This window comes from Streptomyces sp. NPDC044921 (genome assembly GCF_056432865.1).
Genome location: NZ_JBWKIF010000017.1, coordinates 112,153 through 169,823 on the forward strand (window position 1 = coordinate 112,153; position 57,671 = coordinate 169,823).

General features: G+C 73.2%; 36 protein-coding genes, 1 other RNA gene and 1 pseudogene. 21 read left to right on the forward strand and 17 right to left on the reverse strand.

The window, feature by feature from the left end; genetic code table 11:
* Nucleotides 1–13: 13 nt before the first annotated feature.
* Nucleotides 14–979: a LacI family DNA-binding transcriptional regulator gene (locus AC07DA_RS25535; protein ID WP_479130525.1), complete on the forward strand. Its 966-nt coding sequence runs from the start codon at nucleotides 14–16 to the stop codon at nucleotides 977–979.
* Between the two features lie 48 nt (nucleotides 980–1,027).
* Here the strand turns inward: AC07DA_RS25535 and ssrA are convergent.
* From ssrA to ftsE, 5 genes are all read right to left on the reverse strand, one after another.
* Nucleotides 1,028–1,415, reverse strand: a transfer-messenger RNA (tmRNA) gene (gene ssrA, locus AC07DA_RS25540).
* Between the two features lie 99 nt (nucleotides 1,416–1,514).
* Nucleotides 1,515–1,997 (reverse strand): SsrA-binding protein SmpB, encoded by a 483-nt coding sequence (smpB, locus tag AC07DA_RS25545; protein WP_479130526.1) that lies wholly within the window; start codon nucleotides 1,995–1,997, stop codon nucleotides 1,515–1,517.
* Between the two features lie 46 nt (nucleotides 1,998–2,043).
* Nucleotides 2,044–3,210 (reverse strand): S41 family peptidase, encoded by a 1,167-nt coding sequence (locus tag AC07DA_RS25550; protein WP_479130527.1) that lies wholly within the window; start codon nucleotides 3,208–3,210, stop codon nucleotides 2,044–2,046.
* 68 nt (nucleotides 3,211–3,278) lie between these two features.
* Nucleotides 3,279–4,196 (reverse strand): permease-like cell division protein FtsX, encoded by a 918-nt coding sequence (gene ftsX / locus AC07DA_RS25555; RefSeq protein ID WP_383335840.1) that lies wholly within the window; start codon nucleotides 4,194–4,196, stop codon nucleotides 3,279–3,281.
* Between the two features lie 41 nt (nucleotides 4,197–4,237).
* Complete coding sequence (gene ftsE, locus AC07DA_RS25560; RefSeq protein ID WP_003990615.1) at nucleotides 4,238–4,927, reverse strand: cell division ATP-binding protein FtsE; 690 nt, start codon at nucleotides 4,925–4,927, stop codon at nucleotides 4,238–4,240.
* Between the two features lie 235 nt (nucleotides 4,928–5,162).
* Here ftsE and AC07DA_RS25565 point away from each other — a divergent pair, with 235 nt between their 5' ends.
* Nucleotides 5,163–5,354 (forward strand): hypothetical protein, encoded by a 192-nt coding sequence (locus AC07DA_RS25565; protein ID WP_094052195.1) that lies wholly within the window; start codon nucleotides 5,163–5,165, stop codon nucleotides 5,352–5,354.
* A gap of 131 nt (nucleotides 5,355–5,485) precedes the next feature.
* Here the strand turns inward: AC07DA_RS25565 and AC07DA_RS25570 are convergent, their stop codons facing one another.
* From AC07DA_RS25570 to AC07DA_RS25585, 4 genes are all read right to left on the reverse strand, one after another.
* Nucleotides 5,486–6,094, reverse strand: a complete 609-nt coding sequence (locus AC07DA_RS25570; RefSeq protein WP_479130528.1) for an LPXTG cell wall anchor domain-containing protein — start codon at nucleotides 6,092–6,094, stop codon at nucleotides 5,486–5,488.
* Between the two features lie 287 nt (nucleotides 6,095–6,381).
* Nucleotides 6,382–7,488: a peptide chain release factor 2 gene (gene prfB / locus AC07DA_RS25575; protein WP_479130529.1), complete on the reverse strand. Its 1,107-nt coding sequence runs from the start codon at nucleotides 7,486–7,488 to the stop codon at nucleotides 6,382–6,384.
* A gap of 1,032 nt (nucleotides 7,489–8,520) precedes the next feature.
* The gene (locus tag AC07DA_RS25580; RefSeq protein WP_479130531.1) at nucleotides 8,521–9,768 is read right to left on the reverse strand and encodes a serine/threonine-protein kinase; all 1,248 of its coding nucleotides are present in this window, start codon (nucleotides 9,766–9,768) and stop codon (nucleotides 8,521–8,523) included.
* A gap of 122 nt (nucleotides 9,769–9,890) precedes the next feature.
* Nucleotides 9,891–11,600, reverse strand: a complete 1,710-nt coding sequence (locus tag AC07DA_RS25585; RefSeq protein ID WP_479130532.1) for a serine/threonine-protein kinase — start codon at nucleotides 11,598–11,600, stop codon at nucleotides 9,891–9,893.
* A 362-nt stretch (nucleotides 11,601–11,962) separates the two neighbouring features.
* Between AC07DA_RS25585 and AC07DA_RS25590 the strand changes: the two genes are divergently transcribed.
* The 9 genes from AC07DA_RS25590 to AC07DA_RS25630 all read left to right on the forward strand — a co-directional run bounded on the left by AC07DA_RS25590 (nucleotide 11,963) and on the right by AC07DA_RS25630 (nucleotide 30,899).
* Nucleotides 11,963–16,480 carry an FHA domain-containing protein gene (locus AC07DA_RS25590; protein ID WP_479130533.1) on the forward strand — a complete coding sequence of 1,506 codons (4,518 nt, stop codon included), beginning with the start codon at nucleotides 11,963–11,965 and terminating at the stop codon, nucleotides 16,478–16,480.
* Between the two features lie 175 nt (nucleotides 16,481–16,655).
* Nucleotides 16,656–18,071, forward strand: a complete 1,416-nt coding sequence (locus tag AC07DA_RS25595; protein WP_479130535.1) for an ABC transporter substrate-binding protein — start codon at nucleotides 16,656–16,658, stop codon at nucleotides 18,069–18,071.
* Nucleotides 18,072–18,075: 4 nt separating this feature from the next.
* A complete protein-coding gene (locus tag AC07DA_RS25600; RefSeq protein ID WP_479130536.1) occupies nucleotides 18,076–19,422 on the forward strand; it encodes a carbohydrate ABC transporter permease in 1,347 nt (448 codons plus the stop codon).
* A complete protein-coding gene (locus AC07DA_RS25605; protein ID WP_479130537.1) occupies nucleotides 19,419–20,333 on the forward strand; it encodes a carbohydrate ABC transporter permease in 915 nt (304 codons plus the stop codon). Before AC07DA_RS25600 ends, AC07DA_RS25605 begins: the two co-directional genes overlap by 4 nt.
* Nucleotides 20,334–20,475: 142 nt before the next feature.
* Nucleotides 20,476–22,743 carry a bifunctional glycosyltransferase/CDP-glycerol:glycerophosphate glycerophosphotransferase gene (locus AC07DA_RS25610; RefSeq protein ID WP_479130538.1) on the forward strand — a complete coding sequence of 756 codons (2,268 nt, stop codon included), beginning with the start codon at nucleotides 20,476–20,478 and terminating at the stop codon, nucleotides 22,741–22,743.
* A gap of 237 nt (nucleotides 22,744–22,980) precedes the next feature.
* Nucleotides 22,981–25,179 (forward strand): bifunctional glycosyltransferase/CDP-glycerol:glycerophosphate glycerophosphotransferase, encoded by a 2,199-nt coding sequence (locus AC07DA_RS25615; RefSeq protein WP_479130539.1) that lies wholly within the window; start codon nucleotides 22,981–22,983, stop codon nucleotides 25,177–25,179.
* 8 nt (nucleotides 25,180–25,187) lie between these two features.
* Complete coding sequence (locus tag AC07DA_RS25620) at nucleotides 25,188–27,428, forward strand: bifunctional glycosyltransferase/CDP-glycerol:glycerophosphate glycerophosphotransferase (RefSeq protein ID WP_479130540.1); 2,241 nt, start codon at nucleotides 25,188–25,190, stop codon at nucleotides 27,426–27,428.
* Nucleotides 27,425–29,230 carry an arabinofuranosyltransferase AftB family protein gene (locus AC07DA_RS25625; protein WP_479130541.1) on the forward strand — a complete coding sequence of 602 codons (1,806 nt, stop codon included), beginning with the start codon at nucleotides 27,425–27,427 and terminating at the stop codon, nucleotides 29,228–29,230. The genes AC07DA_RS25620 and AC07DA_RS25625 overlap by 4 nt, the downstream gene beginning before the upstream one ends.
* A gap of 109 nt (nucleotides 29,231–29,339) precedes the next feature.
* Nucleotides 29,340–30,899 carry a hypothetical protein gene (locus AC07DA_RS25630; RefSeq protein ID WP_479130542.1) on the forward strand — a complete coding sequence of 520 codons (1,560 nt, stop codon included), beginning with the start codon at nucleotides 29,340–29,342 and terminating at the stop codon, nucleotides 30,897–30,899.
* Nucleotides 30,900–30,912: 13 nt separating this feature from the next.
* On the opposite strand, the gene AC07DA_RS25635 is transcribed toward AC07DA_RS25630, so the two are convergent.
* Entirely contained in the window at nucleotides 30,913–31,326 is a 414-nt protein-coding gene (locus AC07DA_RS25635) for an organic hydroperoxide resistance protein (protein WP_383335826.1), read from the reverse strand.
* A 121-nt stretch (nucleotides 31,327–31,447) separates the two neighbouring features.
* Between AC07DA_RS25635 and AC07DA_RS25640 the strand changes: the two genes are divergently transcribed.
* The gene (locus AC07DA_RS25640) at nucleotides 31,448–31,936 is read left to right on the forward strand and encodes a MarR family winged helix-turn-helix transcriptional regulator (protein ID WP_479130543.1); all 489 of its coding nucleotides are present in this window, start codon (nucleotides 31,448–31,450) and stop codon (nucleotides 31,934–31,936) included.
* Here the strand turns inward: AC07DA_RS25640 and AC07DA_RS25645 are convergent.
* Nucleotides 31,866–33,404 (reverse strand): glycosyltransferase family 39 protein, encoded by a 1,539-nt coding sequence (locus tag AC07DA_RS25645; RefSeq protein ID WP_479130567.1) that lies wholly within the window; start codon nucleotides 33,402–33,404, stop codon nucleotides 31,866–31,868. The two genes, AC07DA_RS25640 and AC07DA_RS25645, sit on opposite strands and share 71 nt — an antisense overlap.
* Nucleotides 33,405–33,561: 157 nt before the next feature.
* On the opposite strand from AC07DA_RS25645, the gene AC07DA_RS25650 reads away from it, so the two are divergent.
* Together AC07DA_RS25650 and galE are read left to right on the forward strand one after the other, a co-directional pair.
* The gene (locus AC07DA_RS25650; protein WP_479130544.1) at nucleotides 33,562–35,220 is read left to right on the forward strand and encodes a glycosyltransferase family 2 protein; all 1,659 of its coding nucleotides are present in this window, start codon (nucleotides 33,562–33,564) and stop codon (nucleotides 35,218–35,220) included.
* A gap of 96 nt (nucleotides 35,221–35,316) precedes the next feature.
* The gene (galE, locus tag AC07DA_RS25655; protein ID WP_479130545.1) at nucleotides 35,317–36,297 is read left to right on the forward strand and encodes a UDP-glucose 4-epimerase GalE; all 981 of its coding nucleotides are present in this window, start codon (nucleotides 35,317–35,319) and stop codon (nucleotides 36,295–36,297) included.
* Nucleotides 36,298–36,814: 517 nt separating this feature from the next.
* Here the strand turns inward: galE and AC07DA_RS25660 are convergent.
* The gene (locus tag AC07DA_RS25660; RefSeq protein ID WP_479130546.1) at nucleotides 36,815–37,441 is read right to left on the reverse strand and encodes a TetR/AcrR family transcriptional regulator; all 627 of its coding nucleotides are present in this window, start codon (nucleotides 37,439–37,441) and stop codon (nucleotides 36,815–36,817) included.
* 186 nt (nucleotides 37,442–37,627) lie between these two features.
* Between AC07DA_RS25660 and AC07DA_RS25665 the strand changes: the two genes are divergently transcribed.
* The 4 genes from AC07DA_RS25665 to AC07DA_RS25680 all read left to right on the forward strand — a co-directional run bounded on the left by AC07DA_RS25665 (nucleotide 37,628) and on the right by AC07DA_RS25680 (nucleotide 43,347).
* Nucleotides 37,628–38,542 (forward strand): ABC transporter permease, encoded by a 915-nt coding sequence (locus AC07DA_RS25665; protein ID WP_479130547.1) that lies wholly within the window; start codon nucleotides 37,628–37,630, stop codon nucleotides 38,540–38,542.
* Nucleotides 38,535–39,344 carry an ABC transporter ATP-binding protein gene (locus AC07DA_RS25670; RefSeq protein ID WP_479130548.1) on the forward strand — a complete coding sequence of 270 codons (810 nt, stop codon included), beginning with the start codon at nucleotides 38,535–38,537 and terminating at the stop codon, nucleotides 39,342–39,344. Before AC07DA_RS25665 ends, AC07DA_RS25670 begins: the two co-directional genes overlap by 8 nt.
* Before the next feature lie 146 nt (nucleotides 39,345–39,490).
* Nucleotides 39,491–41,686, forward strand: a complete 2,196-nt coding sequence (locus AC07DA_RS25675) for a CDP-glycerol glycerophosphotransferase family protein (protein WP_479130549.1) — start codon at nucleotides 39,491–39,493, stop codon at nucleotides 41,684–41,686.
* 14 nt (nucleotides 41,687–41,700) lie between these two features.
* Nucleotides 41,701–43,347 carry a glycosyltransferase family 2 protein gene (locus AC07DA_RS25680; RefSeq protein WP_479130568.1) on the forward strand — a complete coding sequence of 549 codons (1,647 nt, stop codon included), beginning with the start codon at nucleotides 41,701–41,703 and terminating at the stop codon, nucleotides 43,345–43,347.
* Nucleotides 43,348–43,455: 108 nt separating this feature from the next.
* On the opposite strand, the gene AC07DA_RS25685 is transcribed toward AC07DA_RS25680, so the two are convergent.
* The 3 genes from AC07DA_RS25685 to AC07DA_RS25695 form a co-directional block, all read right to left on the reverse strand.
* Nucleotides 43,456–48,417, reverse strand: coding sequence for an NAD-glutamate dehydrogenase (locus tag AC07DA_RS25685; RefSeq protein WP_479130550.1), 4,962 nt, complete (start codon nucleotides 48,415–48,417; stop codon nucleotides 43,456–43,458).
* A 556-nt stretch (nucleotides 48,418–48,973) separates the two neighbouring features.
* On the reverse strand, nucleotides 48,974–49,639 hold the full coding sequence (locus AC07DA_RS25690) for an HAD family hydrolase (protein ID WP_479130551.1): 666 nt from the start codon (nucleotides 49,637–49,639) through the stop codon (nucleotides 48,974–48,976).
* A gap of 73 nt (nucleotides 49,640–49,712) precedes the next feature.
* On the reverse strand, nucleotides 49,713–50,228 hold the full coding sequence (locus tag AC07DA_RS25695) for a DUF6912 family protein (protein ID WP_479130552.1): 516 nt from the start codon (nucleotides 50,226–50,228) through the stop codon (nucleotides 49,713–49,715).
* A 357-nt stretch (nucleotides 50,229–50,585) separates the two neighbouring features.
* On the opposite strand from AC07DA_RS25695, the gene AC07DA_RS25700 reads away from it, so the two are divergent.
* A complete protein-coding gene (locus AC07DA_RS25700) occupies nucleotides 50,586–51,545 on the forward strand; it encodes an Rv3235 family protein (RefSeq protein WP_479130553.1) in 960 nt (319 codons plus the stop codon).
* A gap of 119 nt (nucleotides 51,546–51,664) precedes the next feature.
* On the opposite strand, the gene secA is transcribed toward AC07DA_RS25700, so the two are convergent.
* Nucleotides 51,665–54,511 carry a preprotein translocase subunit SecA gene (gene secA, locus AC07DA_RS25705; RefSeq protein ID WP_479130554.1) on the reverse strand — a complete coding sequence of 949 codons (2,847 nt, stop codon included), beginning with the start codon at nucleotides 54,509–54,511 and terminating at the stop codon, nucleotides 51,665–51,667.
* Nucleotides 54,512–54,812: 301 nt separating this feature from the next.
* On the opposite strand from secA, the pseudogene AC07DA_RS25710 reads away from it, so the two are divergent.
* Nucleotides 54,813–55,244 (forward strand): annotated as a pseudogene (locus AC07DA_RS25710) (GNAT family N-acetyltransferase); the annotation flags it as partial.
* A 225-nt stretch (nucleotides 55,245–55,469) separates the two neighbouring features.
* Nucleotides 55,470–56,657, forward strand: coding sequence for a winged helix-turn-helix domain-containing protein (locus tag AC07DA_RS25715; RefSeq protein ID WP_479130569.1), 1,188 nt, complete (start codon nucleotides 55,470–55,472; stop codon nucleotides 56,655–56,657).
* A 90-nt stretch (nucleotides 56,658–56,747) separates the two neighbouring features.
* Here AC07DA_RS25715 and AC07DA_RS25720 read toward each other — a convergent pair whose 3' ends face one another.
* The gene (locus AC07DA_RS25720) at nucleotides 56,748–57,494 is read right to left on the reverse strand and encodes a response regulator (RefSeq protein ID WP_383335810.1); all 747 of its coding nucleotides are present in this window, start codon (nucleotides 57,492–57,494) and stop codon (nucleotides 56,748–56,750) included.
* Nucleotides 57,495–57,671: the final 177 nt, after the last annotated feature.

Consider the following 57,671-nt stretch of genomic DNA (forward strand, 5'->3'; position numbering starts at 1 on the left):
CGGAGTCGGCCTGATGGTCAGGATCACGGACGTGGCGCGCCGGGCCGGGGTCTCCCCGAGCACCGTGTCGTACGCGCTGAGCGGCAAACGCCCCATCTCGGCGGCCACCCGGCGGCGCGTGGAGGAGGCCGCCCGGGAGCTGGGCTACCGTCCGCGGCCGGACCCGTCGGCGCACGGCGCCTCGCACGTCCTGGCCGTGGCGGCTCCGCTGCGCGGCGGCGTCCACCTCCCGGCGGTGATGCGGCTGACGCAGTCGGTGGTGACGGCGGCCCGCGGGTACGACCACGACGTGCTGCTCCTCACCCACGAGGAGGGATTGGACCGCCTCGGCGGACACGTCCCGGCGGACGCGCTGCTGGTCGTCGACGTCGGTCTGCACGACCCGCGCCTGCCCCTGCTGCGCTCCCTGCGCCGCCCCGCCGTGCTGGTCGGCCTGCCCGCCGACCCGCCCGGTGTGCCCTGCGTCGACCTGGACTACCGCGCGGCGGGTGAGGCGTGCGTGCACCACCTGGCCCGCCTCGGCCACCGCGCCGTGGCCCTGGCCGGCCCGCCGCCGGAGGTCTATCTGCGCCAGACCGCCTCGGCGCGCCGCCTGGTCGAGGGCTTCACGGCAGCCGCCGACCGGCACCGCCTGGCGTCCTCGGTGCACCCGGCCGAACCGGCGGCGGCCCAGGCGCTCGCGGAGCGACTGCTGCGCGCCCGTCCCGCCCCGACGGCCGTGGTCGTCCAGAACGACGCGCTGCTGGTCCCGCTGCTCACGGCCTTCCGGCAACGCGGCCTGCGCATCCCCCAGGACCTGTCGGTCCTGGCCGTCGGCACCGACGTCCCGGACACGGTCTCGGCCGTCACCGTGCCCTCGGCGGAGCTGGGCACGCTCGGGGTGGAACTCCTGCTGCGCGAACGGACCGGCCCGCCCGTGCCGGAAACGACCCTGCTGCCGCCGCGGCTGACGGAGCGGGGCAGCACGGGCCGCGCATGACGAAGGCCCCGCCGCTCGGAAGCGACGGGGCCTTCGCCCACATGGGATGAGTGGAGATGGCGGGAATCGAACCCGCGTCCAACGGTGCAGAACCAGGGCTTCTCCGTGTGCAGTTCGCTGCGATTTTCTCGGCCCCGGCGATCACGCGAACAAGTCGCCGACGGGCCCAGTCACTGTTTGATTTCCCATCGAGCCCCGTGACCGGGCTCGATGGTTTAGTTCCCTAGCTTATGCCAGGATCCGGGTCGGGAACACTCCCGGGCTGACACCCATTAGGGTCCTTCAGTCACTGCTTATCAGGCAGCGAGGGCGAAGGACTGGGAATCGCGCTTGGTGTTGGCGATTATTTTTTGCGACATATGGTTTACGAGATCATTGCCGCTTCCTCGACACGCTTCCCCTGCTTCGACAGCCGCTGTCGAAACCGATCATCCCCATGTTGTGTTGACAATCCCCTCCGGAGAGGGGTGCGTACCCGCTGTGGGGTGCGAGCACCATCGTACGTGACCAACGCAGGTCGGTGCCAGCGTATTCCCTACGCCCTGCGCTGCCTCCGCTTCACCGCCGCGATCGCGCGGTCGGCCTCCCGGCGGTCCTGCTTCTCCCGCAGCGCCTGCCGCTTGTCGTACTCCTTCTTGCCCTTCGCCAGCGCGATCTCGACCTTGGCGCGGCCGTCCTTGAAGTACAGCGCGAGCGGCACGATGGTGTGGCCCGTCTCGCCCGACTTCGACTCCAGCTTGTCGATCTCGGCACGGTGCAGCAGCAGCTTCCGCTTGCGGCGGGCGCTGTGGTTGGTCCAGGTGCCCTGGGTGTACTCCGGCACGTGCACGTTGTACAGCCACGCCTCGTTCCCGTCGAGCTGCACGAAGCCGTCGACGAGCGACGCCCGTCCTTGGCGCAGGGACTTCACCTCGGTCCCGGTGAGGACCAGACCGGCCTCGTAGGTGTCGATGACGAGGTAGTCGTGCCGCGCCTTCTTGTTCTGCGCGATCAGCTTGCGCCCTTTTTCCTTAGCCATAGTGCCGCCCATTTTCGCACCACCGAGGGGGTCGGCGGGAAGCGGATTACGAGGAGGTCGCCAGGCCCCGCAGGACGGTCTCGGCCCGCTGGAGGGCCCCTTCGCCGGCTTCCAGGTCGGGCGTGATGCCCCGGCCGTCGACCCCGCGGCCGGACGGGGTGCGGTAGTGGCCCACGGTCAGCTCCGCGACGGAGCCGTCGGGCAGCCGGCTCGGCATCTGGACCGAGCCCTTGCCGAAGGTGCGCGAGCCCACGACCAGCGCGCGCCCGCGGTCCTGCAGGGCTCCGGTGAGGAGTTCGGCCGCGCTCATCGTGCCGCCGTCGACAAGCACGACCAGGGGTTTCGTGGTGTCGCCGCCGGGCTCGGCGTGCAGGGCGCGCTGGGCGCCGTCGACGTCGTAGGTGGCGACCAGGCCGCCGTCGAGGAAGGCGGAGGCGGCGGTGACGGCCTCGCGGACCAGGCCGCCGGAGTTGCCGCGCAGGTCGAGGACGACGCCGCCGGGCGGGGCCTGCCGGACGGCCGAGCGGACCTGCTCGCCGGAGCCCTTGGTGAAGGTGGCGACCTCGATCACGGTGACCGGTCCCGCGCTCTCGCGGACGGTGACCGAGTCCGTGGACAGCTGGGCCCGGCGCAGCGTCTCGGTCCACGCGCGCGTGCCGCGCTCCAGGCCGAGGCGGACGGTGGTGCCGGCGGGGGCGTCGGTGGCGTCCCCGCGCAGTAACGAGACCACCTCGGTGACCGGCCGTCCGTCGGTCCTGTGGCCGTCGACGCTGCGCAGCACGTCCCCGGGGCGGATACCGGCGGTGGCGGCGGGCGAGCCGACGCGCACCCTGGTCACCTCGATACGGCCGTCGCGCTCACTGCGGGCCCACAGGCCGACGCCGGTGTACTGGCCGTCGAGGGCGTCCTCGAACTCCTCGTACTCGCCCTCCGAGTAGACGGCGCCCCAGCGGTCGCCGCTGCGGCTGACGGCGCGTTGCGCGGCCTCCACGGGGGACTTGCCGTCCGCCATGGCTTCCTCGGCCGCCCTGCTGATCTCCGCGCGGCGCGCGGCCGGACTCGCCGAACGGGCCTCGTCCGGCGCCGGCTTCCGGTCGCCCTGGGGCAGCGCGCCGGTGGCCGCACCGGCGACGAGCACACTGGCGAAGACCAATGTCAGGGCGGCCCCACGGCGGATGCGACGGGGCTGACAGAACGGGTCACGACCTGACATGCCGGTGAGTCTAGGACAAGGGGAAGGGCCGTACGGTCCGTTGACCGTACGGCCCCTCTTGGCATGCGTCACACCTTCAAGTACTTGCGCAGCGCGAAGAACGCGGCCAGCGCGGGCATCAGCAGGCTCGTGGCGAGGATGAGCGGCAGCTTGGTCAGGACGGCGTCCCAGCCGATGAAGTTGATCAGTGTGAGCTGATCCGCCAGGGCCAGTCCGTGGTCGATGATGAAGTACCGCGCGACGAGCAGGAAGGCGCACGCGAGGGTGCCGCCGATGAGTCCGGCGACCGCGGCCTCCATGATGAACGGCGCCTGGATGTAGAAGCCCGAGGCGCCGACCAGGCGCATGATGCCGGTCTCGCGCCGCCGGCTGAACGCCGAGACGCGCACCGTGTTGACGATCAGCATCAGGGCGACGACGAGCATCAGCGCCATCACCGCGCGCGCGGCCCAGTTCATGCCCTCCAGGAGCTTGAACAGGTTGTCCAGGGTCTCCTTCTGGTCCTGCACGGACTGCACGCCGTCCCGGCCGTTGAAGGCGGTGGCGACCACCTGGTACTTCTCCGGGTCCTTCAGCTTGATGCGGTACGACTCCTGCATCTGGTCCGGCGTGAGGGAGGCGGCCAGCGGGGAGTCGCCGAACTGCTCCTTGTAGTGCTTGTACGCCTGGTCCTGCGACTCGTACGTGACCGTCTGGACGACGTCCATCTTGTCGAGGTCGGCCTTGATCTGCTTCTTCTGGTCCTCGGTCACCGCGCCCTTGGCGCAGTTGGGGTCGGACTCGGCGTCGCTCTTGTTGCAGAGGAAGATCGAGACGTTGACCTTGTCGTACCAGTAGCCCTTCATGGTGTTGACCTGGTCGCTCATCAGGAGCGACCCGCCGAACAGGGCCAGCGACAGGGCGACGGAGACGATGACGGCGAAGGTCATCGTCAGGTTGCGGCGGAGACCGACGCCGATCTCCGACAGGACGAACTGGGCGCGCATGGCGGCTGGTTATGCCTTTCCGTGGATCTCGGGAAGCGGTCTCAGTGCTGGTAGCCGTAGACGCCGCGGGCCTGGTCGCGAACGAGGCGGCCCTTCTCCAGCTCGATGACGCGCTTGCGCATCTGGTCCACGATGTTCTGGTCGTGCGTGGCCATCACCACAGTCGTGCCCGTCCGGTTGATGCGGTCGAGCAGCTTCATGATGCCGACGGAGGTCTGCGGGTCGAGGTTGCCGGTGGGCTCGTCGGCGATGAGCAGCTTCGGCCGGTTGACGAAGGCCCGCGCGATGGCGACGCGCTGCTGCTCACCACCGGACAGCTCGCCGGGCATCCGGTCCTCCTTGCCGCCGAGCCCGACGAGGTCGAGCACCTGCGGCACGGACTTGCGGATCTCGCCGCGCGACTTGCCGATGACCTCCTGCGCGAAGGCGACGTTCTCGCCGACCGTCTTGTTCGGCAGCAGCCGGAAGTCCTGGAAGACCGTCCCCAGCTGGCGCCGCATCTGCGGCACCTTCCAGTTGGAGAGGCGGGCGAGGTCCTTGCCCAGGACGTGCACCTGTCCGTGGCTGCACCGCTCCTCGCGGAGGATCAGCCGCAGGAAGGTGGACTTTCCGGAGCCGGAGGACCCCACGAGGAAGACGAACTCGCCCTTCTCGACCTCCAGGGAGACATCTCTGAGGGCGGGGCGGGTCTGCTTGGGGTAGACCTTGGAGACGTTGTCGAATCGGATCACGGATGCACCACGGGTCGCCGGGGGTAGATGAGCGTGACCATACGCGACCCGGGCACGGCACCGCAGTCACCGGTCGCGGTTGCGCATCGGTTGTGCCGTTTTGTACGTCCCCCCGGCGGGGCGGGAACCGGGTGAGCGGCGCGCGCCCTCCGCGGGAACCTGGCAGAGTGGAGGGGGAACATTCCCGCCCCCACGAACGTTGGACACGTGGAACCGTCGCAAGGAGGGCAAGCGCATGACGTACGACCGGCTGGTGTGCGCGAACTGCGCGGCCCCCGTGAGCGAGGGCCGCTGCCCCGTGTGCCGCGCGAACCGCGAGCGCCTGCAGCAGGAGAACTTCCTCGCGGGCCTGAGCCCGATGGCGCTGATCGCCCTGCTGACGGTGCTGATCGCGGCCGTGGCCCTGCTGGCGCACCAGACGGCGTGACGGCGTAGCTCCCCGGACGGCTTGGCCATCCGGGAGCCGCCCGCAGACGGACATCACATGGCTGAGGGCCCGGAGCGTGCTGCTCCGGGCCCTCAGCGCTGTGCGCACGGTCCGTGCGGGCGCGGCTGCCGTCAGGCGGCAGCGCCGCCCCGGCCGCCCATCAGACGCGGCAGGACGCGGAAGCCGACGCCGCCGGCGATCATCGTGGCGGCGCCGATCACCAGGAAGGTGGTCTGGGCCGCACCCGTCTCGGCGAGCTCCGGGCCGCCGGCCTGGGCCTGCGGGGCCGGGGTGTTGTCCGAGCCGGTGTCGGTGAGGGCCGAGGAGCCCTGCTCCTGGGTGGAGGCACCGCCGGCGGGGTCGGCGATGTTGCCACCGCCATTGCCGCCACCGTTGCCGTTGCCGCCACCGTTCCCGCCACCGTTGCCGTTGCCGTTGCCCGGGTTGCTCGGCTCGTCCGTCGGGTCCTCGGTCGGCTCGGTGGGCTCGTCCGTGGGCTCGACCGGGGGCTCCTCGGTCGACGGCGGGTCCGTCGGGAGGCCCGTCGGGATGCCGGTCGGCTCCTCCGTCGGCGTGGGCGTCGGGGACGGGGCCGGCGACTCCTCGGCGCACAGGATCCCGAGCACGCAGTCCTCGGTCTCGGCGGCGGATGCGGCACCGGCGGCGGTCAGCGAGGCACCGGCGGCGATCACGGCGCCGGCCGCTATCCGCGCGACACGGATCCGCGTCTTCTTCGTCATGTGGTTGCTACCCCCAGTAGCTCATCGTCATTAGGCAGCGTCGGGGCTGTGCTCGACGGGGACGGCTGCGGTGAGGGCCCCCGGTTCACATGCGCCCCAGAGACACGCATGCCGCGCTTCACCCTTCCCACTTTTCAAAGGCACGTCAAGGCCGTTTGCGGGTGCCATGTCCAACTACGGGGGCTATGCCGGGACTCTGAGCGTGTGAGTGTGATGCAAAACCCAGACATGCGGGCACAGAAAAGGCAACTGCCGCCCCACCGGCGGCAGTTGCCTTGTCGACAAACTTACTTCTCCTGCTGCTTGCGCCAGCGAATTCCGGCCTCCAGGAAACCGTCGATCTCGCCGTTGAACACGGCCTCGGGGTTGCCGACCTCGAACTCGGTGCGCAGGTCCTTCACCATCTGGTACGGGTGCAGGACGTACGAACGCATCTGGTTGCCCCAGGAGTTGCCGCCGTCGCCCTTGAGGGCGTCCATCTTGGCCTGCTCCTCCTGACGGCGCCGCTCCAGCAGCTTGGCCTGGAGGACGTTCATCGCCGTGGCCTTGTTCTGGATCTGCGAGCGCTCGTTCTGGCACGAGACCACGATGCCGGTCGGGAGGTGCGTGATGCGCACGGCGGAGTCCGTGGTGTTCACGCCCTGGCCGCCGGGGCCCGAGGAGCGGTAGACGTCGATGCGCAGCTCGGACTCGTCGATGTCGACGTGGTCGGACTGCTCGACGACGGGGAGCACCTCGACACCGGCGAAGGAGGTCTGGCGCCGCCCCTGGTTGTCGAAGGGCGAGATGCGCACCAGCCGGTGCGTGCCCTGCTCGACGGAGAGGGTGCCGTAGGCGTAGGGCGCCTGCACGGAGAAGGTGGTCGACTTGATGCCGGCCTCTTCCGCGTACGAGGTCTCGATGAGCTCCGTCTTGTAGCCCTTCTGCTCCGCCCAGCGCAGGTACATCCGCTGCAGCTTCTCGGCGAAGTCGGCGGCGTCGACGCCACCGGCCTCGGCGCGGATGTTGACCAGGGCCTCGCGGGAGTCGTACTCGCCGGACAGGAGGGTGCGGACCTCCATCTCGTCCAGCGCCTTCTTCACGGCGACCAGCTCGGACTCGGCCTCGGCGCGGGTGTCCGGGTCGTCCTCCTCCTCGGCCATCTCGAAGAGGACGCTCAGGTCGTCGATGCGACCGCGCAGGGCCTCGGCCTTGCGCACCTCCGCCTGGAGGTGGGACAGCTTGCTGGTGATCTTCTGCGCCTCATCGGGGTTGTCCCACAGGGACGGCGCGGCCGCCTGCTCCTCGAGCACGGCGATGTCTGCCCTCATCTTCTCGAGGTCCAGAACGGCCTCGATCGACTCCATGGTCGAGGAGAGGGACTTGAGCTCTTCGGATACGTCGACGACTGCCACGCCCTCCAGCGTAACGGCTCCGCCCGGCGACCATGCCCGGGCGCCGTCCCGGACGGCCCGGCCCCCGCCCGCCGGGACACCCCGGCGGATCACGGAGACCGTGGCCGCACGTCTCCCGACTTCCCGCGCCGCCCGGCCCCCCTACGACACCCGCCGGTCTGCGACGCCCCGCCCCGTGGGATACGGGCGTCCCGCGCCGCCCGGCCGCTCCGCGACGCACGCCGGTCTGCGACACCCGCAGGTCTGCGACGCCCCGCCCTGCGCGACGCGGACGTCCCGCGCCGCCCGGCCCTGCTGCGAGCCCGTCGGTCTGCGCCGCTCTCCCTGTACGACCTGTCGCCCTCTGCGACGTGCGGCGGGCTGCGAGTCCCGTCGTCTGCGACCGGCGCCTGTGTCGGCGTCCGGTCACCCCGCATCGGCGCCCGAGATCGCCCCGTGTCCGCGTGCCTGGGATCACCCCGTGTCCGTACGCCCGAGGTCCCCCGTGTCCGTACGCCCGAGGTCCCCCGTGTCCGCACGCCCGGGACCCCACGTCTCCGCACGCCCGAGGTCCCCCGTGTCCGTACGCCCGAGGTCCCCCGTGTCCGTACGCCCGAGGTCGCCCCGTGTCCGTACGCCCGAGGTCGCCCCGTGTCCGCACGCCCGAGGCCGTCCCGTGTCCGCACACCCGGGCTCCCACATGTCCGCACGCCCGAGGTCGCCGCGTGTCCGCCCGCCCGAGGTCGCCCCGTGCCGCACGCCCGGGATCCCCCGAGTCCGCACGCCCGAGGCCGTCCCGTGTCCGCACGCCCGGGACCCCACGTCTCCGCACGCCCGAGGTCCCCCGTGTTCGTACGCCCGAGGTCGCCCCGTGCCGCACGCCCGGGATCCTCCGAGTCCGTACGCCCGAGGCCGTCCCGTGTCCGCACGCCCGGGACCCCACGTCTCCGCACGCACGGGATCCCCCGAGTCCGCACGCCCAGGGACCCGTGTCCGGGTGTCCGAGGACCCGTGTCCGGGTGTCCGGCGTCGCCCCGGGTCCGCGACCGGGGGTCAGGGGGACTGCGGTGCCGAGTTCCTCGTGTCCTGGGGAGGGGTGTCCGTGTCGTCGCCCGACGAGGTCAGCCAGGCCCCCACACCGACCGCCGCCGCCAGGGCGACCGCGCCCGCGCCCAGGGCCACCCTGCGGCGGCGGGCGACGGCGCGGTTGCGGGCCGAGCCCGGGCGCGGGGCGCCGGGGGTGCGGGGCGCCCGGGCCGTGCCGTGGGCGCCGCCGGCCAGCTCGTCGGGGGCCGGGACGCGCATCGAGGTGTGGGTGTCGCGGTTGGAGTCGGCCGGTTTCGCGCCCGGCACCAGGGGGACGGCGCCCCGGCGGCGGACCCGCTCCCCGGCCGGTACCGGTCCGGCGGGCGGTACCTCGCGGTCGGCCTCCTCGGCCTGCTCGGTGTCCGGCTCGTCGACCTCCAGCGGCGGCATGCCCGCCAGCATCGGCAGCAGCTCGCGCAGGCGCGCCCCGAGCTCGGAGGCGCGCAGCCGGGAGGCCGGGGCCTTGGCCAGGCACTGCACGAGCAGCTGCCACAGCTCGTCGGGGATGCCGGGCAGCGGGACGACCGTCTCCGTGACGTGCCGGCGCAGGACCGCGCCCGGATGGCCGCCGCCGAACGGGGTGAAGCCGGCCAGCAGCTCGTAGAGGACGGTGGCGAGGGCGTAGATGTCGACGGAGGCGCGCGGGGGCAGGCCCTCGACGATCTCCGGGGCGAGGTAGTCCGGCGTGCCGATGATCTTCGTGGCCTTGGTGCGGCGCGGGGTGTCGATCAGCTTCGCGACGCCGAAGTCGGTGAGCAGCGCCCGGTGGGAGCCGCCCGGGCCGAGCGGGCCCTGCATGTCCAGCAGGACGTTCTCCGGCTTGACGTCCCGGTGCACGACCCCGGCGGCGTGGGCCGCGGCGAGCCCGTCGGCGATGTCGGCGGCGATCGCGACGGCGGCCTCGGGGGCGAGGCGCCGGTCCCGGTCCAGGCGGGTGCGCAGGTCCGTGCCGCGGACGAGGTCCATGACGAGGGCCAGGTCGTTGCCGTCGACGACCAGGTCGCGCACCGACACCACGTGCGGGTGCTCCAGGCCGAGCAGGGCCGTGCGCTCCTGCACGAAGCGCCCGACGAGTTCCTGGTCGGACGCGAGGTCCTCGCGCAGCAGCTTGATGGCGACGGGGCCCTCGGGACCCTCGCCCAGCCACACCGTGCCGGCGCTGCCCCGCCCGAGGATCTGGTGGGCGGTGTACCGGCTGCCGATCTTCCGTGCCAAGGCTGCTCCTACCGACGCGTGTTGTCGCCAAAACTACGCGTCCGAGGAGCCAACCTTCACCGCGGGGACGGAAATCACCCGCCAGGTGTCGACAAATCACCAACCCCGCCGGGCGGTTCGGGTCAGTTCGTGCCCGAACCGCTCCCGCCTAGCTTCTCGATCCAGCCGGTCACCGTGGAGAACCAGTCGGTGAGCTGCTCCCAGTAGCCCTTGGTGGTGCCGATCCAGTCCTGGAGCGGGCTCAGTTCCCAGATCAGCCAGCCGGCGACGAACAGGATGACGATCGTGAACAGGCAGCCCTTGAGGCAGCCCAGGCCGGGGATGCGCATCGGGTTGGCGCTGCGCTGCCGCGGCTGCCGGGGCTCACGCTGGGGCCGCTGCGGCCGCTGGGGCTGGGCCGGGGGCGGCGGCGGGCTGTAGCGCTGCGGGGGCTGGGGCCGCTGGGGCTGCGGGGCGTACTGCTGCGGCTGTTGCTGTTGCTGTTGTTGTTGTTGCGGGTGGCCGTAGCCGGGGCCGGGCGGGGGTGCCTGGCGGCGCGGGGGCTGCTGCTGCGGCCGGGCCACCTGGCGCTGGGGGCGGCGGCGCAGCGGGTCCTCGTTCGGGTCGAGGTACTGCACCTGCGTCTGCTCGTTGCGGTCGCGGGCCGCGCGCAGCTGGTTCTGCCAGGGGTGCGGGTCCTCCGGGCCGCCCTGCTGGTTCTGCTGCCCGGGGTGGCCGGGCGCGCCCGGCGGGACCGGCGGCATGACGGCGGTCGGGTCGGCCGCGCGGTGGGGCAGGACGGCGGTGGGGTCGGCGGCGCCGGCCGGGCCGGCGGTGTGCGGCAGGACGCTGGTCGCGGCGTTCGGGTCGTAGGCGCCCGCGCCGTGCGGCAGGACCTGGGTCGGGTCGGCCGCGCCGGGCGTGTCCGGCACGGGCGCGGGAGCCGGGTCGGGCGCCAGGAGCGCGCCGACGCCCTCGGCGGCGGCGATCTGCGCGGAGTTCGCGTGGACGCCGATGCCCTCGGCGACGACGCGCAGACCGCGGGCCAGGTTCTGGGCGCTGGGCCGCTCGTCCGGGTTCTTGCGCAGGCAGCGCTCGATGACCGTCCACAACGGGTCCGGGACCGTGGAGGGGCGGCGCGGCTCGGCGCTCAGGTGCTGGTGCAGCACCTCGAGGGCCGAACTGCCGGCGAACGGCGGACGGCCGGTGACCAGCTCGTACAGCAGGATGCCGGCGCCGTAGATGTCGACGGCGGAGGTCTGCGGCCGGCCCTCGGCGGACTCGGGGGCGACGTACGCGGGCGTGCCGACGAACTCCTGGGTGCGGGTCAGGCCCGGGGAGTCGGCGAGGCGGGCGATGCCGAAGTCGGTCAGCAGCGGGTGCATCTGGCCGTCGTACTGCTTCAGCAGCACGTTGGCCGGCTTGAGGTCGCGGTGGACGACTCCGTCGGCGTGGCTGGCGGCGAGCGCGTCGGCGATCTGGGCGGTGAGCAGCGCCGCGGCGACGGGTGTGAAGGGCCCGTTCTCGCGCAGGAAGCGGTGCAGGTCGGGGCCCTCGACGAGGTCCATGACCAGCGCCAGGAGCTCTCCCTCGACCACCAGGTCGCGGACGCGGACGATGTTCGGATGGGTCAGCCGGAGCAGGACGGAGCGCTCCCGCAGGAACCGCATGACGATGTCCGGGTCGCCGGCCAGTTCCTCCTTGAGGACCTTGATCGCGACGGTCTCGCCGGGCTGTCCGGGCACGGCCGCCTCGGCGCCCGCCGTCTCGCGCTGGCGGGCTCGCCAGACGGTGCCCGTGGCGCCGCGTCCGAGCGGCTCCTCGAGCAGGTACTTGCTGCCTACCGGCCGCACGTCATGCGCTCCCTGGTGCTTGCCTTGCCTGCTGGCCTGTCCGACCCACTGTAGTGCCGGGCCGGTCAGGACCGGAGTGTCGTCTTTCTGTGCGTCTTACGTATCCGCTCTCACACGCGTTCGAAGGAAAGACGCTCACCTCGGTCTTGTGGTTGCCGGGAACGAACGTGACCGATCTCAACACGACGCCTGTGGGTCATCTCTCAGGCACTTTTGCGGGCAGAGCCGACCAATCAAGATCACCTTTTCCGGAGCGAGGGGCGCGGTGTCAGTGGCAGGTGCGAGGATGCCTGCAGTACTGGCCGACGTGCCGGGGCGGGGCGGGGGGCTCCGCGCCCGGGCAGAAGGGACCGCTGACGGCGATGCAGATCCGGCTGACCGTCGTAGATCCGCTGGGCGCATCGGCTCCGAGGCGAGACCGCGCCCCACGCAGCGACGTCCTGGTCACGGCACCGGCCGGTACGGCGCTCGCGGCGGTGGCCTCGGCGCTCGCCCAGGCGGTCTCCGGCGGGGACGGTTCGGGCACGCCGGTGCTGTACGCCGGGGAGCAGCGGCTCGACGCCCAGCGGTGCACGCTCGGCGAGCCCCCGCTGACCGACGGTGCCGTGCTGTCCGTGGGCGCGCCCGGGGAGCCGGAGCCGCATCCCGAGTGGGACGGGGCGCCGGCCCAGCTCCAGGTGGTCGCGGGCCCCGACGCGGGCGGCGTCCATCTCCTGCACGGCGGCGAGATCCGCATCGGCCGCTCCGCCGACGCCGACGTGCCCCTCGACGACCCGGACGTCTCCCGGCTGCACTGCGCGGTGACGGTGGGCGCGGACGGCCGCGTCTCGGTCGCCGACCTGGACTCCACGAACGGCACGACGCTGGACGGGGCGCGGGTGGGCGGCCGGGCGGTCCGTTTCGCGCCCGGGGCGCTGCTGCGCATCGGCGAGTCGGCACTGCGGCTGGCGCCCGCCGGGGGGCCGGGCGGCCGGGTGGAGACGACGCCGGACGGGGAGGGGCACGTACGCGTCCCCGGACCCGCCGGGGACGACGTGCCCTCGCCCGCGATCGGGCCCGCGCCCGCCGCTCAGGACGTTCCCCGGCCCGCGCACGGGTCCGCCGGTCGGGACGTGCCCCCGCCGGCGACCGCGCACGGGGCGGACCCGCGGCCGCCCGCGCCCTCCGGCCCCACACACCACGCCCACGGTGCGGCGGCCTGGGCCACGCCCGGTTCCTCGGGTCAGGCCTCCGGTGCGGCCGTGGTGCCGGGCCAGGGCGGTGCGCCACGGATCGAGAGCGAGGCCCGGACGGCCGCGGAGGGGACCCGGCCGGGAAGCGCCGGGCCCGCGCACGCCTCCCCGGTCGCCCTCCCGCCGGAAGGCGGCCCGCGGGCTCCCCGGCAGCGGGGTGCGGCGCCGTCGCCGGGCGGTGACACGGACACGCACGCGGGACGCTCCGGGGCCGGGGCGTTCGGCGAAGCGCCCTCGCGGCACCCCGGCGCCGGTCCCGAGGCGCGTACGGGGGCTGTGGACGAGGCCGGGCGGCCTCGTGCCGGTGCCGTAAACGCGGGGCGGCCTTCCACCGTCGGGCGGCCCGCCGGTGCAGGACGGACCCATGCCAGTGCCGTGGACGGTACGGGGTGGCCTCGTAACGCGGACGCGGACGAGGCCGGGCGTCCTCACAGCGGCGGCACGGACGGCACCTGGCGGCCTCGTGCCGGAGCCCCGGACGGAGCCGGTCAGGGCGTGGTCCCTCCCCCGAGCACCGGCGGACCGGCCGCCCGCCACCCGGCGGCCGCGCACGACGGTTCCGGCACCCCGGCCCGCCCCGACGAGACCGCCGCCCGGCAGGACCCCTACGGGTCGGCGGCCCCCACCGGCGCCCCGGTCCCCGGCGACGAGCGCGTCGGCCGTGGCCGGAAGGGCACCCCCCTGCGGGGCACCGACGTGCCGGCCGGGACGCGCCGCCGGGGCGGGCTCGGAGCCTGGGCCCGGCGATGGGCCGGAGGACGTGCGGAACAGACCGCGCAGCCGCGCGGGACGTACGACGAGGACGAGCCGGCCGGGACGGCCCCGGCGGGGCACTCGGCGGGGACGGTCCCGGCCGCGCCCGAGACCTGGCCGGATCCGGCCGCACTGCTGCTGACGGCCCTGGGGCCCGGCCCCCGGCTGTGGGAGCGCGGGCCGGGTCACCCCGAGGCGCTCGCCGTACGGCTCGGCACGGCGGACCGGGCGGCCCCGGACGGCTCGGGCCTGTTGCCCGCCGTGCCGGTGACGGCCGGGCTGCGTGAGGTCGGCGCGCTGGGACTGGCCGGGCCGCGGGCCCGCCTGTCCGGACTGGCCCGTGCCGTCCTGGCCCAGCTCGCCGCGCTGCACTCCCCCGACACGCTGGAGATCGTCCTGATCACGGCGGACCGCTCCCGGCCGCTGGAGGAGCGCACCGCCGAGTGGTCCTGGCTGGGCTGGCTGCCCCATGTCCGCCCGGGGCACGGGCAGGACTGCCGGCTCCTGCTGGCCCACGACCGCGAACAGGCCGCCGCCCGCACGGGCGAGCTGCTGCGCCGTCTGGAGGACCAGCTGGCGGAAGAGGCGGCGCGGAGGGGCACGGCCGGGAGCGGCCACGTCCCCGGCCCCCGTGGCTCCGGCTGGCACGCCCACGGGTCCGACGGCACGGCCGCCCCCACCCCGCACGCCCACGGAAGCGACAGCCCGGCAGGCCGCACCACCGGCCCGGACCGGCCGCTGCCCGGCGCGCGGACCCCGGACGGCACCCGCCCCGCCGACACCGCTGCCCCTCCCGCCCACGGCACGCACGCCCCGAGCCACCCCGCGGACCGGCCGCTGCCCGGCGCGCGGACCCCGGACGGCACCCGCCCCGCCGACACCGCTGCCCCTCCCACCCACGGCACGAACCACCCGAGCGGCGGCATGCCGGGCCCGGGCCGGCCGCTGCCCGGCGCCCCTGTTTCCGCGGCCCGCGGAAGCGACGGCCCCGGGGACCGCGCCGCGGGCGCACGCACGGCACAGCCCGGCACGCGGGCCCCCGGTGCCCACCAACCCGGCGCCCCCGGGGCGGCCCGCACCCCGGGCGTGCACCCGCCGACGGCCTCCGGCCACGCCCGCAACAACCCGACGGCCACCGGCCATCCCCACGACACCCCGGCGGCCCACGGCCCCGAGGTCACCGGCGCCGGCGCCATCGGCCCCACGGACACCGGTGGTCACCCGCTGGCCCAGTCCCGGCCCGCACCCACGCCGCCCTCTTGGGCCCGGGACGACGGCGCCACGCCCGCCGCCGCGCACGGCTTCACCGGGCCGTACACCGTTCTCGTCGTGGACGGCGACCCCGGTGGAGCCGATCTGCGGGAAGCCGTGGCGCGGCTCGCCGTGGACGGGCCCCGGGCCGGGATTCACGTGATCTGCCTGGCCGAGACCGCCGCCGCCTCGCCCGCCTCCCCCGTGACCGAGACCTACGAGGCGGCCTGCGCCGCGGCCCCGGCCTTCCGCCAGTGCGGCGCGGTCGCGCTGCTCAGCGGGGACGTGGCCACCGCGCTGCGGCTGATGCGTGTCGCCGGGGTCGGCGGGGACGGCACGGCGCCGGGTCCCGTCGGGCACGGCACCATCGCCACCGTCGACGCCGTCTCCCCGGCCTGGGCCGAGCGGTTCGCGCGGGCGCTGGCGCCGCTGCGGACGGACGGCCCGGCCGCCGACCGGCAGCCGCGCGTCTCGGCACCGCTGCCGCAGGCGGCCCGGCTCCTGGACGAGCTGGGCCTGGCCCGCGCCACCCCGGCCTCGCTGATGGCCCGCTGGGCGGACGCGGCCGACGACGCCGACGCGCTGGGCGGCCGGGCCCGCGCGGTGCTCGGCGCCGGACCGCGCGGCCCCGTCTGCGCGGACCTCGCGGCGCGGGGACCGCACCTGCTGATCGAGGGCCCGCCGGGCAGCGGCCGTACGGAGCTGCTGCGGGCGGTCGTCGCGTCCCTGGCCGCCGCCGAGCGGCCGGACCGGCTCGGCATCGTGCTGGTCGACGGCCGGGGCGGACCGGGCGCGGGCGGCGGGCCGGGCGACGGACTGCGGGTGTGCACGGACGTCCCGCACGTGAGCACGTACCTCACCGCCCACGACCCGGTGCGGATGCGGGAGTTCGCGCAGTCGCTGAGCGCCGAGCTGAAGCGCCGGGCCGAGCTGCTGGGGCGGACCGACTTCGCCGAGTGGCACACCGGGCGTGAGCTGTCGGGCCGTATGGTCGCCCAGCGCACGGCGCCGGTCCGCGGCGCCCGGCCGGGTGACACCGTCAAGGGCGCCGGGGACCTGGACAGCCCCTCCAGTTCCACCCTGCGGCTGCGGCCCGGCGGGGCCCGGAGGCAGACGGAGGCGGCGGCACCGCCGCTGCCCCGGCTCGTGGTGGTCGTGGACGACCTGGACGCCCTGGTCTCCCCGGCCCTCGGCTCGACGGGCCGCCCCGCGGCCGGTTCGGTGATGCGCGCCCTGGAGGCCGTGGCCCGGGAGGGCGAGCGGCTCGGCGTGCACCTGGTGGCGGCCACCGGCCCGTGCGCCCGCACGGCGGAGACGGAGCCGGCCCGCCGGGCCACCCTGCGCGTCACGCTCGACGCCCCCGCCCCCGGCCCGGACGAGCCCGCTCCCGGCCGGGGCAGCCTGACCGGCGCGGACGGGCGGGTCACGCCGTTCCAGGGCGGGCGGGTCACCGGCCGGATCCCCCGGACGGCGACCCTGCGCCCCACGGTCGTACCGCTGGAATGGCACCGCATGGGTGACCCTCCGGCCCGGCGCCCGGTGCGGGAGCTCGGAAACGGCCCGACCGACCTGGCACTGTTGGCCAGCGCGCTGGAAAGGGCGGCGCGGGAGGTCGCGGCGGCGCGGGTGCCGTCCCTACTGTGACGGGGACGGCCGTCGGCCCCGCCCGGCGTCGCGGGGCCGCGTCCCTGGTCACGAGGGAGTCACGATCTCCCGCTTGACACGCGACGCCATCTTGCCGCCCCCGCACACCCGGGCGTAGACCAGATCGCACGGGAGCGCGCTCGACGTTCGACGAGGAACGAAGAACGGGGCAGTCATGCGCATGACGAGCAGCACCATCCGGAAACGCTGGTCGCCCGAGCGGGACAAGGCGACCCCCCACAGCCGCAGAGCCACCAGGGCCGCGGCGGCCGTCGCCGCGGGAGCGCTCGCGCTCTCGCTCGCCGCCTGCGGAGGCGACGACGGCAACGACAGCAGTGCAGACACGGGCAACTCCGAGGAGACCGCCGGCAACGTCACCCTTCCGAAGCTCGACGGGACGAGCCTGGAGATCGCCGCCGTCTGGACCGGTACCGAACAGGCCAACTTCAAGAAGGTCCTGGCGGAGTTCGAGAAGCGCACGGGCGCCAAGGTCACGTTCGTGCCCGCCCAGGACCCCATCATCAACTTCATCGGCTCGAAGGTGGCCGGCGGGCAGCCGCCGGACATCGCGATGCTGCCGCAGCCGGGCGCCATCAAGCAGGCCGTGGACCGCGGCTGGGCCAAGCCGCTCGGGGCCGAGGCCCAGAAGGAGCTCGGCGAGAACTACTCGCAGGGCTGGCAGGACATCGGCAAGGTCGACGGCAAGCAGTACGGTGTCTACTACAAGGCCGCCAACAAGTCCCTGATCTGGTACAACAACCAGGTCTTCGAGAACGCCGGGGCGAGCGAGCCCGAGACCTGGCCGGACCTGCTGAAGACGGCCCAGACGGTCTACGACTCCGGCGTGACCCCGTTCTCCGTCGGCGGCGCCGAGGGCTGGACGCTGACCGACTGGTTCGAGAACGTCTACCTCTCCCAGGCCGGCCCGGAGAAGTACGACCAGCTGGCCAAGCACGAGATCAAGTGGACGGACCCGTCCGTGAAGGACGCGCTGACCACGCTCGCGCAGGTCTGGGGCAAGGCGGACTACATCGCGGGCCAGGCGAACGGCGCGCTGCAGACCGACTTCCCGGCCTCCGTCACGCAGGTCTTCACCGGCGGGGACCAGCCCAAGGCGGCCATGGTCGCGGCGGGCGACTTCGCGCAGGTCAACATCCCCGAGAACATGAAGGTCGGCACGGACGCGAAGGTGTTCCCGTTCCCGGCGGTCGGTGACAACGGGCCGGTGGTCTCGGGCGGCGACGCGGCCGTGATCCTGGAGGACTCGAAGGGGGCGCAGGCCCTGGCCACCTGGCTCGCCTCGCCGGACGCGGCGACGATCCAGGCCGAGCTGGGCGGCTACCTCTCGCCGAACAAGAACGTGGAGAACTCCGCGTATCCGAACCCGGTGCAGCAGAAGATCGCCAAGGCGCTCGTCGACGCCGGTGACGACTTCCGCTTCGACATGTCCGACCAGGCCCCGCAGGCCTTCGGCGGCACGCCCGGCAAGGGTGAGTGGAAGATCCTCCAGGACTTCCTGAAGAACCCGAAGGACGTGGCGGGCACGCAGGCGAAGCTGGAGGCCGAAGCGGCCGCGGCGTACGGGAACTGACGTCATGGCGTCGGCCACGGCGGCAGGGGGCGTCACGCCCCCTGCCGCTCCCAAGTCGCGCAAGAGCGTGACCGGCACGCGCAAGGTCGTCGCGGCGCTGTTCCTGCTGCCCGCGATCGTCCTGCTCGGCGCGCTCGTGGTGTACCCGATCGGGTACTCGGTGGTCCGCAGCTTCTACGACCAGTCCGGCGACGGCTTCGCCGGCGTCGACAACTACAAGGCCCTCTTCACCGACGAGGGCATCCGCACCGCCCTGAAGAACAACGTCTTCTGGGTGGTGTTCGCGCCGACGGTCGCGACGGCCCTCGGCCTGATCTTCGCGGTGCTGACCGAACGGGTGCGCTGGGGGACGGCGTTCAAGCTGGTCGTCTTCATGCCGATGGCGATCTCGATGCTGGCCGCGGGCATCATCTTCCGCCTGGTGTACGACCAGGACCCGGACAAGGGCGTGGCGAACGCGGTCTGGGTGGGCGTGCACGACACCTTCGCCCAGTCGTCGGCGTTCCCCAAGGCCCACCCGGGCCGGGAGTCGCCGCTGGAGCCGGCGGGCGGGGGCGCGTTCATCACCAAGTCGCCCGTCCGCGCGGGCGATCCCGTCGCGCTTCCGCTGGTGGGCGTGGCGCCGGACCTGATGCCGGACGACGCGAAACCGGCGGCGGCGCCGAAGCCCGAGCCGGACAAGGTCACCGGCACGACCTGGCAGGACTTCACGCGCGGCAAGGGCGTCGGCACGCTCAACCGCGTCGACGCGTCCGAACTGGGCTATGCCGGGATGCGGATCGAGGCCGTGAAGGACGGCAGGGTCGTGGCCTCCACCACGGCCGGCGACGACGGCACCTTCACGCTGCCGGCCTCCGCCGACGGGGCTCAACTGCGCCTCCCCGACAGCAACTTCAAGGAGCCGTACAACGGCCTGGACTGGCTCGGCCCGTCCCTGGTCACCCCGGCCATCATCGGCGCGTACATCTGGATGTGGGCGGGCTTCGCGATGGTGCTGATCGCGGCCGGGCTCGCGGGCGTGCCCCGGGAGCTGCTGGAGGCCGCCCGGGTCGACGGCGCCACGGAGTGGCAGGTGTTCAGACGGGTCACGGTGCCGCTGCTGGCGCCGGTCCTCGCGGTCGTCACCGTCACGCTGATGATCAACGTGCTGAAGATCTTCGACCTGGTCTTCATCATCGCCCCCGGCTCCGCCCAGGACGACGCGAACGTGCTCGCCCTGGAGCTGTACCGCAAGGGCTTCTCCGAGGACCAGCCGGGCATCGCCAGCGCCATCTCGGTGTTCCTGCTGCTGCTGGTGATCCCGGTGATGTGGTTCAACGTGCGTCGGCTGAGGCGGGAGGTGCGGCGATGACCGCGGACGCGGGCGTTCGGCCCGGCAAGGCGGCGCGGCCCACCGGCTCGGCGAAGGCGAAGCACTCGCTGGCGTCCCGGCTGGTCGAGGGGGTCAGCGGCGGCCTGGTGCGGGTGTTCCTCATCCTGGTCGGCCTGTTCTGGCTGGTGCCGACGATCGGCCTGCTGCTGGCCAGTCTCCGCTCGCCGGAGGACATCGCGGCGAGCGGCTGGTGGAAGGTGTTCACCGAGCCCTCGCAGATCACCTTCGACAGCTACGCCAAGCTGCTGGAGAACGACGACATCACCAGCAGCCTGCTGAACACCGTGTGGATCACCGTCCCGGCGACCCTGCTGGTGGTGATCATCGGCTCGCTGGCGGGCTACGCCTTCGCCTGGATGGAGTTCCCCGGCCGGGACTGGTGGTTCCTGGGCGTGGTCGGCCTGTTGGTCGTGCCCGTGCAGGTGGCGCTGATCCCGATCGCCGAACTCTTCGGCAACATCGGCATCTTCGGCTCGGTGCTCGGCGTGGTGCTCTTCCACGTCGGCTTCGGACTGCCGTTCGCGGTGTTCCTGCTGCGGAACTTCTTCGCGGAGATCCCGCGGGAGCTGCTGGAGGCCGCGCGCCTGGACGGGGCGGGTGAACTGCGCCTGTTCTTCCGCGTCGTGATGCCGCTGGGCGGTCCGGCGATCGCCTCGCTGGGCATCTTCCAGTTCCTGTGGGTGTGGAACGACATGCTGGTCGCGCTGATCTTCTCGGACTCCGGCAGCCAGCCGATCACGGTCGCACTCCAGACGCAGGTACGGCAGTTCGGCAACAACATCGATGTGCTGGCGCCCGGCGCGTTCATCTCGATGGTGGTCCCGCTGGCCGTCTTCTTCGCGTTCCAGCGGCAGTTCGTGTCCGGTGTCATGGCGGGCGCGGTCAAATAACGCTCAGGGCACGGTGGTTGGAGGGGCGGTCCGGGTGCGGTCCGCCCCTCCGGCGTTCCCCCGGATGCCGTAGCCGCCGTAACCAACATGCCCCACCGGCCGTTCCCGGGCCGAACGCCCGCGCCGACCGATGGATGGCCTCTTGCCCAGGTTCAGTGTCATTGTCCCCGCGTACCAGGTTCAGGCGTACCTGCACGAGTGCCTCGAATCGGTGCTCTCCCAGTCCTGTCCCGATCTGGAACTGATCGTCGTCGACGACTGCTCGCCGGACGCGTGCGGAGCGATCATCGACGAGTTCGCCGCCCGTGACGCGCGCGTGCTCCCCGTCCACCTGCCGGAGAACGTCGGCCTGGGCCGCGCGAGGAACGCCGGCGCGGCCCGCGCGAGCGGCGACTACCTGCTGTTCCTCGACAGCGACGACACCCTCACGCCCGACGCGCTGCGCGCCGTCGCCGACCGGCTGAAGGAGACGGGCGATCCGGACGTCCTGGTCTTCGACTACGCGCGCACCTACTGGACGGGCGAGGCGGTCCGCAACCAGGCGGCCCTGCAGCTGACCGAGCAGGGCCCGGCCCCCTTCCGCCTGGAGGACCGGCCGGGCCTGCTGCGGCTGCTGATGGTCGCCTGGAACAAGGCCTACCGGCGGGAGTTCGTCGAGGAGCAGGGATTCGCCTTCCCGCCCGGCCTGTACGAGGACACGCCGTGGACGTACCCGGTGCTGATGACCGCGGAGTCGATCGCGACGCTGGACCGGGTCTGTGTGCACTACCGGCAACGGCGTCTCGGCAGCATCCTGCGCACCACCAGCGAGCGCCACTTCGACGTCTTCGAGCAGTACGACCGGGTGTTCGCGTTCCTGGACGAGCGGCCCGGACTGGCCCAGTGGCGGCCGGTGCTGTTCCGCCGCATGGTGCACCACCTGGCGATCGTGTACTCGCGGCGGGACCGGCTGCCGCAGGGCTCGCGCGCCGCCTTCCTGCGCCGGGCCCGCGCCCACTACCGCCGCTACCGCACCCCCGGCGTCCCGGTCCCGCTGCGCGCCCGGGTGCAGCACGTCCTGATCCGCTTCGGTCTGCACCGGACCTACCGGTCCCTCCAGGTGGCGTCGGCCGTGCACCGCCGCCTCTCCCGGGGCACGGGAAAGCTGCTGCGGGGCCTGCGGGCGGCCGCCCTGCGCGGCCACTACCGGGTGCAGCGCTGTCTGCCGCTGCGCGCCGACCGGGCCGTCTTCGCCGCCGACGACGGCCGCGGCCACGGCTGCGACCCGGGCGCACTGGAGACGGCCTTCCGCGACCTGGCACCGCACATCCGCACGGCGTGGATCGCCCGCCCCGAGCACCACCACACGATCCCGCCCGGCCCGCGCCGCCTCGTCCCCGGCACCGCCGCCTACTGGACGGCGCTCGCCCGCTCCCGGTACCTGGTCGCCAACACCGACTTCGACCCCGGCCTGGCCAAGCGCCGGGGCCAGGTGCTGATCCAGACCGGGCAGGGCACCCCGCTGGGCCACATCGGCCTGGACCTCCAGGAGCGCCCGGCGGCCGCCCGGGGCCGGGACTTCGCCCGGCTGCTCAGGGACGTCGACCAGTGGGACTACGTGCTGTCCGCCAACCGCCACACCACCCTGACCCACGAGCGCGTGCACCCCGGCCGCTACACCACGCTGGAGTACGGCCACCCCCGCAACGACGTGTTCCTGACCGCCACCGAGGCGGACGTGACGCTGCTGCGCGCCTCGCTCGGCATCCCGGAGGGCACGGTGGCGATCCTGTACGCGCCGACCCACCGCGACTACCGCCGCTCCCCCTACCGCAGCCTCGACCTGCAGCGGATCGCGCGCCGCCTGGGGCCGCGCTTTGTCGTCCTGGCCCGCGGCCACCACGCCTACGACGCCCCGCTGGCCACGACCGGCGGCCGGGTCCTCGACGTCAGCGACCACCCGAGCGTCCAGTCCCTCTGCCTGGCCTCCGACGCCCTGGTCACGGACTACTCGTCGCTGATGTTCGACTACGCCAACCTGGACCGGCCGATCGTGATCCACGCCGACGACTGGGAGGCGTACGAGGCGGCCCGCGGCACCTACTTCGACCTGCGCGCCTTCCCGCCCGGCGCGGTCGCGCGCGGCGAGGACGAGCTGATCGACATCTTCGCCACCGGCCACTGGCGCGGCTCCCGGTCGGCGCAGTTGCGCGCGGCGTTCCGCGAGCGGTTCTGCACCCACGACGACGGCCGGGCCGCCGAGCGGGTCGTCCGCCGGATCGTCCTCGGGGAGACGGAGCTGCCGCCGGTGGTGCCGCTCGGCGAGCGCCGGCCGGTGCCGTCGGCGGCGTCCGCGCTGACGCGTGAGCCGCTCGCCACGGTGCCGCACCCGGCCGGGGCGCCCGCGACCGCCGTCACCGAACGCCTCTGACCACGGTTCTCACCCCGGGGAGTCCCATGCCCTCCAGCCCGTCGCGGCCGACGCCCAGCCGTCCGCCTTCCTGGCGCCCGTCCGGACGCCCGGGCCGCCCGCGCGCGGGCTGAGACGGCCGGGCCGCCCCCTCCCCGCTCCCGCGGCACCGGGCCGGCGGAAGCAGCAGTCCCCGACAACACCAGATCCCGACAGCAGCAGACCCCGACAGCAGCAGATCCCGACCGAAAGAGCAGAATGCCCCGCTTCAGCATCGTCGTCCCGTCCCATGGCGTCGCGGGCCGGCTGTCCCAGGCGCTGGACTCGATCCTCGCCCAGTCGTGCGGCGACTTCGAGCTGATCCCGGTGTGCGACGCACCCGACGCGCCGGCGGCGGACGTCGTCGCCGGGTACGCCGAGCGGGACTCCCGGGTGACGCCGGTGCACTCGCCGCCGTCGGCCGGGCTGGCCGGGGCGCGCAACACCGGGCTGCGGGCGGCGGTCGGCGGCCACGTGCTGTTCCTCGACGGCGACGACGTCCTGGTCCCGGGGGCGCTGGCGGCGCTGGACGCCAGGCTGGGCGAGACGGGTGACGTGGACGTGCTGTACTTCGAGCACGAGCGCGCCCCCTGGTGGGAGGGCGAGCCGACCAACCCGGCCGCGCCCCTGCTGGCCGGGACGCCGCAGGGGGCCTTCGCCCCGGGTGCGGCCCCGCGGCTGACGGGCGTGGCGCTCCCGGCGTGGAGCGCGCTCTACCGCCGGGCCTTCCTCACCGAACGGGACCTGGCCTTCCCCGGCGGCCACTTCACCGACGTCGGGTTCGGCGGCCTGGTCGCCCTGCGGGCGGAGCGGGTGGCGGCCCTGCGCTCGGTCGTGGTCCGGCACCTGGTGCGCCGGCAGGGCAACCGGCTGAACCTGCCGGGCGAGCACCACGCCGAACTGCTCGACCAGGCCGAGCTGGTGCTGACCGAGGCGGCGGAGCGGGACCTGCCCGCGCAGCGGCTGGAGCCGCTGTTCGAGCAGCTGTTCGCCGCCGTGCTGAAGACGGCCGCGCACCCGCGGCGGCTGCCGGCCGGGCGGCGTGCCTTCTTCAAGCGGGCGAGCGCGCTCTACCGGCGGCACCGCCCCGCCGGGCACCGGGCACCCGACGGCAGCCTCGGCGTCCAGCACCGGCTGCTGGCGTCCGGCTCCTACGCGGCGTTCCGCGTACTGCGCGCCGCGAACCGGAGGGCCGCGGCGGCCACCGCGCTGCTCCCCCGCCCGCGCGGGCTGCGCACCCGCCTGCGGTACGCGGTGCGGCTGCGCCTCCCGCTCGACCCGAACCTGGTCGTGTACTGCGCGTACTGGGGCCGCGGCTACGCCTGCAACCCGGCCGCGATCCACGCCAAGGCCCGCGAACTCGCCCCGCACCTGCGGGCGGTGTTCTTGGTGGAGCCGGACGCGGTGGCGACCATGCCGCCGGACGTGGAGTACGCGGTGATCGGCAGCCGGAAGTACTGGGAGGTGCTGGCCCGCGCGAAGTACCTGGTCAACAACGCCAACTTCGCGGACGCGGTGGTCAAGCGCCCGGGCAGCGTGCACCTGCAGACGCAGCACGGCACGCCGCTGAAGAAGATGGGCGCCGACCAGTCGACGTACCCGGTGGTGGCGGCGGCGACCGGGAGCTTCGCCAGGCTGCTGGCCCGGGTCGACCGCTGGGACTACAACCTCACCTCCAACCGCCACTCCACCGAGATGTGGGAGAGCGCCTTCCCCGGCGCGCACGAGACGCTGGAGTACGGCTATCCGCGCAACGACGTCTACTGCACGGCCTCCGGCGAGGACGTCGCCCGCGTCCGCAAGGAACTGGGCGTCCCGGACGGCAAGAAGGCGCTGCTCTACGCCCCCACCCACCGCGACTACGCCACCGGCTTCGCGGCCGGCCTGGACCTGGCCGAGTTCTGCGAGGCGATCGGCGACGAGTACGTCGTGCTGCTGCGCGCCCACTACTACTACGACCGGGGCACGTCCCGGGGCGGCGGCCGGATCATCGACGTCACCGGGCACCGCTCCTCGGAGGACGTGTGCCTGGCGGCCGACGCGCTGATCACCGACTACTCGTCGATCATGTTCGACTACGCCAACCTGGACCGGCCGATCGTCGTGTACGCCGACGACTGGGACGTCTACCGGGAGACCCGGGGCGTGTACTTCGACCTGATGGAGTGCCCGCCCGGCCGGGTCGCCCGGACACCGGAGGAACTGGCGGCCGTCTTCCGCGACGGCGGCTGGGCCGACGCGTCCGCCACCGCGCTGCGGGCCGCGTTCCGGGAGCGGTTCTGCCAGTTCGACGACGGACGGGCCGCCGAGCGCGTGGTGCGCCGGGTGCTGCTGGGCGAGCCGCCCGAGGCGCTCCCGCCCGTGCTCCCGCTCGCCGAGCGCGTCCCGGCCCCCGCCGCCACCCTCACAAGGAGCTGACCGTAGAAGTGCCCCGCTTCAGCATCATCGTCCCCGTCTACAACGTGCAGGGCTTCCTGCGCGAGTGTCTCGACTCGGTGCTCGGCCAGTCGTACGGCGACTTCGAGGTGATCGCCGTGGACGACCGCTCGCCGGACGGCAGCGGCGCGATCCTCGACGAGTACGCCGCCCGCGACGACCGGCTGCGGGTGCTGCACCTGTCCGAGAACGTCGGTCTGGGCCGGGCCCGCAACGCCGGTCTCGCCGAGGCGGCCGGCGACTACGTCCTGTTCCTCGACAGCGACGACCACTACACACCGGGCCTGCTGGCGGCCGTCGCCGCGCGCCTGGAGGCGACCGGGGACCCCGACATCCTGGTCTTCGACCACGTGCGCACCCACTGGTGGGGCCGGGGCGGGCGCAGCGAGGCGGCGGACCTGCTGGCCGCGGCGGGTCTGGACACCTTCTCGGTCAGGGAGAGCCCGCAGTACCTGAACCTCTTCCTGGTGGCCTGGAACAAGGCCTACCGGCGCTCCTTCTTCCAGGGGCACGGCCTGGAGTACGCGCCGGGACTGTACGAGGACGCGCCGGTCACCTACCGGTCGATGGTGCTGGCCGAGCGCATCGCCTGCCTGGACCGGATCGGCGTGGAGTACCGGCAGCGCCGGCAGGGCGCGATCACCAGGACGCCGGGCCGCCGGCACTTCGAGATCTTCGCGCAGTACGAGGGCCTGTTCGCGTTCCTGGAGCAGCGGCCCGACCTCGGCTGGGCGCGGCCGCTGCTGCTGCAGCGGGCCCTGGACCACATGCTGTTCGTGCTGGCCCGCGAGGACCGGGTGCGGCCGGCGGACCGGGGCGACTTCTACCGCGAGATCCGCTCCTTCCACCGCCGGCACCTGCCGGAGGGCGGCTTCCCGGTGCCGGACGGCTGGCGCGGGGCGGAGATGCGGCTGCTGGCGTCGGCGCCCTACCCGGCGTACGCGGCGGCGCGCGGACTGCGGGACCTGCGCGCCACCGCCGTGGGCGGGCGGCGGAAGGTGACCCGGACGGCGTCGGGGGCCGCCCTGCGCGGCTGGTACGGGCTCAAGTCGAGGCGTCCGCTCGATCCGCACCTGGCCGTCTACGCGGCGGCCCACCACCGCGGGATGTCCGGCGACCCGGCCGCGATCCACGCCAAGGCCCGCGAGCTCGCCCCGCACATCCGGGGCGTGTGGGTGGTGCGGGAGGACGCGGTGGAGGCGCTGCCGCCCGGCGTCGAGCACGTGACGCTCGGCTCGCGGCGCTACCACGAGGTGATGGCGCGGGCCACGTACTGGGTGAACAACGTCAACTGGCCCGGCACCCTCGCCAAGCGGCCCGGCAGCGTCCACATCCACACCCACCAGGGCACCCCGCTGAAGTTCATGGGCGCCGACCTGCTGACCAAGCCGGGTGCCCGGCACGGCTTCGACGTGCCGCAGATGCTGCGCCGGGCCGACCGCTGGGACTACAGCCTGGTGGCCGGGCGGCACGCGGAGCGGGCCTGGGAGCGGGCGTACCCGTGCCACTTCACGTCGCTGCGCACCGGCAGCCCCCGCAACGACGTACTGGTCGGGGCCGGTCCGGAGCGGGGCCGGGCGGTGCGCGAGCGGCTCGGCATCCCCGCCGGGCACACGGTCGTGCTGTACGCGCCGACCCGCCGCGACTACCGCAAGGGCGGCCACGTCGAACGGTTCGACCCGGCCCGGTTCGCCGCGGACCTGGGCCCCGGGCACACCCTGGTCGTCCGGCTGCACCCGTCGCTGGCCGGGGGTGTGGCACGCGGCCTGGGCCTGTCCGACCTGCACCGGCGGGGCGTGCTGGTGGACGCGACGGACGAGCCGCACGTCGAGGACGTGCTGCTCGCGTCGGACGTCCTGGTCACCGACTACTCGGCCCTGATGTTCGACTACGTCCTGCTGGACCGGCCGATCGTGGTGCACGCCGACGACTGGGGCGCGTTCGCGGCCAGCCGGGGCGCGTACTTCGACGTCACGGCCGACGCGCCCGGCCACGTGTCGCGTTCGTACCGCGAGCTGGCCTGGCTGTTCGCCTCCGGCACCTGGCAGGACGAGGAGGCGGCGCGGCTGCGCTCCGGTTTCCGGGAGCGGTACTGCGAGTTCGAGGACGGGCGGGCCGCCGAGCGGGTCGTCCGGCTGCTGATGCTGGGTGAGCGGGGCGGCGCGCTGCTGCCCGCGGCCCGCCGGACCGAGGGCGTTGCCGCCCGCCACGAGGCGCTGATCGACAGATGACGACACCCACCACCCCCGAGGCCGTACCCTCCCTGCCCGGTCAGCGGGCCGCCTCGGTCCGGCCGCCGGCCGCCGCCGAGCGGCTGACACCGGTGCACTGGTGGCACGCGGCCCTGGTCGCCGTGCCCACCGCGGCCCTGTTCGTGCTGGGCTACCGGCGCCGCTGGATCTGCGACGACGGGCTGATCTACCTGCGCCCGGTCCGGCAGATCCTGGCGGGCAACGGCCCCGTGTTCAACGTCGGGGAACGGGCGGAGAGCTCGACCGGCACCCTGTGGCAGTGGCTGCTGGCGCTGGCCACCTGGGTCACCGGCGAGGACCCCGCGTTCCTCGCGGTGGGCCTCGGCCTGCTGCTGAGCACGGCCGGGTTCGCGCTGGCGCTGTACGCGACCTGCCGGCTGCACCGGGGCGCGGGGCTGCTGCTGCCGGCCGGGGTGTTCGTGCTGCTGGCCGTGCCGCCGTTCTGGTCGTACATGACCTCGGGGCTGGAGAGCGGGCTCGGCGCGTGCTGGACCGGGCTGTCGTGGTGGCTGCTCACGCGCGTCCGGCGTGGTCGGCGGGGCCGGGAGACGTACCTCGCCGCGTTCGTGTTCGGGCTGGGGCCGCTGGTCAGACCGGATCTGGCGGTGGTGACGGCGTGCTTCCTGGCGGCGCAGTGGTGGGTGCTGCGGCCGTCCCGGCGGGGCGTGGCGGCGCTGCTCGCCTCGGCGGGCGCGGTGCCGCTGGCCTACGAGGTGTTCCGGGCCGGGTACTACGGGATCCTGGTGCCGCTGCCCGCCATCGCCAAGGAGGCGAGCGCCAGCGACTGGAGCCGGGGCGCCGGGTACGTGCAGGAGACGCTCGGGCCGTACTGGCTGTGGCCGGTCGTCCCCGTGCTGGGCGCGCTGGCCGCGCTGCTGGTGCGCCGCGCCCGCCGGCAGCGCGCGGAGCGGGCACCGGACCGCGTCTCACTCGCGGTGCTGCTGGCGCCCCTCGCGGCCGGTTCGCTGCTCGCCGGGTACGTCGTCCGCGTCGGCGGCGACTACATGCACGCCCGCATGATCCTCCCGGCGCTCCTGCTGCTGCTCCTGCCGGTGCTGGTCGTGCCCGCGAACCGGGTCACCGGTGCGGCGAGCGCCCTGCTGGTGGTGTGGCTGTGCGCGGCGGTCAGTCCGCTGCGGGCGCCGTTCGACGTGCGCAGCACGCCGGGCTCGTTCAACGTGCGCAGCTCCGACGTGGAGGGACTCGGCGACCACAACCCGGTGCGCACGGGCACCTGGGTGGAGAACTGGCCCGCCCTGCCGGAGGGCCGCCGCATGCTGGCCGAGGCCGTCCGCTCGCCGCGGCCGACGCTGCTGTACTTCGACGCCGGGCGGCGGCTGCACGCCACGCCGATGCGCGCCGACTCCCCCTACCACGTGGTGATCGTGGGGCGTCACCTCGGCGTCACGGGCGCGGCGGCACCGCTCGACGCCTATGTCAACGACGCCTGGGGGCTGGCCAGTCCGATCGGCGCGCACCTCGCGCTGGAGCGGTGGAGCTGGCCCGGGCACGAGAAGTTCCTGCGCAACCACTGGGTCTTCGCCGAGTGGGCGGTGCGGCATCCGCCCCACCGCGACCTGCTGCGCGCCGGGGCCACGCGGGAGGCGGTCGAGGCGGCCCGGGCGGCGCTGGGCTGCGGGCGGCTCGCCGAGCTGAAGGAGTCGGTGCGCGCGCCGCTCACCGCCGAGCGGTTCTGGCAGAACCTCACCGGGTCCGTCGAGCGGACGCGGTTCCGGTTCGCGCGCTGGCCCGCCACGGCGGAGACGGCGCTGTGCGACTGAGCTGACGGCAGGTGGGCGTAGCCGCCTCACCCGATGAAGTGATCCGCCGTCAGGGCGTGCGTAGGGCCGGGAACATTCGGCGCATGCCCCAGACCCTTCCCCCTCTCCTGTGAGCGCCCCGGTCCTCGTCCGGCGGGCCGTGCGCGGCGCGACGGCGCTGCGCGGCGGCCGGCTGGGACGGCCCACCCCGTACCAGTTCTACGGCGCCCTGTTCTGGCTCGTGCTGACGCTGGCGTACTGGCGGGTGCCGCTGTGCTGCGACGCCGGGCAGCACGCGGCGGTGATCGAACGTCTCAGGGACGACCTGCTGCACCCGGCCCACACCATGGCGGACCTGCCGGGCGAGGGCAGCCCCTACTACGGCCCGTACGCCGTCGCGCAGGGCGTGCTGGCACGGCTGACGGGACTGTCCGGCTGGGCGGTCGTGAAGCTCGCCGGGCCGGTCCACCTGCTGGTGCTGCTCTCGGGGCTCGGCCGTTTCGTGCGGAGCCTGACCGCACGCCCCTGGGCGCCGGTGCTGGCGCTGCTGTTCATGACGCTGCTGTGGGGCACCACGCGGATCCTGTGGAGCGGCTACCTCGGGCTGATGTCGATGACGACGAACCTGGGCTATCCGTCCGCGCTGGCCATCGGCCTGACCTTCTGGGCGTGGGCCTGGACGGGCACCCGCGCCCGGGAGGACGTCCCGGCCGTGCGGTTCGTCGGCCCGAGCGGGCTCGGCGGCTGGTGGGGGTACGCCTGGATCGGCGTCCTGTACGCGCTGATCCTGCTCACGCATCCGGTCACGGCCGCGTCGGCGCTCACCGGGGCGGTGGCGATCGTGGCGTCCCGGCAGCGCGGCTGGCGCCGGCCGGTCGCGGCCCGTTGGGCGCTGGCCGCCGCGGCCTGTGCGGCGGCGGCCCTGGCGTGGCCGTACTACGACGTGCTGGAGCTGGTGGGCGACACCGGCATGGACGCGATGCACCGGCAGCTGTACGAGCGGATGCCCGCCAACTCCTGGCTGGCGCTGCTCGGCCTGCCCGCGCTGTGGCTGCGGGCGCGGCGCTCGGCGCGTGACCCGCTGGTGTGGATGTTCGCGCTGGAGTGCCTGCTGGTGGCGTACGGCTGGGTGAGCGGGCACTACACGTACGCCCGTGCCCTGTGGGCCGTGCTGGTGCCGCTGCAGTTCGCCCTGGCGGTGGAGCTGGCGGCGCCACGGCCCTGGCACAGGGCGCGCGGAGTGCTGGGCGCCGTGGCGGCGGCCGGGGTGTGCACCGGGTTCCTCACCGTGCACGCCGGGGCGGTCGTGCCGCGCTCGGTCGACCCGGTGGGCTTCGCGCAGCCGACGCGCTGGCCGTCGTACGCGTGGGCGGCGCGCCACATCGGCCGGGGCGAGGTGGTGATCACCGACGGGTACTTCGCGAGCCACGCCCTCGCCGGCCACGGACCGAACCTCGCCGCGCCCATCTGGCCCGACCCGGCCCTGGCCGAGACGGAGCGCAAGCGCCGGGCGGCCGACGTGCGCGCCTATCTCGCCCACGACTCGACCCGCGCCGAGCGGGCCGCCGTCGTCCGCCGCTACCACGTGCGCTGGCTGCTGCTGACGCGCTGGCACCCGGTGCCCGAGGAGGCCGTGGTGGTGGCGTGGAGCGGACGGACGGGGGAGGTCCTGGCGCGGGTCGGGGAGTGACGCGCGGCGGTGCCTACTCGATGACGAGGTCGACGTCGATGTTGCCGCGGGTGGCGTTGGAGTAGGGGCAGACCTGGTGGGCCTGGTCGACCAGCTTGCGGCCGGTCGCCTCGTCCACGCTGTCGGGGAGCTCCACCCGGAGGGTGACCGCGAGCCCGAAGCCCTCGCCCTGCTTGCCTATGGAGACCTCGGCGGTCACGGCGGCGTCGCTGACGTCGACCTTGGCCTGGCGGCCGACCAGGCCGAGGGCGCTGCCGAAGCAGGCCGCGTAGCCGGCGGCGAAGAGCTGCTCGGGGTTGGTGCCCTGGCCGTTGCCGCCCATCGCCTGGGGCACGCCCAGGGCGAGGTCCAGCACGCCGTCGGAGCTGACGGCCCGGCCGTCACGGCCGTGGGTGGCGGTGGCGACAGCGGTGTAGAGCGCGTCCATGGAAAACCTTCCCTCTCGGTCGTCGTTCGGCGGCCCGCTTCCGGACCGCCTGACAGCAAGAATTAGAGCACACAATTAAGTTGTGCGCAATTGAATGGTGGGCGCGAGCTACTCTGGAGGCATGAACACGCAGGACGACGACTGGCTCCGCCTGGACCAGCAGATCTGTTTCTCCCTGCACGCGGCCTCCCGCGCCTTCAACGGCGTCTACCGCGGGATCCTCGGGGACCTGGGGCTCACCTACCCGCAGTACCTGGTGATGCTGGTGCTGTGGGAGCACGGCGAGCTGCCCGTGAAGAAGCTCGGCGAGCATCTGCGGCTGGACTCCGGCACGCTGTCGCCGCTGGTCAAACGGCTGGAGGCGGCCGGTCTGGTGCGCCGGGAGCGCAGCGCGCGCGACGAGCGGTCCGTGGAGGTGCGGCTCACCGAGGAGGGCACCGCGCTGCGGCGGCGGGCGCTGCAGGTGCCGCGCCGGATCGCCGCCTCGACGGGCTTCGACGCCGCCGAGATCCGTGCCCTGCGCGCCCGCCTCGACGAGCTCACCAGCGCGCTGGACGCGGCCGCGCTCGCGGAGTCGCCGGGCGGCTCACCGGCAGCCGGACCGTCGTAGCGAGGCCCGGCGGCACCTCGGCGGAGCGCCGCCGCACGTGCAGGCGCAGGACCACGTCGTCCCGGACGTGCTCCTCCCGGACGGTGAACTCCCTCGCCAGCACGTCCAGCTTGGTGCGCTCCACGGGATCGGCCGGTGACCAGCCCGGATCCAGCGCGTACCGCTCGGCGACCAGCCAGACGCGGTCCACCGGGGCGAGCCGCCGCCGCAGCTCCCCGGGAGTCGCCTCGCGCCCCCACAGCGTCCCGGACCGGGGCGCCGACTCCCGCAGCGCGATGTCCCGCACCCGGGCGAACCCCTTCGGATAGGCCAGCGCGGCGAGCCTGCCGACCGACGGCACGAACAGCACCGGGTCACCGGGACGCATCTGGCGGACGGCGAGCGCGGAGACCACGGCGAGGTTGTCCGGGCGGTGCGCGGCCGAGCGGTCCTGGCGGTGGACGGGCAACTGGTGCAGGAAGGTGGCGGTCAGGGCGAGGACGCCGGCGCAGCCCACCAGGGCGTGCGCCTGCCGGCCACCGATCCGCATCCGCCGCCCGTCGAACCGCACCCGCCCGAGCACCCCCGCCACCCGGTCGGCCCCGGCCGCGAGCAGCAGGGACCCGCCCGCCAGCGCGTAGAGCACGTACCGGTCGTGGAACAGCGGCCGGACCTGGGAGGCGGTCAGCAGGATGCCCGGGGGCACCACCAGCAGCGGCAGCGCGACCGCCGCCAGCCGCCGCGCCCGCAGCCCCACGGCCATCAGCAGCAGCGACCCCCAGAGGACCAGCCCGTCCGGGCCGGGCGCGACGTTCCGGGCCAGCTTCACGACCCGGTCCCAGCCCGGCGTCATCAGCCACGCCACCTGCCCGGCCTGCCCCTGCGACACCCACACCAGCGGCAGCAGGAGCACCACCGCCGCGCCCGCCGCGCGGCCCCAGCCGGACCACGTGCCGCGGGGCACCCGCCACAGGGCGAGGGTCAGGGCGTGCGCGCAGAGCACCACCACCGCGAACTCGTGCAGCAGGCAGCTCACACCGAGGACCGCCCCGTACGGCCACCACGCCCGGGCCCTCCCGTCGTCCACGGCCCGTACCAGCAGCAGCGTCGCCGCCGCCACGCCCGCCGCGACGAGCGCGTACGACCGCCCCTCCTGGGCGTAGTGGCCGGTCATCGGCGTGATCGCGTAGAGGACGCCGGCCCACAGGCCGACCCGGGGCCCGGCCAGCCGGACCCCCAGGGCCGCCACCAGGCCGGCGGTCGCCGTCGCCGCGGCGACGGACGGCAGGCGCAGCACGACCTCGTCCGGGTGAACGGCGAGGACGGCGTGCATGACCAGGTAGTACAGGCCGTGCACCGCGTCCACGTCGTGCAGCAGCCGCCAGATCTGCCCCACCGTGCGCTGCGCCACCTGGAAGGTGACGCTCTCGTCGCCCCACATGCCGCCGCGGTCCAGGCCCCACAGACCCATCGCGAGCATCACGGCCATGGGAACCGCCACGGGCGGCACGCGCGCGCCGAACCGGCCGCTCCCCCTCGCCTGTCCGATCGTCACGGCCCGATTCTGTGATATTAGGGGCGGTTCCATGACGCTTGATGGTGTGTTATCACTTTCATGTCATTCGCCCGGCTTACGATCCGCCGTGATGAACGCCGTGACGAACCCCGTGACGAACCCCGTGAGAGATGCCGCGACGGACGTGGCCGTCGTGGTCATCGGCTACGACGACGCCGCCCACGTGACGGACGCCGTGCGCTCGGCGCTGGACCAGGGCCCCGCCGTGCGGGAGGTCGTCGCCGTCGACGACTGCTCGGCGGACGGCAGCGCGGACCTGCTCGACCGGCTGGCCGCGTCGCAGCCCCGGCTGCGGGTGATCCGCCGGCGGGCCAACAGCGGCGGCTGCGGCACCCCGCGCAACACCGGGCTCGACGCGGTGACCTCGCCCTACGTGATGTTCCTCGACAGCGACGACGTCCTGCCGCCCGGCGCGGTCGACGCGCTGCTCGGGGCGGCGCGGGGCGCCCGCGCGGAAGTGGCGAGCGGCCTGTGCGTGCGCAGGGAACTGCCCTCCGGCCGCGAGGTCCCCTGGCAGGGCGGCCTCTACACCCACCACGCCGTGGTGCCGCGGCCCGCGCGGCGGCCCCGCCTGGTCCACGACACGCTCTGCGTCAACAAGCTGTACCGGACCGGCTTCCTGCACGAGCACCGCATCCGCTTCCCCGAGGGGCGCTTCCCCTACGAGGACGTCGTCTTCACCGCACGCGTCCTGGCCGCCGCCCCGCGCATCGCCCTGGTGCCGGACCGGGTGTACGTCTGGCACGTGCGGCGGTCCGCCGAGCGGCTGTCGATCTCGCTGGACCGGGCCGGCGTGGACAACTGGCGGGCCCGCACGCAGGCCTGCCGGCAGGCGTACGAGATCCTGCTGGGCGCCGGGCAGAAGGAACTCGCGCGGGCCGCGCGCGCCAAGTTCCTCGACCACGACCTGCGGATGTACCTGCGCGAACTGGGGTTGCGCGACACCGCCTACCGGCGTGCGTGGTGGGAGCTCACGCGGGCGCACCTGGCGGAGTACGACGCCGACGACTGGGCGCGCAACCCGGCCGCTCCCGGCCGGCTGGCCGGGCGGGTCGTCCTGGCCGCCCCGGAGCCGCGCGACCTGCCCCGGCTGCGGGAGCTGGCGGCCCGGCCGGCCCGGCTGTACCCGCCGTACGCCCGGGCCGCCGACGGCACGCCCGTCTGGTCCGGCGACCTCCCCCAGGTCCCCCTGGATCCCCTGCTGACCGCTCCGGTGCGGGCGCTGCCCCTCGCCGTCGACGCCGCGCTGCGGCCGCGCGCCCGCGGCACCCGGCTGCGGCTGCGCCTGCACGAGCTGTACGGACGGGTGGCGCAGGCGGGACCGGAGGCGGTGGAGGTGGAGTGGTGGCACCGGGACGACGGGGATGTGATGGTGCCGGGCGGGACCGCGGCGCTCGTGCCGGGTGACGGGTCCCGACCGACCGGGACCCCCGCCACCTGGTCGGCCGAGGCCGGGGTCGACCTGTCCGCGCTGGTCGCGCTCGGCGCGGGAACCTGGGACCTGCGCCTGCGGGTGCGCTTCCGCGACGGCGGGAGCCGGGAGGTCACGGCGCACGCGCTCACGGGCGCCGGTCTGCTGCGCCGCCGCGCCATCCCGAGCGCCCGGCGTGGCGTGGTACTCGTACAGCCGTACACCACCCACTCCGGTGCGCTGGCGCTGCGGGTGGCACCGGGCGTACGCGGAGTGCTGTCCGTCGTACGCCGGAGGCTGCGCCGCCTGCTTCACTGAGGGCACCACCACGCACCCACGGCCACGACGGCCAAGACGGCCGCGACGGACCAGCGCCACACCACCACGGGCCAACTGACGAGGGGACGGCCGCACATGACCTGGTTGATCACCGGCGGCGCCGGCTACATCGGCGCGCACGTCGTACGGGCGATGACCGCGGCGGGGGAACAGGCGGTGGTGTACGACGACCTGTCCACCGGCATCGCCGAGCGCGTGCCCGACGGGGTGCCGCTGGTGGTGGGCTCGACCCTGGACGGCGAGCGGCTCGCGCACGCCCTCGCGGACCACGAGGTCACCGGCGTGGTCCACCTCGCGGCGAAGAAGCAGGTGGGCGAGTCGGTCGAGCAGCCGCTGCGCTACTACCGGGAGAACATCGAGGGCCTGCGGATCCTGCTGGACGCGGTCACGGCGGCCGGGGTCGCGTCCTTCGTCTTCTCCTCCTCCGCCGCGGTCTACGGCATGCCCGACGTGGACCTGGTCACCGAGGAGACGCCCTGCGCGCCGGTGTCGCCGTACGGCGAGACCAAGCTGGCCGGCGAGTGGCTGGTGCGTGCGACGGGCCGGGCGACCGGGCTGGCCACCGCCTGCCTGCGCTACTTCAACGTGGCGGGCGCGGCGAGCCCGGAGCTGGCCGACACGGGTGTCTTCAACCTCGTGCCGATGGTCTTCGAGAAGCTCACGGAGAACGCGCCGCCGCGCGTCTTCGGCGACGACTACCCGACCCCGGACGGCACCTGCGTGCGGGACTACATCCACGTCGTCGACCTGGCCGAGGCCCATGTCGCCGCGGCCCGGGTGCTGCGCTCCGCGCCCGGCCGCGACCTCACGGTCAACATCGGCCGGGGCGAGGGCGTCTCCGTGCGGGAGATGATCGACCGCATCAACGCGGTCACCGGCTACGACCTGCCGCCCGAGGTCACCCCGCGCCGCCCGGGCGACCCGGCCCGGGTCGTCGCCTCCGCCGACCGCGCCGCCGCCGAACTGGGCTGGAAGGCCCGGCACGACGTCCAGGACATGATCGCCTCGGCGTGGCAGGGCTGGGTGCGCCTGCACCCGGAGGCAGCGCGGCACTGACCGGCCCGGATCGGACCGGCCGCGCGGTGCTGACCGGCCCGGTTCCGACCGGCCGCGCGGTGCTGACCGGCCCGGACCGACGCACGGTGCAGACCGCCCCGGATCGGACCGGCCGCGCGGCGCTGACCGCCCCGGATCGGACCGGCCGCGCGGGGCTGACCGGCCCGGATCGGACCGGCCGCGCGGGGCTGACCGGTCCCATCGGGCTGACCTGCCCGGAGGTACCGCAGCGCGGGGCTGACCGGCCCGGTTCCGACCGGCCGCCCGTGCTGACCCGCCCCCATCTCTTCCCGGACGGACCGGCCGCGCGGGGCTGGCTGACCCGGACCGGACTGGTCGCACGGGGCTGATCCACCCGGATCAGACCGGCCGCGCGGCGCTGACCCGCCACACCAGGGCCGACCTGCCCGGGCAGGACCCGCCGCGCGGCGCTGACCCGCCCCACCCGGACCGGCCTTCGTCCCACCAGGACCGGCCTTCGTCCCACCAGGACCGGCCTCCCGGAAGGGGTGGGCCGTCACAGCGCGCGTAGTGCCGCCGCCGTCGCCGTCGCCAGCGATCCCAGGTAGCCCTTGGGCAGCTTCGGGCTGCGGATCACCACGGAGCGCCAGTACAGCGGGCCCGAGATCAGGTCGAGCGCCAGGTCGTGGTCGAGGCCCTCGCGCAGTTCCCCGCGCCGCTGCGCCGCCGTGACGATGCCGGTGGCGACCCCGTCCTGGCCCTCGCGCAGGGCCTTCCGCAGGGCCTCGGCGATCTCGGCGTTGCGGGCCGCCTCGGCCTGGAGGTCGGGGATGATCTGCGAGGCGACGGGGTGGCGCAGGGCGCGGGACGTCACCTCGTACAGCAGCCGCAGGTCACCCTCCAGGGAGCCGGTGTCCGGCGCGGGCAGGCCCTGTACGGCGAGCGCCGAGACGATGTCCAGGACCAGGTGCAGCTTGGAGCGCCAGCGGCGGTAGACCGCCGTCTTGCCGACCCCGGCCCGGCGCGCGATCCCCTCGATGGACATCCGCGCGTAGCCGACGGCCGCGAGCTCCTCGAACACGGCGGCCCGGATGGCTTCCGTCACGTCCGCCCGCAGCACGGCCGCGCCCGCGGGGGCCCGGCGGCGCGGGGACGGCTGGGGCTCCTCGGGCTTCGTCGTCATGCCGGACAGCATAGGGCGCCACGACGAAACGGTTGCGTTGCGACGCTCGAACGGATTACGCTCGCGTTGCGACGATACGGTCCCGTCCCGACGTAAAGAGCCGTGCAGGTTCCGGTAAAGACCACCCCTTCCGCCCTGCCGCGGCCCTCGGCCCCACCCCCCTCTCCCCGAGTGAAAGCAGCGGATGTGAGTCAGGTCCTCCACTCACCGCCCCAGGCCTCGGCCCCCGCCGACGACGACCTCGCGGCCCTCGCCGCCCGCCACGGCCTCTCGGTCAGCGGCGCCCGCCCCTCCCTGCCCGAGTACGTCCGGCAGCTGTGGGCCCGCCGCCACTTCATCACCGCGTTCGCCACCGCCAAGCTCACCGCCCAGTACAGCCAGGCGAAGCTCGGCCAGGTCTGGCAGGTGATGACCCCGCTGCTCAACGCGGCGGTCTACTACTTCATCTTCGGCGTCCTGCTCGGCACCAAGCACGGCGTGCCGGACTACGTGCCGTTCCTGGTCACGGGCGTGTTCGTCTGGACCTTCACGCAGAGTTCGATCATGGCGGGCACCCGGGCCATCTCCGGCAACCTCGGCCTGGTGCGGGCCCTGCACTTCCCGCGTGCCGCGCTGCCCCTGTCGTTCTGCCTCCAGCAGCTGCAGCAACTGCTGTTCTCGATGGCCGCCCTGGTCGTCATCCTGCTCTGCTTCGGCGTGCCGGTCGCGGTCTCCTGGCTGCTGGCGGTGCCGGCGCTGTTCCTGCAGTTCACGTTCAACGCGGGCGTCTCCATGGTCATGGCCCGGATGGGCGCCAGGACCCCCGACATCGCCCAGCTGATGCCGTTCGTGCTGCGCACCTGGATGTACGTCTCCGGCGTCATGTGGAGCATCGACAAGCTGGCGGACAAGGACAGCCTGCCGCGCGTGGTGACGGTCCTGCTGGAGACCAACCCGGCCGCGATCTACATCGACCTGATGCGCTTCGCCCTGATCGACAGCTTCCACGCCGGCCAGCTCCCCGCCCACGTGTGGGCGATCGCCGCCGGCTGGGCCCTGCTCGCCGGGGTGGGCGGGTTCGTCTACTTCTGGAAGGCTGAGGAGACCTACGGCCGTGGCTGAACCGACCGAGAAGACCCCCACCGTCGTCGCCGACGGCGTCGACATCGTCTACCGGGTCAACGGCACCGGCGCCGGACGCGGCTCCGCGACCGCCGCCCTGAACCGCATCGTGCGCCGCAGGCAGACCGAGAAGGCGGCCGGTGTGCGCCGGGTGCACGCGGTGCGCGACGTGTCGTTCGTGGCGTACCGGGGCGAGGCGATCGGCCTGATCGGCACCAACGGCTCCGGCAAGTCGACCCTGCTCAAGGCCGTCGCCGGGCTCCTCCCGGTGGAGAACGGCCGCATCTACACCGACGGCCAGCCGTCCCTGCTCGGCGTCAACGCGGCCCTGATGAACGACCTCACCGGCGAGCGCAACGTGCACCTCGGCGGCCTGGCCATGGGCATGTCCCGCGAGCAGATCAGGGAGCGCTACCAGGAGATCGTCGACTTCTCCGGCATCAACGACAAGGGCGACTTCATCACGCTGCCGATGCGCACCTACTCCTCCGGCATGGCGGCCCGGCTGCGGTTCTCCATCGCCGCCGCCAAGGACCACGACGTGCTGCTCATCGACGAGGCCCTGGCCACCGGCGACCGGTCCTTCCAGAAGCGCTCCGAGGAGCGGATCCGCGAACTGCGCAAGCACGCGGGCACGGTCTTCCTGGTCAGCCACAACAACAAGTCCATCCGCGACACCTGCGACCGCGTGCTGTGGCTGGAGCGCGGGGAGCTGCGCATGGACGGGCCGACGGAAGACGTGCTGAAGGAGTACGAGGCGTTCACCGGCGAGAAGACGCCGAAGGCGAAGGCTTCCGCGTGAGTTCCCCCGGGCGGGCTCCTGGCGGAGTGCGCCCGGCTCTCCCGGTGACGCCCCGGGTTTCCCTCGCGAGGCCCACTCGATCGGCCCTTTTGTCTCGTTGATGGCAGCATGACCACGTAGGTGCAGCCGTGAGAAGGGGGCCCGTGATGGCCGAGCTCAGCGTCGTCGTCCACGGGCCGAACGTGCAGGGCCACCTGACGGAGCTCCTCGACTCCCTCGCCGCCCACCCGCTGCCCGACGCCGAGGTGATCGTGGCCGCGGTCGGCGACTGGGCCCGGGAGACGGCCGAGCGGCACGCCCCGGACCTGACGGTGCTGCCGCTGCCGGACGGCACGGGCGACGCCGCGGCGCGGGCGGCGGGCGCGGCGCGGGCCTCCGGGCGCTGGCTGCACTTCGTCCACGCCAAGGACGGCCTGCCCGCCGGCGCCCCCCGCCTGGTCGCCGAGCGGGTGGCCGAGCTGCCGCCCGAGGTGGACGTGCTGCTGCTGGACCACGTCCGCAGCACCTGGCGCAGCACCGGCATGCCCTCCCCCGACGGCTCCCTGCTCGCCCGGGCGGGCCGGGCGGACGTCGCCCTCGACGACTGCTCGCCGCTGCTGCGGCTGACCCCGCTGCTCGGCACCCGGGTGCTGCGGGCGGACTTCTGGAAGGCGCACGAGCAGCACTTCACCACCGACGACGAGCCGTACGCCGCCCTGGCCGCCCTGCTGCTCGCCGACCGCGTCGCCTGCCTGCCGCACGCCGCCTACGAGGACCGCCGGCTGCGCCCCGCGAGCCTCCCGCCGGTCACGCCCGAGCAGCGCTACGGCCTGGTCGCGCGCTACGAGTCCCTCCTCGACCTCACCCGCGACCGCCGGGCCGCCCACACCGTGCTCTACGACGTCATGGTCCGCGACTGCCTGCGCACCTTCGCCCGCGGCGGCATGCCCGAGGAGGTCGCGCGGGAGTTCTTCCGCCGGGCGTCCCTGGCCGCCCTGCGCCGCCGCCCCGAGGGCTACCGCCACCCGGCCGGCCTCGAAGGCGTCCGCCGCTCGCTGCTCCAGGAGGGCGCGTACGCCAGGTACCGGGCCTTCCAGGCCGTCAACCGCACCCGCCGCACCGCCAGGTCGGCCGTACGGGCCCGCAAGCGCCAGGTGGGCGCCAGGCTCCGCGACCAGCAGTACCGCAGGGCGCTCGGCCGCCCGGTCAACCCGCACCTGGCGGTGTTCTCGGCGTACTGGAACCGCGGGGTCGCCTGCAACCCGGCCGCGATCGCCGCCAAGCTCGCCGAACTCGCCCCGCAGATCCACCCGGTGTGGGTGGTGACCGCGGAGAACGCGGCCCTGCTGCCGCCCGGCACCGACCACGTCGTGCCCGGCACCCGCCGCTACTGGGAGGTGCTGGCCACCGCCCGGTACCTGGTCAACAACGTCAACTTCCCCAACGCGGTGGTCAAGCGCCCCGACGCGATCCACGTCCAGACCCACCACGGCACGCCCCTGAAACGCATGGGCCTCGACCAGATGGCGTACCCGGCCGCCGCGCAGGGCCTGGACTTCCAGGCGCTGCTGGAGCGCGTCGACAAGTGGGACTTCAGCGTCTCCGCCAACAGCCACACCACCCGCATGTGGGAGCGGGCCTACCCCTCGCGCTACGTCTCCCTCGATCACGGCTATCCGCGCAACGACGTCTACTACACCGCCGGCGCCGCCGAGATCCGCGCCATCCGCGACCGTCTCGGCATCGCCCCCGGCCGACGGGCGGTGCTCTACGCGCCCACCCACCGCGACTACGAGGCCGGCTGGACCCCGCGCCTGGACCTCGCGGCCCTCGCCGACCGCCTGGGCGACGAGACGGTCCTCCTCGTGCGCGGCCACTACTTCTACGGCGGCGCCGCCTCCCCGCTGACCAACCTGCGCCGCACGGGCCGGATCATCGACGTCTCCTCCTACGACCCGGTCGAGGAGCTGTGCCTGGCGGCGGACGCCCTGGTCACGGACTACTCCTCGATCATGTTCGACTACGCCAACCTCGACCGGCCGATCGTCGTCTACGCCGACGACTGGGAGACCTACCGCACGACCCGGGGCGTCTACTTCGACCTGATGGCCGAGGCCCCGGGCCCCGTCGCCCGCAGCCAGCGGGAGCTGACCGAGATCCTCACCACCGAGGCCTGGCGCGACGAGAGCGCGGCCAAGACCCGCGCCGCCTTCCGCCGCAGGTTCTGCGAGTACGACGACGGACGCGCCGCCGAACGCGTCGTCCGCCGGGTCTTCCTCGGCCAGGACGAGAAGGACCTGCCGCCGGTCCTGCCGATCGAGGAGCGCACCCCGGCCCCCACGCCGCAGGAGGCGACCGCATGAGCACCCCGGACGCCATGAGCACCCCCGACGTCACCGTGACGGTCATCGTCTACAACGACGCCGAACGCCTCCCCCGCGCCGTCGAGTCGGTCCGCCGGCAGACCCACGGCGACATCGAGATCATCATCAGCGACGACCACTCCACGGACGCCACCCCGGCGGTGGCCCAGCGTCTTGCGGTCGAGGACCCCCGCATCCGCCACCTGCGCCTGGAGCGCAACAGCGGCGGCTGCAGCGCCCCGCGCAACCGCGCCCTGGAGATCGCCCGGGCGCCGTTCCTGATGTTCCTCGACAGCGACGACGAACTCCCCGACGACGCCGTCGCCCTGCTGCTCGCCGCGCACCGCGAACGCGAGCTCGACTTCGCCATGGGGGCGGTGCAGCGGGTCCGCGTGGACAACGGCCGCCGCTCGACCTGGATGCCGCACCTGGTCGCCGAGCGCCGCACCCTCGACGGCATCGAGTCCGACCCGCGCCTGCTCTTCGAGCACCTGTCGACGAGCAAGATGTACGCCCGCGCCTTCCTCGACCGGCACGGCCTGCGCTTCCCGGAGGGCATCCACTACGAGGACCAGCTGTTCTCGGCGCAGGCGTACTGCCTGGCCAAGACCTTCACGATCATCCCGGAGCCGGTCTACCGCTGGTACGTGGCCCCCTACGCCGCCTCCGACGCGGCCTCGATATCCAACCAGCGGCACAAGCTCGCCAACGTGCGCGACCGCATCCACGTCCAGCGGCTCATCGACGCGTTCCTCGCCGAGAGCGGCCACGAGTCGCTGCGCGAGGACAAGGACCACAAGTTCCTCAAGCACGACTTCCGCATGTACGCCGGTGACCTGCCCTACCGGGACGACGCCTGGCTGACCTCCTTCGCGGACCTCGTCACCCCCTACCTCGACACCCTCACCCCCGGCGCGTTCGCCCGCCTCCCGCGGGCCGAGCGGGTGGTCGTGCAGCTGATCCGGGACCGCCGGCTCGCGGACGCCCGCCTGGCGTCCAGGGGTCTGGGCCACGGCGTCGCCCCCCGCCAGGTCACCACGGACGGCGACGGCCGCGCCTACTGGGGCAACCAGGTCCCCGCCTCCGCCTGGGCCCGCCGGGAACTGGACATCTCCGACCTGGAGCTGGAGACCCGCCCCTTCCCCAGCGCCCAGTTCCGCCACGAGATCACCGAGATCACCCGGGGCCCGGGCGCCTCCGTCGACCTCACGATCCGCACGTACGACCCGGCCCGGCGCCTCCCGGTCGGCCCCCAGCGCGCCACGCTGCTCATCGCCCCGGGCGGTCGCCGCCTGCACGTCCACTTCCGCCTCTCCCCCGTGCGGCCGGGCGTCTTCCAGGGCCACGCCCATCTGGACCTCGCGGCGGCCTCCCTGCCGCTCCAGGGCTTCGCGGGCGTCCGCCACCCGCTGCTGCGGCTGACGCACCAGGGTCTGTCCCACACGGGCCTGCTGCTGGCGCCGCTGACGTTCCCGACGCTGACCACCCGTGTCCCGTCGCACCGGCTGACGGTGGAACCGGAGGGCCACGGCCCGGGCCGTCTGCAGGTCCGCTGGGAGCCGGTGGGCGTGACCGCGCGGGTGATCCGCCCGGTGGTACGGCGGGTGGCCCGGCCGAAGGTGAAACGGGCGGCCCGGCTGGTGGCGAGCGCCCTGCGCTGAGCATCGCCCGGGCCCGGGCCCGCGCCCGCACCGGCACCCGCGCCGCGCCCGCAGAAAGGAAACGCCCCGGACCGTCCTCGGCCCGGGGCGTCCTCGCCCGCCTACGCGTTACGAGTGCGTGCGCAGCAGGGTCCTCATCGTGCGCATCGCCACCGACAGGTTCGCCAGGTCGAACGCGTCCGAACTCTGGATCTCCTCCAGTGTGACGCGGGCCCGGCCCAGGATCGCCGCGTTCTTCTCCTCCCAGGCCTTGTAGCGCTGCTCGGGCGTCGAGCTGCCGTTGCCCACGGCCAGGACGTCCGCCGTCAGCGCCGCGTGCGCCGCGTACAGGTCCTCGCGGATCGCCGCGCGGGCCATGGACTGCCAGCGGTCGGCGCGGGGCAGCTCGATGATGCGGTCCATGAGCTGGGTGATGCGCAGCCGGTCGGCCAGGTCGTAGTAGACCTCGGCGACGTCCATCGGCTCCCGGCCCATGCGGTCCGCGACCGAGACGATGTCGAGCGTCGGGAAGGCGGAGGAGAAACCGGCCACGCGCGTGGCCAGTTCGTCCGGGACACCGGCGCCCGTCAGCTCGTCGTAGATCTTCTGGTACCACTCCAGGTCGGCACCGCGCAGCAGCTTCGGCAGCTGCGACCAGACCTGCTCGACCCGCTCGGCGAAGAAGTCGACCGTCTCGGCGAGCTGCAGCGGCTGCGGCCGGTTGTTGAGCAGCCAGCGCGTGCCGCGCTCCACCAGGCGGCGCGAGTGCAGCCGGATGCGGGTCTGGACCTCGGCCTCGACCTTGTTGTCGAGCGCCTCGACCCCGTCCCACACGACGGACGAGCGGAAGATCGCCCGGGCCGCCGTCTGCGCGCGCACGATCTCCTCCAGCGACGCGCCGGTCTCCTCGCGCAGGCGGTGCAGGTACGTCGTACCGCCCGTGTTGACCGTGTCGTTGACGAGGACCGTCGTGGTGATCTCGCGGCGCAGCGGGTGGCCGTCGAGCCGGTCGGGGAACTGCTCGCGCAGCTCGGTCGGGAAGTAGGCGTGGAGCAGGCCCTTGAGGTAGGGATCGTCCGGCAGCGAGGTGTGCAGCAGCTCCTCGGCGACCGTGATCTTGGTGTAGGCCATCAGGACGGCCGTCTCCGGCCCGGTCAGGCCCTGGCCCTGCGCGAGCCGCTCGCGGATCTGCCGGTCGGTGGGCAGGAACTCCAGCGCCCGGTCCAGGTGTCCCTCCCGGACCAGGTGCTTCATGAAGCGCTGCTGGGCGTGGAGCATGTCCTTGGACTGGGCCAGGGCGTTGCCGATCGCCGTGTTCTGCGCGTAGTTGTTGCGCAGCACCAGGCGGCCGACCTCGTCGGTCATGTCGGCGAGCAGCTTGTTGCGCTGCTTGACCGTCATGTCGCCGTCCGCGACCAGGCCGTTGAGCAGGATCTTGATGTTGACCTCGTGGTCGGAGGTGTCCACGCCGGCGCTGTTGTCGATGGCGTCGGTGTTGATCCGGCCGCCGTGCAGCGCGAACTCGATCCGGCCGAGCTGGGTCAGGCCCAGGTTGCCGCCCTCGCCGACGACCTTGACGCGCAGGTCCTTGCCGTCGACGCGGATGGCGTCGTTGGCCTTGTCGCCGACGTCCGCGTTCGACTCGGTCGAGGCCTTCACGTACGTGCCGATGCCGCCGTTCCACAGCAGGTCCACCGGCGCCTGGAGGATGGCCTTCATCAGGTCGGCCGGGGTCAGCTTGGTGACCTTGGCCTCGATGCCGAGGGCCTCGCGGATGTGCGCGTTGACCGGGATCGCCTTGGCCGTGCGCGGGAAGACGCCGCCGCCGGGCGACAGCAGCTCCTTGTCGTAGTCCTCCCAGCTGGAGCGGGGCAGCTCGAACAGCCGGCGGCGCTCGGCGTAGGAGGTCGCGGCGTCGGGGTTGGGGTCGATGAAGATGTGCCGGTGGTCGAAGGCGGCGACCAGGCGGATGTGCTCGGAGAGCAGCATGCCGTTGCCGAACACGTCACCGGACATGTCGCCGATGCCGACGACCGTGAAGTCCTCGCTCTGCGTGTCCACGCCCATGTCGCGGAAGTGCCGCTTGACGGACTCCCAGGCGCCGCGCGCGGTGATGCCCATGCCCTTGTGGTCGTACCCGGCGGAGCCGCCGGAGGCGAAGGCGTCACCGAGCCAGAAGTTGTACTTCTCGGCGACCTCGTTGGCGATGTCGGAGAAGGTCGCGGTGCCCTTGTCGGCGGCGACGACGAGGTAGGTGTCGTCCTCGTCGTGCCGGACGACGTCGGCCGGGGGCACGACCTCGCCCGCGACCATGTTGTCGGTGATGTCGAGCAGGGCCGAGATGAACGTCTTGTAGCTGGCGATGCCCTCGGCCATCCACGCGTCGCGGTCCACGCTCGGGTCGGGCAGCTGCTTGGCGACGAAACCGCCCTTGGCGCCGACCGGCACGATGACGGTGTTCTTCACCATCTGCGCCTTGACCAGGCCCAGGATCTCCGTGCGGAAGTCCTCCCGCCGGTCCGACCAGCGCAGGCCGCCGCGCGCGACCTTGCCGAAGCGCAGGTGCACACCCTCCACGCGGGGCGAGTACACCCAGATCTCGAAGGCGGGGCGCGGCGCCGGCAGGTCGGGGATGGCCTGCGGGTCGAACTTCATGGAGACGTACTCGTGCGGCCTGCCGCCCGCGGCCTCCTGGAAGAAGTTGGTCCGCAGGGTCGCCTTGATGACGGTGAGGAAGGACCTGAGGATCCGGTCCTCGTCGAGGCTGGCGACCTGGTCGAGGGCCGCGTCGACCTCCTCCAGCAGGGCGTCCACGATCTCGTGCCCCGCGCGCTGGCGGTCCGGCGACATCCGCGCCTCGAACAGGGAGACGAGCAGCCGGGTGGTGTGGACGTTGTTGCGGAGGGTGTCCTCCATGTAGTCCTGGCTGAACGTCGACGCCGCCTGGCGCAGGTACTTCGCGTACGCGCGCAGCACCATCGCCTGCCGCCAGGTCAGCCCGGCGCTGAGCACGAGGGCGTTGAAGCCGTCGTTCTCCGCCTTGCCGGTCCAGGTGGCGGCGAAGGCGTCCTGGAAGCGCTCGCGGGCGTCGTCGCCGAAGTAGTCCGCGCTCCCGTTGCGCGGGCGGGGGATGCGCAGGCCGAAGTCGTAGATCCAGGCCACGCTGCGGTCCGCGCAGCGCAGCTCGTAGGGCCGCTCGTCGACGACCTCCACGCCGAGCCGGTTGAGGACCGGCAGCACCGCCGACAGGGAGATCGCGTCACCCGTGCGGTAGATCTTGAAGCGGCGCTCCTCGGGGGCGGCGCCCACCGGCTCGTAGAGGCTGAGCGCGAAGTCCTCGCCCTCCTCGGCGTTCAGCTGCTCCAGGTGGACGAGGTCGGCGACCGCGGCGCGCGGGTTGTGGTCGGCCTTGTAGCCCTCGGGGAAGGCGTGCGCGTAGCGGCGCATCAGCTCGGCCGCGCGCTCCTCGCCGAGCTCGGCGTTGAGCGCCTCGGCGAAGGCGTCCTCCCAGGAGCGGGCGGCCTCCACCAGGCGGGCCTCGATGCGCTCCTTGTCGGCGTCGGACAGCTGCTCCAGCTCGGTGCCCTGCGGGACCCGGACGACGAAGTGCAGCCGGGACAGGATCGACTCGGTGTTCCACGCCGTGAAGTCGACGCTGATGCCGCCGAGCTCCTCCTTGAGGATCTCGATGATGCGCAGGCGGACGGCCGTGGTGTAGCGGTCGCGCGGCAGGTAGACGAGGGCCGAGTAGTAGCGCCCGTACTCGTCCTGGCGCAGGTAGAGCCGCAGCCGGCGGCGCTCCTGGAGGTAGAGCACGGAGGTGACGATGGCGCGCAGCTCGCCGACCGGGGTCTGGAACAGCTCGTCGCGCGGGTAGGTCTCCAGGATCTGCAGCAGGTCGCGCCCGTCGTGGCTGTTGGGCGAGAACCCGGCCTGCTCCAGGACCTCCTCGACCTTGCGCCGGATCACGGGGACGCGGCGCACGGACTCGGTGTAGGCGGCGGAGGAGAACAGCCCGAGGAAGCGCCGCTCACCGATGACGTTGCCGTCGGCGTCGAACTTCTTGACCCCGATGTAGTCCAGGTACGACGGCCGGTGCACGGTCGCCCGGCTGTTCGCCTTGGTCAGGACGAGGAGCTTGTGCTCGCGGGCCTTGGCCCGGGCGTCGGCGGGCAGCCGCTCGAAGGACGGGCTGACCGGGTGGCTCTCCTGGTCGGAGTGGTGCGGGTCGGCGCGCAGGATGCCGAGGCCGGTGCCGGGCACGGCGGCCAGGGAGTCGTCGTCGCGCAGCTGGTACTCGCGGTAGCCGAGGAACGTGAAGTGGTCGTCGGCCAGCCAGCGCAGCAGCTCGCGGGCCTCCTCGACCTGGGGCCCGGGCAGGTCGCCGGGGATGGGCTCGTCCGGCAGCCCCTCCGCCAGCCGGATCGCCGCGTCCCGCATCTTGCCCCAGTCCTCGACGGCCTCGCGGGCGTCGGAGAGCACGCGCAGCAGGTCGGCGGTGATCTGCTTCAGGTCGGCCCGGTCGGTCTCGCGGTCGATCTCGACGTGGATCCAGGACTCGACGTGCGCGTCGTGCGGGAGGCTCCCGGCGCCGGTCGCGGGCGTGGGCAGTACCTCGATGAGCTTGCCGGTGACATCGCGCCGCACCACGAACTGCGGGTGGATGACGACGTGGATGCCGCGCCCCTGCCGCGTCAGCTCGTTGGTGACGGAGTCGACGAGGAAGGGCATGTCGTCGGTGACGACCTCGACGACCGAGTGGCTGCAGGTCCACCCGTTCTCCTCGACCGTGGGCGTGTGAACCCGCACGTTGGCCGTGCCCTGGGGGCGGTTCTCGGCCAGCCGGTAGTGCGACACGGCGGCTCCGAAGACATCGACCGGGTCGCGGCCGTTGAGGTCCTCCGGGGCCGTGTGCAGGTAGTAACGCTGGAGGAACGTGAGCAGGGACTCGCGGTCCGGAGCTTGCGGGGCGTCTGGGGTCTCCTCGCCCGTCGACCCGGTCGGTAGGTGCCCCCCGACCGGGCTGTTCTCAGCTACCCGGGCGGCCCTCTCGAGCAACTCGGCCTTGGCTTCGTCCAGCTTGGTCTGCATTGTCCTCTGGCTCCTGTCGCGCGCCGTTGCGTGACGTAGAAGGAAGTACGGCCTCTGCGCCTACGACGTCACGTCGTGACACGGGGTATCCGGTCCGTACCGACGCTATGCCGCAAGGTGAGATGAGCGGGGGTGTCTGAGCCATTCTTGAGCTGCTCCACCGGTGTGACGCTGCTCTCGGCGACGCCTGCGTCCTGGTGGTGCTCGGCGTCCCGGGAGTCCTCGATGTCCCGTCCCGCCCGCGAGGACCAGCGACTGCCGCCCGGACACGGATGTCGTCCGTGCTCTCCGGGCGCAGGGCGAGGACGTCGGCGTCCCCGCGAACTATCGCGCTGATCACGCCACCAAGGCTATCGCTCCTTACAGGCCCCCCGTCATGAGCCGTATGTGTACAAAACCAGTCCCGGAAGTTTGACGTTCTGCACAGTGCGGGTACAGGACGGGGCCCTCAAGCCTGCCGGGACGCGTACCGCCGAGGGCGGCGCCGCGCACAGCGGCACCCGGCCCCGCCGAGCCGCTGAGCCCTCCCCGCCGCGGGGCAACGCCGCGCACAGGACTACGCCGCCAGCCGCTGCGCCTCGGCGACCGCTTCCTCCAGCGTGTCCACGACCGGCACGCCCACCGTCTCCAGACTCGTCCGGCTGTGCGACCCCCCGGTGTACAGCACGGCCCGGGCTCCCACGTGCAGCGCGGCCAGCGCGTCGTCCGCGGCGTCCCCGATCACCACCGTGCGCTCCGGGGCCACCCCGCTCAGCGACCCCAGGTGCCGGACCATGTGCTCGGCCTTGCTGCCGCCCGACGGCCCGGTCCGCCCGTCCACGCGTATGAAGTGCGCCTCGATCCCGAAACCGCGCACCAGCGGCACGAGCTCCTCGTGCACGTACATGCTCAGGATCGACTGGCTGCGCCCCGTCGACCGCCACCCGGCGAGCAGCTCCTCCGCTCCCGCCGTCAGCCCGCAGCCGACCCGGTGCTCCGCGTAGTACCGGTGGAAGATGTCGTCCATCAGCTCCCACTCGGCCTCGGTCGGCAGCCGCCCCATCAGCCGCTCGTAGAACTTCGGCACCGGTACGCAGTACAGCTCCCGGTACTTCTCCAGCGTCAGCGCCTCCAGCCCCAGCTCGGCGAAGGCCGCGTTCGTCGCCCCGATGATCGCGTCGATGTCATGGAACAGCGTCCCGTTCCAGTCCCAGACAATGTGCGCGCCCGTCTTCGTCCCCATGCCCCAGAACGTACCCGCCCCCACTGACAATCAAGAGAACGGCGCCCCAACGCGCCCCCGGCGGGAGGTCGGCTCAGTTCCCGCGCCCCACCAGGTTGGGGATCTCCTGCGTGGCGAACCACAGCAGCTCGTGGTCCTCCGCGCCGTCCACGACGAACTGGGCGTCGTCGTCGCCGGCGTCCGCCGCCGGCAGCGCCTCGGCCGCCGCCGTCACATCGGGCTCCGCGTCGGCCGCGTCGACGTGCACGGACGCCGCCTTGGCCAGCGCCACGGCCCCGGCGACCCGCACCTCGCCCAGCGCCGCCGGGTCCAGGCCCCGGTCGGGATCCGCGCTCGCGACCCGGTCGGGCACGTCGACGGCCACCACGACCCGGCGCCGGGGCGCGTCCGGTTGTGCGGCCAGCAGCCGCAGCGAGGCCAGCGCGGCACGGCTGAGCGCCGCGTACTCCAGTTCCTCGATGTCGTCGGAGAGGTACCACTCGCGCAGCGCGGGCGTCACGGCGTAGGCGACGAACGGCCCGGCCCCCAGCTCACCCGTCCTGTACGCCTCGGCGAGACCGGGGAGGGTCATGGGCACGTAGACACGCATGGCTGGCCGCTTTCGTGGTGGGTCATGGTCGTCGTGGACCTCCGGGTGCCGAAGACGCCCTGGGGTCCGGCAGGGGCTTCAGAATACGTGCGCCGCGTTCACGTGCGCCGCGTCCCCTTTCGAGTCCCGTCCCGTGGCACCGGAGGCGTCCACCCCGGGCCGGGGATTCACCCGCCCCGCCCCCGAGCGGCCGGGCCCCGCACCTGGCACATCACCCGGATAAGTGAACCTTCCGGCGCCGCCGACGCGGAGTCCGCTTCCTTGCCCCGACCCCCTCCGCCCCGTACAAGATCAACCACCCGAAGTTACTCACCGGTATCACCGGCCCACGAAACGGGGACCCCCATGCACAAGGTCATGACCCGGACCCACCGCCGTCCGCCCGCGCGCCGCCAGCCGGTCCCCGGCGCCCCGGCAGGCACGGCCCCGCACACCCGGGACCACGAGGCACCCCCCTCCTCCGCCGCCGAACGGCCCGCCCCGCCGCCCCTCACCCCCACCGGCCCGCCCCGCACCCCCGGCGGCGGCCCCGCCCGCCCACCGGCAGCGGGCGGCCGTCCCCCGGCCTCCGCCCGGGCCAAGCGCTCCGCCACCCGCCCCGCCGACACCCGGCCCCCCACCTCCCCGGGCGGCCGCCGGCCGGCCTCCCCGGGCCCCCGCACCACGCCGCGCAGGAGCCCGGACGCCGCCGCGTCCCCGCCCTCCACCGGCACCACGCCACAGTCCTCGGCCCGCACCACGCCACCGCCCTCGGCCCGCACCACGCCCCAATCCTCGGCTCGCACCACGCCCCAATCCTCGGCCCGCACCACGCCACAGTCCTCGGCCCGCACCGCCTCCCAGCCCACGGCCCGCACCGCCTCCCAGCCCACGGCCCGCACCGCCTCCCAGCCCACGGCCGCCCCGAGCCCGGCGCCCGCGCGGACCACGCCCGGGCGGGGACGCGGGTCCCAGGCCTCGCGACGGCCCGTCCCCCACCCCCTCCCCACCGACGTCTTCGCTGACCTCCTCGTCGCCGTGCTGAGCGGCCACCGCCCCGTCCACTCGATGCTCCGCCACACCCGCGGCCGCGCCTACGACGAACTGGCCTGGCTGGCCGAACGCGGCCCCCTGCGCACCCGTGGCGCCCGCCCCGTCGTCCGGGACATCGGGTACTTCGAACCCCGCCCGGGCGCCATCGAGGCCTTCGCCCGCATCGGCGCCGGCGACCGGCTGCGCGCCATGGCCTTCCGCCTGGAACTCGGCAGGGACCTCCGCTGGCGCTGCACGGCGGTCGAACTCGGCGGTCCCCGGCCACCCCGGCCGGACACCGACTGAACCGCCGCACGCCGAAGGGCCGGGCACCTGTTGGTGCCCGGCCCTTCGGCAACACGACGACGGAGGCTACGCCGACGCCGGCGGCAGACGCGACGCCGGCGACAGCGACACAGCCACCGTCACTTCTTGCGGCGACCCCGGCTGCGCGCCTGCTTGCGGCGCTCCGCGCGCGTGAGACCGTCGGCCTCGGAACGCACCGGCTCGCCGTCCTCGGTGAAGTCGCCCTCGATGGTGCCGCCCTCGCCGTCGACCGTCGGCGCGGAGAAGTGGAGGTTGCGCCGCTGCGGGACGTCGAGGCCCTTGGCACGGATCTCCGGCCGGGCACCCGCCTGCGCCGGCACCGAGTCGTGCTTCTCCAGGTCGGCCACGGGCTTGGCGTCCTCGACGGGGACCTCCTCGACCTGCTGCTCGACCTGGACTTCCAGGTTGAACAGGTAGCCGACGGACTCCTCCTTGATGCCCTCCATCATCGCGGTGAACATGTCGAAGCCCTCACGCTGGTACTCGACCAGCGGGTCCTTCTGCGCCATGGCGCGCAGGCCGATGCCCTCCTGGAGGTAGTCCATCTCGTAGAGGTGCTCGCGCCACTTGCGGTCCAGGACCGACAGCACGACCCGGCGCTCCAGCTCACGCATGATCTCGGAGCCGAGCTGCGCCTCACGCGCCTGGTACTGCTCGTGGATGTCGTCCTTGACGGAGTCGCTGATGAACTCGGCGGTGAGCCCGGCCCGGTCGCCGGCCGCCTCCTCCAGCTCCTCGACCGTGACCTTGCACGGGTAGAGCTGCTTGAAGGCGCCCCACAGCCGGTCGAGGTCCCAGTCCTCCGGGAAGCCCTCGGCGGTCTCGGCCTGGACGTAGGCGTCGATGGTGTCGTCCATGAAGTGCTGGATCTGCTCGTGCAGGTCCTCGCCCTCCAGGACGCGGCGGCGCTCGCCGTAGATGACCTCGCGCTGGCGGTTGAGGACCTCGTCGTACTTCAGGACGTTCTTGCGGGTCTCGAAGTTCTGCTGCTCGACCTGCGACTGGGCGGAGGCGATCGCGCGCGTGACCATCTTGTTCTCGATGGGCACGTCGTCCGGCACGTTCGCCATGGACATCACGCGCTCGACCATCTGGGCCTTGAACAGCCGCATCAGGTCGTCGCCGAGCGAGAGGTAGAAGCGGGACTCGCCCGGGTCGCCCTGACGGCCGGAACGACCGCGCAGCTGGTTGTCGATCCGCCGGGACTCGTGCCGCTCGGTGCCGAGGACGTAGAGGCCGCCGAGCCTCTCGACCTCTTCCTTCTCCGCCTTGACGGCCTTCTCGGCCCGCTCCAGCGCCTCGGGCAGGGCGTGCGCCCACTCCTCGATGTGCTCCTCGGGGTCGAGGCCGCGCTGGCGCAGCTCGGCCTCGGCGAGGTCCTCGGGGTTGCCGCCGAGCTTGATGTCCGTACCACGGCCGGCCATGTTCGTGGCCACCGTGACCGCGCCCTTGCGGCCGGCCTGGGCGACGATCGTCGCCTCCCGGTCGTGCTGCTTGGCGTTGAGCACCTCGTGCTGGATGCCGCGCTTGCTCAGCTGCTGCGAGAGGTACTCGGACTTCTCGACGGAGGTGGTGCCGACGAGGATCGGCTGCCCCTTGCGGTGCTTCTCCTCGATGTCGTCGACGACGGCCTCGAACTTGGCGACCTCGGTCCGGTAGATCAGGTCGGACTGGTCCTTGCGGATCATCGGCCGGTTGGTCGGGATCGGCACCACGCCGAGCTTGTAGATCTGGTGGAACTCGGCGGCCTCGGTCATGGCCGTACCGGTCATGCCGCACAGACCGGGCTGTTCCTTGCCGTTGTGGTCGTGGCGCTTGTAGAGGCGGAAGAAGTTCTGGAGGGTGATCGTGGCGAGCGTCTGGTTCTCGTCCTTGATCGGCACCCCTTCCTTCGCCTCGATCGCCTGGTGCATGCCCTCGTTGTAACGGCGGCCGGCGAGGATACGTCCGGTGTGCTCGTCGACGATCATGACCTCGTCGTCGATGATGACGTAGTCCTTGTCCTTCTTGAACAGTTCCTTCGCCTTGATGGCGTTGTTCAGGTAGCCCACGAGCGGGGTGTTCACCGACTCGTAGAGGTTGTCGATGCCCAGCCAGTCCTCGACCTTGGCGACACCGGACTCGTGGATGGCGACCGTGCGCTTCTTCTCGTCGACGTCGTAGTCGCCGGTCTCCTCGATGCCCTTGAGGGGCTGGCCGGCCTCGCCGCGCTTGAGCCGCTTGACCAGCTTGGCGAAGTCGCCGTACCACTTGGTCGCCTGGTCGGCCGGGCCGGAGATGATCAGCGGCGTACGGGCCTCGTCGATGAGGATGGAGTCGACCTCGTCGACGATGGCGAAGTTGTGGCCGCGCTGGACGAGCTCGTCCTTGGACCACGCCATGTTGTCGCGGAGGTAGTCGAAGCCGAACTCGTTGTTCGTGCCGTAGGTGATGTCGCAGGCGTACTGCTCGCGGCGCTGAGCCGGAGTCATGTTGGCCAGGATGCAGCCCACGCTCAGGCCCAGGAAGCGGTGGACGCGGCCCATCATCTCGGAGTCGCGCTCGGCTAGGTAGTCGTTGACCGTGATGATGTGGACGCCCTCGCCGGACAGCGCGTTCAGGTACGCCGGCAGCGTGCCGACGAGGGTCTTGCCCTCACCGGTCTTCATCTCGGCCACGTAACCCATGTGCAGGGCGGCGCCGCCCATCATCTGCACGTCGTAGTGACGCTGGCCGAGGACGCGCTTGGCGGCCTCGCGGACGGTGGCGAAGGCCTCGGGCAGCAGGTCGTCCAGGCTCTCACCGTCGGCGTACCGCTGCTTGTACTCATCGGTGAGGGCCCGCAGCTCGGCGTCGGAGAGGTCGACGAAGTCCTCTTCGATGGAGTTGACCTGGTCCGCGATGCGGTGCAGCCTGCGCAGGATCTTGCCTTCGCCTGCACGCATGATCTTCGAGAGGACGGACACGGGGGTTGGTCTCCTTGCCGGTCGGGCCTGGGACGGTCGGTTACCACTTGACTTACTGAGCAACGGCCATCGTATGCGAGGACCCCACCGCGCCGGGAGGGCCTGCCGTGACGGCTACCGTCCGCTGCTTCCATTCTGATTCACGTCTGCTTCGAAGGGGACAACGTCCGGGCCCTCCGGATGGTGCCGCATCCGGCCACCGAAATGCACCCGCCGTGATCACACCCTCACTGACGGCGAAGGCATGCCATCGGCGGCACAGGGATGGCACCCCGAGCGCCCCGCCGAGCAGAATCGGCCGATGGACCCCGTCACCCTCACCACGGACCGCCTCCTGCTGCGCACGGTCGAGCCCCGGGACGCCGACGCGGTGTACGAGGCCTGCCAGGACCCCGACATCCAGCGCTGGACCACGATTTGCTCGCCCTACCTGCGCGAGCACGCCGAGAGCTTCACCGAGCGGACGGCTCCGGACGGCTGGGCGGACGGCTCCATGTTCACCTTCGGTGTCTTCCTCCGCTCCGGAGACCTCGCTGGCATGCTCGGCCTCACCATGCGCGCCCTGGGGGTGGCGGAGATCGGCTTCTGGGCCGCGAAACGGCACCGCGGCCACGGCTACGTCACGGAAGCGGTCCTCGCCGCCTGCCGCTGGGCGTTCGTCCACGGCGCGATCGACCGCGTCGAATGGCGCGCGGAGGTGGGGAACCGGGCCTCCCGAGCGGTGGCCGAACGCGCCGGCTTCACCATCGAGGGCACGCTCCGCTCCGCGACGAACAACAGGGGAGTGCGCCGCGACACCTGGGTGGGTTCCCTCCTCCCCTCGGACCTGGGCCTCCCGTCGACGGCTCCCTACCTGCCGGCGCGGGCCCGGCCGACCGCCTCGCGGGCACGTGCCGCACCGGTACCCGATCGCGCGGATCACTCCCCACTGTCAGTGCCACCCCATATCGTGCGACCCATGACCACCGCGCACCCCACGGCAGAGCTCTCCGCAGACGAGGCCCGCAGAATCGCCCTGCGCGCCCAGGGCTTCCTCGGCGCCCCCGACCGCCGCTCCGGCGTCCGTGGCGTCCTGCGGCACCTCGGTGCGATACAGCTCGACACGATCTCGGTCCTCGCCCGCTCCCACGAGCTCGTGCCGTACGCCCGCCTGGGCGCGGTGGGCCGCAAGACGGTGGAGAACGCGTACTGGAAGCCGGCCCCGTCCGGCGCACCCCACGCCTTCGAGTACTGGTCGCACGCCGCCTGCATCCTGCCCATCGAGGAGTGGCCCCACTTCGCCTTCCGCCGCCGCGCCTACCGCAACCGCCCGCACTGGAACCACGACCTCCCCGACGGCGTCTACGACCAGGTCATCAAGCAACTGCGCTCGGAAGGCCCCCTGACGGCCACGGAGTTGGGCGGCGCGAAGAAGACGAACGACTGGTGGGACTGGTCCGGCTCCAAGGTCGCCGTCGAGCGCGCCCTGATGTACGGCGAGGTGGTGTGCGTGGAGCGCCGCGGCTGGAAGCGGATCTACGACCTCGCCGAGCGTGCGATCCCGGACGCGCTGCTGCACGACGAGCTGGACGACACCGAGTGCCTGCGCCGTCTGGTCCGCCTGGCGGGCCAGTCCCTCGGCGTCGGCACCCGCGCCGACATCGCCGACTACCACCGCCTCAAGGGCGAGCAGGTCGACGCGGTGATCGCCGACTCGGGGCTCGTCCCGGTCACGGTCGAGGGCTGGGGCAAGCCGGCGTGGGCCGACCCGGCGGCCCTGGAGACACCCCCGCGCGGCCGCCACCGCACGACGCTGCTGTCGCCGTTCGACTCCCTGATCTGGGAGCGGGCGCGCACGGAGCGGATCTTCGGCTTCACACACCGCCTGGAGGCGTACGTCCCCAAACCGAAGCGGGTGTACGGCTACTTCGCGATGCCGGTCCTGGCCGGCGGCCGGCTGGTCGGCCGCGTGGATCCGGCGCGGGCGGGCAGCACGCTGGTGGCCAAGCAGGTCACGCTGGACGGCCCGAAGGCGGTCCCGGCCGTCGCCCAGGCCCTGGCCGAGGCCGCGTCCTGGGTGGACTGCACGGACGTGCGCGTGGAACGGGTCGACGCACCGGACCTGCGCGAGCCGCTGGTGAGGGAGCTGGCCCGGCTCACCGCCTGACGGACGGAGGGCGCCTGAGCGCCATGGCCCCGCGCGTCCGGGGGCCTGGCCGCCGGTCCGCGTGTCCGCCGGTCCGTCTCGCGCCCGGCGTCAGCGGATCTCGAGGATCTTCTCCCGCATCGCGTACACCACGGCCTCCATCCTGGAGTGCAGCTGCAGCTTCTCCAGGATGTTGCGCACGTGGTTCTTCACGGTGTTCTCGGAGATGAACAACTCCTTGGCGATGTCACGGTTGTTCATCCCCGTGGCGACGAGCTTGAGGACTTCCAGCTCGCGGTCCGTCAGGCGCGGTGCGGGCACCAGTCGGCGCTCGTCCGTGCGCTGGATCATGGATTTGAACTCGGTGAGTAGCTTGGAGGCCATGGACGGGCTGATCTGCGACTGCCCGTCGGCGACCGCGCGGATGGCGGTGGCCACCTCGTCCGTGGAGATCTCCTTGAGGAGGTAGCCGGTCGCGCCCGCTTTGATGGCGTCGTAGAGATCGGCTTCCTCGTCGCTGATCGTCAGCATGATGATCTTCGCACTGGGGGCCACCTCCTTGATGGAGGTGCAGGCCTCGATCCCGCCCCGCTTGGGCATGCGCACGTCCATCAGGACGATGTCGGGCAGCAGGTCGGCGGCCTTCTCCACGGCCTCGGCGCCGTCGCCCGCCTCCCCGACGACCTGGATGTCCTCCTCGGCCGCGAGCACGATCTCCAGGCCACGGCGGAACAGGGCGTGGTCGTCCACCACGAGGACTCTGATCGGTTCCTTGCGTGGGGTCTCCGTGTCCGGGCCCATGCCGACGACGCCGTCGTGGGCATCCTCGTCACGCATCGGTCCGAAGCTGTCCGCCATCGTTCCTCCCCCTGAAGGCTGTGGCCTGTGGTCCTGAGCCATCGCCAACCCAGAGCAACGACCCACCGGTTGGGTCGCGGCCACCATGATTTCATGCCCGGACGGCACCGGGGTGACGGAGCGGGGCGCGAAGTGGTCGCACAGGGGTGCCCCTGGGGGCGCACACGCGCTCCAGGG

Excerpts from the sequence above, each read along its gene's own strand:
- AC07DA_RS25690 (WP_479130551.1), bottom strand. The coding sequence starts at position 49,639 with ATGGGGACGAAGACGGGCGCGCACATTGTCTGGGACTGGAACGGGACG.
- galE (WP_479130545.1), top strand. The coding sequence starts at position 35,317 with ATGACCTGGTTGATCACCGGCGGCGCCGGCTACATCGGCGCGCACGTC.
- AC07DA_RS25685 (WP_479130550.1), bottom strand. The coding sequence starts at position 48,417 with ATGCAGACCAAGCTGGACGAAGCCAAGGCCGAGTTGCTCGAGAGGGCC.
- AC07DA_RS25720 (WP_383335810.1), bottom strand. The coding sequence starts at position 57,494 with ATGGCGGACAGCTTCGGACCGATGCGTGACGAGGATGCCCACGACGGC.
- AC07DA_RS25605 (WP_479130537.1), top strand. The coding sequence starts at position 19,419 with ATGACCGCGGACGCGGGCGTTCGGCCCGGCAAGGCGGCGCGGCCCACC.
- AC07DA_RS25715 (WP_479130569.1), top strand. The coding sequence starts at position 55,470 with ATGACCACCGCGCACCCCACGGCAGAGCTCTCCGCAGACGAGGCCCGC.
- AC07DA_RS25640 (WP_479130543.1), top strand. The coding sequence starts at position 31,448 with ATGAACACGCAGGACGACGACTGGCTCCGCCTGGACCAGCAGATCTGT.
- AC07DA_RS25565 (WP_094052195.1), top strand. The coding sequence starts at position 5,163 with ATGACGTACGACCGGCTGGTGTGCGCGAACTGCGCGGCCCCCGTGAGC.
- smpB (WP_479130526.1), bottom strand. The coding sequence starts at position 1,997 with ATGGCTAAGGAAAAAGGGCGCAAGCTGATCGCGCAGAACAAGAAGGCG.
- AC07DA_RS25700 (WP_479130553.1), top strand. The coding sequence starts at position 50,586 with ATGACCCGGACCCACCGCCGTCCGCCCGCGCGCCGCCAGCCGGTCCCC.
- AC07DA_RS25635 (WP_383335826.1), bottom strand. The coding sequence starts at position 31,326 with ATGGACGCGCTCTACACCGCTGTCGCCACCGCCACCCACGGCCGTGAC.
- AC07DA_RS25645 (WP_479130567.1), bottom strand. The coding sequence starts at position 33,404 with ATGGCCGTGATGCTCGCGATGGGTCTGTGGGGCCTGGACCGCGGCGGC.
- AC07DA_RS25570 (WP_479130528.1), bottom strand. The coding sequence starts at position 6,094 with ATGACGAAGAAGACGCGGATCCGTGTCGCGCGGATAGCGGCCGGCGCC.
- AC07DA_RS25590 (WP_479130533.1), top strand. The coding sequence starts at position 11,963 with ATGCAGATCCGGCTGACCGTCGTAGATCCGCTGGGCGCATCGGCTCCG.
- AC07DA_RS25660 (WP_479130546.1), bottom strand. The coding sequence starts at position 37,441 with ATGACGACGAAGCCCGAGGAGCCCCAGCCGTCCCCGCGCCGCCGGGCC.
- ftsX (WP_383335840.1), bottom strand. The coding sequence starts at position 4,196 with ATGCGCGCCCAGTTCGTCCTGTCGGAGATCGGCGTCGGTCTCCGCCGC.
- AC07DA_RS25625 (WP_479130541.1), top strand. The coding sequence starts at position 27,425 with ATGACGACACCCACCACCCCCGAGGCCGTACCCTCCCTGCCCGGTCAG.
- AC07DA_RS25535 (WP_479130525.1), top strand. The coding sequence starts at position 14 with ATGGTCAGGATCACGGACGTGGCGCGCCGGGCCGGGGTCTCCCCGAGC.
- AC07DA_RS25615 (WP_479130539.1), top strand. The coding sequence starts at position 22,981 with ATGCCCCGCTTCAGCATCGTCGTCCCGTCCCATGGCGTCGCGGGCCGG.
- AC07DA_RS25675 (WP_479130549.1), top strand. The coding sequence starts at position 39,491 with ATGGCCGAGCTCAGCGTCGTCGTCCACGGGCCGAACGTGCAGGGCCAC.
- AC07DA_RS25650 (WP_479130544.1), top strand. The coding sequence starts at position 33,562 with ATGAACGCCGTGACGAACCCCGTGACGAACCCCGTGAGAGATGCCGCG.
- AC07DA_RS25680 (WP_479130568.1), top strand. The coding sequence starts at position 41,701 with ATGAGCACCCCCGACGTCACCGTGACGGTCATCGTCTACAACGACGCC.
- AC07DA_RS25600 (WP_479130536.1), top strand. The coding sequence starts at position 18,076 with ATGGCGTCGGCCACGGCGGCAGGGGGCGTCACGCCCCCTGCCGCTCCC.
- AC07DA_RS25695 (WP_479130552.1), bottom strand. The coding sequence starts at position 50,228 with ATGCGTGTCTACGTGCCCATGACCCTCCCCGGTCTCGCCGAGGCGTAC.
- AC07DA_RS25550 (WP_479130527.1), bottom strand. The coding sequence starts at position 3,210 with ATGTCAGGTCGTGACCCGTTCTGTCAGCCCCGTCGCATCCGCCGTGGG.
- AC07DA_RS25595 (WP_479130535.1), top strand. The coding sequence starts at position 16,656 with ATGCGCATGACGAGCAGCACCATCCGGAAACGCTGGTCGCCCGAGCGG.